Source organism: Anaerocolumna sp. AGMB13020 (assembly GCF_033100115.1).
Lineage (GTDB): Bacteria > Bacillota > Clostridia > Lachnospirales > Lachnospiraceae > Anaerocolumna.
Window position 1 is genome coordinate 3,346,029 of the sequence record NZ_CP136910.1, and the last position, 57,671, is coordinate 3,403,699.

Here is a 57,671-nt window from a genome sequence, read left to right on the forward strand (position 1 = left end):
ACTTTGCTTATGCAGGCAGTCCCAAGGATGCAGTTATGATGGGACACAGGATAGCTTGGTATTTGGCGAAATACGGAGACCTGCTATCAGGAAATAGGAGAAAGGAGAGTGAAATATGTCTTATATAGTTGATTTTAAGAAGGTATCTACCGTGGGCCTTGAAACTTCACCTGTAGCTGAAGCCCTTGCCGGATTACGTGCAAATGAAGCCAGATATTATATGACGAAATATAAGCATGAATTTACCGTGGTCTCTGCGGAGGAAAGCCGGGAGACCCTTGAATATGTTAATCATATACTTAAGGTAGAACGGGGTATTGAATTTTTGGCAAAACCTTTGGAAACTTCAAGATTCCAGGTAGAGAATATTAAAATGGCTTATGTGTTTTATGAAGATGGTTTAGCTATAAATGTTATGTATACAGTAGACGACCCGAAGAAACGTGCAGTGGGACTTAAGCTGTCGGAGGGAATGGAAATACCAAAGGAATTAGAAGGAAAATTCAAATTTGCCAGACAGAAATCCAAGCTGGCAGGAACCATCAGGGGCTCCTTTTTTGTTATAAAAGGCGAATATTAACGATAGGAACGACGGATACTCTTAAAGGTTACTTATACCCATTCATTCATGGAAAGGAGAGAAACGGTGAAGAGAAGCAAGCTTTTGAGTAGTCTAACCGTAGCTGCTTTTGTTTTATTGTTCTTAGCTACAGCATATCAGCCCTTATTAGCAAAAGATAAGGACAACTTATTAGTTGGAGAAGGAACAGCCGGCAAAGAACCAATTGTTAAAGTTGATGTGGATCTCACAGCGGAAAAAGAGGAACAGATAAGTGTTGATGCCGGTCATTCTCCCTGGAAACTGGATCCGGCTTTTGTAGCTCAGGTATTTGCCAGCTTATTGCTGTCACCGGAAGGGATTACAGGAGAGTATCCTATACCTTATGAGGAGATAGAAATTACCGCCAATAACGGAACAGATGCAACAGCAGAGATTAAGAGTGTCAATTCCATCGCAAAATATGTGTATCTGAAGCGTCTTGTTCGCCAGGATGATACAGGTATCTGGACAGTTGTTGGTTATGATCCGGTAAATTAAGCCCATAGGGCAGGAAACGCCACAGATTTTTGATGGGATTGAATCAGATGGAAGAATACTTTTATATAAACAATTATGTTTAATGATGAGCTATAAATGGTCAGATAAAAGACGTGTACATTCGTTTTAAAATTTCATATTTGCATTATATAAATAAAATAGCCCGGACATGAAAATCCAGGCTATTTTTCGTACTATATTAACTTCAACTGCATTTCAAACTCAAAATACTGCGATAGGAAGCAAGTAAATACTTATGACAATAACCTGAAGGCCGATGTTCCTTTAAAGGTTTGAACTAATTAAACTGTAAGCTATAAGCACCGGAAGTGTTCTTAGTCTTTTTGGTGATTTTAATATAATAAGTTCCTTTTGATAATTTAGTTGAACCCATTGTATAAACTGAAAATGATCGATCGGAGTTTACAGTATTGATGTAATCTGTTACTGATCCACTAAAACCGTTACCATATAATTCAAGGGTTATTTCACCGGAAGATACATCGCCTAAGAAGGTTATATTAACAGTCTGTGATTTGGTTAAAGTGAATTTATACCAGTCAACCTTACCAGTTTTATCAGAAGCAAGAACCAACCCTTTAGAGATTTTTCCGGCAGGAAGTTTCTTTGCTTTTGCTTTGGTGGTTCCGCTGGTATCAGTTATTGCTTTAAATGTGGACTTTATACGATAATGATCGGAGTTGCTGGTCACTTTTACATAATAAGTACCTTTACCCACTGCATAGACTGCTTTGGTATCCGTGGTATAATAAGTTGTTGCATCTGAAATAGCCTTTTTGCTGCTGTTTAACAGGGTGATTGTGCTGGAATATTCAGAATCCAGATTAATTGTTAAAGAACCTGCTTTTGCTACGGTTATTTTGTAGAAAGTTGGTTTTTGGGCTTCTATACCTGTAAGTGACCAGGTATTATTCTTAAGTGTTCTGTCAGCACCGCTAAAGAAGTTGGAGGAAAACCCAAAAAAATAACCATCTTCAGGTTTCTCGTCGCTGTAATCGGATACCGAGAATTTAAAATAATAAGTCCCTTTTTGGGGGATCATTGCTAAATAATTATAGGTATTGTAATCAATAGGCTTCGTACAAGCTGCGTCGGAATAGATACCAAAATCACCATAGGAGGTTGTTGGATTACCGTCTAGAAAAGCAGCTGCGCAATTTAAAATACCCTTCTGGTTTAAGGTCATAGGGAATATTACTTCAACATTATTGCTGTCAGCATCGCTGGCTACATTAATGGAGTATGTAACATAGTTCTTTAAATCTTTTTCATCTCCGGTCGTTACAAGAAAGGTTGAAAGTTTCTGCACTTCTTCACCGGTAGCATAATCCTGAGCAGTTCCTTCTGCAAATACTTTTGTGTTTGGTATCAGAAGGAATGCCATTAATAGGATACCAAAAATCAAGCTAATTTTTTTCTTCATACTTTATCTCCTCTTTCTTTTATACTCAAGTAATTATATGTCATATTATGTATGGAGACAATTACATATTTATAGTTCTTTCGTATCATAGCGATGATAGAGTTAGTGTTCTACCGATGAAATTTTATCTGATTCATAAAATCTCTTGGAGATATGCCGGTTACTTTTTTAAATACCCGGCTAAAATAAAAGGCACTTTCAAATCCAAGGGTGTCGGATATTTCATATATCTTTAGATCACTGTCTGTCATTAACCGCTTTGCTGTTTCTATCTTACTTTGATTGATATAATCAGTAAAGCCTGTATCATTGTATTTTGAAAAAAGCACGCTCAGATAATTGGGACTGATATTATAGAGTTCAGCAACTTTATTAAGGGTAAGCTTTTCTTCTACATGATCGTTTATATATTTTTTAACATCCATAACTACATGATTCTTATAATCTTTGTTGTGCCTGGCAAAGCTTTCACAGAGCCCATCACGAAAGACCGACAACCATTCTAAGATCTGATCCACATTGGTTAATTCGTAAAGAGAGCGGTAACCGTTATTTCTGGTTTCAAATATTTCTGAAACAATCTTCTCACCGTTATTAAGCAATGTAAGAGAGAGGTAGAGAATGTTACCAGCTGCGTCCAGAGCCTGCACATAATGGGTTGAATGATTCTTAAACAATTCCATAATGGAGGTGAAGATGTCATAAAGAGCTTTCTCGTCAAACTCCGCATAAGCTTTTCTGATATCCTCTTTAAACAAAGACATATTAAAGACATTTTTCAGTGGTTTATCATTGGGGGTATCCTCTACAAACAGCAGGGGATGCGCTGCATTTACCTGAAAAAATATCTGTTTGGCATCCTGAAAGGAAGTAGCTATCTGTGTAGGTGTATTAACCGCGGCACCAACGCTTGTAAATATTGTTACACTATAGTAATTATAAAGCATAGCAGATACTTGCTCTATTGCATTACGTATAACCGCCTTATAGTCCTCTAGTCTGTTCTTATCCAGAAAGAAAAGAATAGAGAAATGCTTGGTATCCAGTGAAAGAACATGACAGGGAATATATTTGGCAATGAGTTCACGGGCTATCTGCAGACTGCTGGTGTATAGGTTAAGGCACATTTCAGCGGACATTTCATTTAACTTATCGCTGTAGATTTCAACATAACAAGCAGTAAAAGCTTCGTAATCAAAGCGGATATTTAGATTTTGTGCCTGTGTTCTGAAATGATGTTCTGATTCAAATAAATTTAAGATAAGTCTCGTAAAGAACTGTTCTTTTAATAAGAAAAGGCTGCTTAAGGAGGTATCAGCACTGGAGACAGTGTTCTTAAGGGAGGATACTTTAGAAATTGCCCGTCTAACAGATTCCCCCAGTACCTCTGCGGTGAGCTCCAATTTTACCAGATAATCGATTACCTGGTAAGTAAGGGCTTCCTTAACATAATGAAAATCTTCATAAGTAGTCAGTATAATAAATACCGGCAGCTGCAGTCCTTCTTCCCAGCATTTTCTGGCAAGTTCCAGTCCGCTCATAACCGGCATCTTGATATCAGTAATTACGATTTCGGGAGAATACTCCTTAATCATGTCATAAGCCACGCCACCGTTCATGGCAGTACCTATGATATTAATGTCATAATTCCCCCAGTTCAGCATTGATTTGATACCTGCTTGCACTAAAGGTTCATCATCCGCTATTAATAAATTAAACATGGTAACTCCCATCCGTGTGCTAAGGCACACATATAAATAAAGAGGTGACCTCTTTTCTTGCATATCCATTCCCTGAAAGGATATTCGTAAAATCATAAATATTCATCAATCGGAAACATTCTTCTGAAAGGGTAGCAGTATGGACACCATGGTGAATTCACCGGGCTTACTGGATACGGACAAGCCGTATTTACTGCCGAATTGATACTGCAGCCTTTTATGGACATTACTGATACCGATTTCCTTGAAGAAAGAAGATTCCGTAGGTATTTCATTTACCAAGAGCCTGGCTGCCACTTCAGGATCCATACCTACTCCGTCATCAGTAACATCTATATGAATATCACTGGCTTCATCTCTGTAAATATGTATTTCAATGATTCCGGCACTTCCCTTTGGCCCGATACCGTGAAAAATTGCATTCTCCACAATTGGCTGCAGCGTAAAGTTCAGTATCCGGCAGGAGGTAAGTTCCTCTTCCTCGATGGTGTAATGAAGGGTTATTGCTCCGCCGTAACGATACTGTTGTATAGTAAAATAATCATCCAACAGGGACAGCTCATGATTTAGGTCTACCAGGTTGGTAGTTCCCTTGGAGATATCCTTTAATAACCGGGATAAGGAAGTGGTCATTTCTGCAATACCCGGAGCATTCTGTATCGTTGCCATCCATTTGATTGAATTAAGAGTATTATATATGAAATGCGGGTTTATCTGGCTTTGCAGCATTTTATATTCATAATCCTTTTTCTGTTTTTCATCTTCAATTCTCTGATTCATTAAGGACAGGACATTTTCGGATAAGTCATTGATGTTTTTACCGATATCCCCCAGCTCATGATCCCATTCGGTGGAAGGATCCCTCTCAAAATTACCGTTTACGATTTGCTTCATACGCGCTTTCAGCTTCTTTACTGGCACATTAACGGTTTTGGAGAGAAACAAAGAAAGCAATATGCCAATAAAGCTGGAAGCGGCAACTACAATAAGGGCAATTAGAAAAAAGGTCTGGAAGATGGTCTTTGATAATACGGTTTCATCCACGCATTCTGTTACATACCAGCCTTTTGTTCCCAAAGGACGGGTTATGAGAATGGAAGTACCTGTCCCGTCTGTATCCCGGACTTTCTGAATACTGGTGTCCCCGCTAAGTGCAAGGGAGGAGAGGTCATCTATGATCTCAAAGGTGTGTTCATAAGGAACAAGAGTATTATCTATGTACTGGTATCGGTGGTCACCGATGCGAAAATAGAAATAACTGTCTGTTTCAGACAGATAATTCTTAATAGGAGCCGTAATGACTGAAGGAGACATTTCAGTAAAAATATAACCGATTTCACCTGCTTTGTAGGGATGACCGATGGAGCTTACAAATGGAATCATAGGTACCTGCTTGGTGGTAAAGAAGGGATCCATGATAATTCCTGTGGACACTTCCCCCTGGTTGTCATGCAGTGTTTCAAAATAAGGCAGGGATAGTATTGCATCTGCGGACACGGTTATGGTGGAATAAGGTGATTCCACTACCTGAATAATATCACTTCTGGATTTGCCGATTACCACCAACCGAATTAACTGGGAGGGAAGAGAGGCGTTTGAGGTATAAGTTTCCATCACGAAGTCACGGGCTTCCCGCTTTCGGCTGTTATTGTCAGTCTGTGCTTCCAACGCGAAATTCTTGATTTTACTGCTGATTTGGCAGGATCTTATAAACCCATTGATGCCGTTTATATTAGAATCAATAGAGGAACAGAGAAAGGATAATTTGGTTTCAGAGGTTTGAATCAGGTTCTGCTGCAGGTTTGAGGATACCACAAAATAACTGATGGAGGTTATAACTGTACTTATTATAACAATCAGTGAAATCGTGCTTAATAATATACGAGCACGTATGGTATGAAAAGATCTGGTTCGTGTATTTTTCATAAAACCCCTCTCGAATACCGTAATTATGATAGTATTTTAGCACAAGGAAAGTTTCTTTGAAAGCTAAAAAGTTCAAGAACCCTTGTGAAAGCAAAAGTGAAGAAAATAATATATGACAGTCAAAGATAGTATATCTTTTGAAGATAATATTTCTGAGGTTGGAAGGGATTATGAATGAAATATAGAAATTGTCTATGTAAAACCATCAGAAATATCTTTATACTAAAGATAAGATAATCCAAAAGTACTGTGGAATGCAAAGCAGAAAGCAAGCAAATGAAATATCTGGATTATTTGAGCAGTACATAGAAAATTTATAATGTATAGGGAGGATATGATTTATGAAGAAAAAGCTTTTATCTGTTCTGCTGGCGACGGCAATGCTTGCGTCATTATTTACCGGCTGCAGCTCTAAAAATGCAGAGACAGAGACAAACAATCCGGCTGCAACCACCCCTGCAGAAGAGACACCAAGTGCTGAACCCACAACAGAAGGGGAAGCGGTAACCTTAAAATGGGCAATTTGGGATAAGGATATCACACCTTATTGGACTGCTTTAAAGGATGCCTATGAAGCCGCCAATAGCAATGTAACCATTGAGCTGACGGATTTAGGTTCTACAGACTATATGACGGTTCTTGCTACCGAGTTATCTGGAAGCGGCTCTGATTTCGATGTAGTTACCATAAAAGATGTGCCCGGTTATGCAACTCTGGTATCTAAGAACACCCTGGAACCTCTTGATAGTTATATCTCCGAGGCAGGTATTGATTTAAGCCAGTACGGCGGTGTTGACAGTCAGGTAAGAGTAAATGACAGCCTTTATGAACTTCCATTCAGAAATGATTTCTGGTTAATTTATTATAACAAAGATATCTTTGATGCAGCAGGAATTTCCTATCCTGACAATGATATGACCTTCGAAGAATACGATGCTCTTGCCAGACAGGTAGCTGATCCTACTTTTGGTTCACAGATTTACGGTACTCACTACCATACCTGGAGAAGTGCAGTTCAGTTATTTGGCGTACTTGACGGAAAACACTCTATCCTGGACGGTAATTATGATTTCTTCAAACCTTATTATGAGATGATCTTAAAAGAAGAAGATGACCAGATAGCCAGAAACTATGCTGATCTTAGTGCGGAAGGTCTTCATTATTCCGCAGCTTTTTCCGGTGGTGACGTTGCCATGATGAATATGGGTTCCTGGTTCATTTCCACCTTAATAGCAAATATAAAGAGCGGTGAGTATGATGCATCTCTCTGCGGCAACTGGGGACTTGTAAAATATCCTCATGCAGAGGGCGTAGCACCTGGTTCTACTCTTGGAACAATCACAGGCCTTGCAGTAACCAGTGTATCTGATCAGAAACAGGCAGCCTTTGACTTTGTAAAATGGGTATCCGGTGAGGAAGGCGCGAAGGTTATGGCTGAGACTGGTAACTTCCCTGCACTTATGAACAGCGAGATTTCAGATATCATTGCAGGCCTTGAAGGATTCCCGGCAGATGAAGCCAGCAAGGAAGCCCTTAGTGTATCCAATCTGTATCTGGAAGCCCCTTATGCGGAAAATGTTTCTCAGATCAATGACATTCTTGATACTTACCATAAATCTATTATGAATCGTGAAATAACAGTGGACGAAGGTATTGCGAAAATGAATGAAGAAGTTGGAAAGGTCTTAGGAAAATAAGCGTTTTCTAATAGAAAAACCTAGTCGGGGCTGGCATCTGCCAGCCTCGAACTATCCATAGAAAAGCAGTTAGTCAGATTAGAGCGTGTTTGAAAAATAATTGAACCTAAAGTTGAGGCTTTGTTTTCTGATAGAATTCAAAGCAAGATATGAATTGGCACAAGCATTTTTCAAACACATTCTCAGGGAAAGGAGTTAAGCCTTCTTAGGGCTTTTAAACAGAACGATGAATGAGAAAAAGGCGGCTCGGGTAAAGAAACTGGAAACGGAAGCAGCAGAATTGATGCAGAAGCTTCAAGGAGAAACAGATATCAGACAGAAACAGAAGCTGATTGCCAGAAGAGACAGTATTCAGAGAAAGGCTACGACAATTAAAAACAACCGATTAATAAGCAGGGAAGCCAAGAGACAGCTGATTGCCTACTCCTTTATTGCTCCGAACTTTATCGGGTTTGCGGTATTTACTCTGATACCCGTTGTATTTGCATTTATATTGGCCTTTACCAATTGGGATGGCAGTAATCCCATCAGCTTTGCAGGTTTTGCTAATTTTAAGGCATTGGCTACGGATACTTTCTTTCTGGCAGCCCTTAAGAATACGCTGATTTATGTTATTGGAACTGTTCCTTTAACCATGGTGGCATCGCTGGCACTTGCCGTGGTATTGAATCAGAAGATTCGGGCAAGAGGTCTGTTCAGGACGGTGGCATTTTTTCCTTATGTAGCCTCTCTGGTTGCAATCACTGCCGTATGGGGAATGATATTCCATCCCTCAAAAGGGCCGGTTAACTATCTTCTCTTAACTGTTTTTGGAGTAGCACAGCAGGAGCTGCCTAAATGGTTCAGCGGAAGTCTGGTATTGTTTACTCTGACATTGTTTAGTGTATGGAAATACATGGGTTACTATATGGTTATTTATCTGGCAGGACTTCAGGGAATTTCTGCAGAGTTATATGAGGCGGGCGGTCTGGACGGTGCCAACACCTGGCAGAAGTTCCGTTTTATTACCTGGCCCCAGCTTCGGGCTACTACCTTTTTCGTTGTAGTCATGCTTACAATTAACTGCTTTAAGGTATACGACATAGCTGTTATGCTGGCCGGCGGCGGAGATGGTAAGCTAAGTACATCGGCAACGGTTCTTGTCTACTACATTTATCAAAATGCTTTCAACTATTGGAAACTGGGATATTCCAGTGCTGTAGCAATGGTATTATTTGCACTGGTACTGCTCATAACAGTCATTCAGTTCAGATATGAGAAGAAGTTGAATGCGTAAAGACATGAGAAGGAGGAGCCGCTATGTATAAGTCAAAAAGTAAACATGATATATTTAAGAAAACCATGGTCTATATCATTTTATTCATTATCACCGCAATCATGATCGTACCGTTTTTATGGATGTTATCTGCTTCTATAAAGACCAACCGTGAAGTTTTTGTAATGGATCCCTTTGTCTGGATTCCTGAAATTCCCAAGTGGGATAATTACATAAAAATCTGGACCAAAATACCATTGCTAAAATTTGTACAGAATACGGTTTTGCTAACTATTGTTGTCACCCTTTTGCAAATATTTACCTCCAGTTTTGCAGCCTATTCCTTTGCAAAGCTGGAATTCAAGAATAAAAATGCACTGTTCTTTGCTTATATTGCTACCATTGCAATGCCCTGGCAGGTATACATGGTTCCTCAGTTTATCATGATGCGTTCCATGGGATTAAATGATAAGCTGTTGGCGATGATCTGTCTGCAGGCTTTCTCTGCCTTCGGAGTATTTATGATGAAACAGTTTTATGCAGGAATACCTGATGATCTTTGTGAGGCAGCAAGAATTGACGGAATGAATGAGTACAGGATATATGCCAGGATTATGCTGCCTCTGTCCAAACCCGCCTTATCAACCCTTATTATTTTTACCTTTGTGAATACCTGGAATGATTATCTGGGACCGTTGATTTATTTAAAAACTGAGACAAAGAAAACAATTCAGCTGGGGCTAAGGATGTTCATTGGACAATATTCCGCTGAATATGGTCTTATTATGGCAGGTTCTGTGGTATCCCTGGTTCCGGTTATTCTCGTATTCTTATGCCTACAGAAATATTTTGTGGAAGGTGTTGCATCTACCGGCTTAAAAGGCTGACGTTAAAAATATATATTTTACAAGTAAAATTGTGGGAAAGTTTATATAATACTATTTCCAAACTAAAAAAATGTGAGTATTATAATATCTAAATTACTTATTCTCTGCAGACAAAAACGTCATCGATAACGATGGCGTTTTTTTTATGGCTGCAGGAGGAATGACGTCAGATCACATTTTGGAAAGGCTTGGGTGAACGGTATGGATGATGCATTAGAGTGTACTTTTGAAACATTAACCTTTGAAGAAAAAATCAGACATTTTTATGATGTGGCAGAAAGAGCCATGGAGCGATGGAATATACCCGCCGGTACAGCGATGAAACTGTTGAACTTTACAGAGAATGCGACTTTTTGCCTGGAGCGCACAGGTGCGCCTAAAGTTATCCTTCGTGTTCACAGACTGGACTACGCGAAGTTAAATAATATTCGAACGGAACTTCAATGGCTGATTGATCTAAAGAGAGAGACCGGGCTAAGCCTGGCATCACCGGTAGAATCCCAAAACGGACTACTGGTGGAAACCGTTGATACACCTGCCATGAAGGAAGAGAGGCATGTGGTTTGCTTTGAATATGTTGATGGCAAAGTACCGGTAGATACCAGTGACAGTAATGAAGGTGTTGGAAAGCTGATTCAAAGAATTGAAAAGATTCCTGACAAGATAACCATACCCTTATTTAAGAAGGCGGCAGTGCTTTATGAAATATTCGGAAGAACACAAAGAAAATCCCCATTAAAGCCAGTGGACAGAAAGCTCTACAGACAGGTTGGTATCATAGCAGGCACTCTTCATAAGCAGACAAAACAATGGAAGTATCCGGAATTTTACGAGAGAATGGAATGGAACCTGGATGGAACCTTTGGAAGCGAATGGAATAATTTCTACGGTGTTAGCTATCGTTCCGCCAAGTGGTTTTCCCAAAAGGAAATCGCTATTCTTGATGCCTGCGTTGAATTGATTAAGATACGTCTGGAGGCCTATGGAAAAGGAGCAGAATGTTATGGTATGATACACAGCGATTTGAGGCTGGCCAATCTGCTGAAAAATGGCGAACGAATTACTGCGTTGGATTTTGATGACTGCGGCAGGGGCTGGTATATGTATGATATTGCAGGGGCTGTTGGTTTTATTGAACACCGTCCGGACCTTTCTGAGGTGGTGGAGGAGATTCTGAGAGGTTACGAATCGGTACTGCCTGTATTACCCAGAGATCGCCAGGAAATATGGACCTTTATTATGATGCGGAGAATTGGTCTGCTTCAAAGCCTTATCTACCGAATCGGATGTGTTTTGGGTGGTAGCGAAGCAACAGAGCTAACTCCAGAAATTTTAGCCTTTTACGCAAAAGGAACCGTGTTGCTGGCAAAGAACTACCTAAGAAGGTACAATACAAAATTCCTATCCGAGGATGTGAAAGAGGAAGCAGGGTACAGACCTATGCATACAGCCTGATTACAGGATGTAACGCGATATAGTAATAATTATTACTTGTGATGATCTATCGATGAAAAGAAATTATTTTATGAAACATTGGAGGAATTAATATGAGTTTGACTGCACATGAAATCTACGAAGAAGCATATAATGTCTGGAATCCAAATAAAGTGGACACTTTCAGGCAGTTTGGCCTTGAACTCTCTATGGGGGAAAGGGACGGTAGTTATTTTAAGGATCTGGACGGGAATGAATTCATTAATATGCATTCAAACGGTGGCGTATTCAATCTGGGACACAAAAATCCTGAGATCAAAGAAGCCTTGCTCAAAGGGATAGAACTGGTGGATGCAGGGAATCATTACTTCCCCTCTCAGTATAAAAATGAACTCTGCAAAGCTTTGTTGCAGGTATCTCCAGATAATATGAAATATGTTTATATGTTAAATGGTGGTGGAGAATCCATCGATGCTGCCATAAAATTTGCCAGAAGAGCTACGAAAAGAACCCGGGTTGTAAGCTTAAATTGTGCATTTCATGGTTCCACGGGAATTGCAATGGAGGCCGGTTATGTGGCAATGGCAGAATTTTTTAACATGAAACCCGAGGAGGAAGTGTATACCCATATAGACTATAACAATCTGGAGCAGTTAGAGGAAGTGCTTAGAAAAAACGACACTGCCTGTGTCATAATTGAGAGCATTCCGGCAACCGCAGGATTTCCAATGCCTCTTAAGGACTATCATAAAGGTGTAGAGATCCTGGCACATCAATATGGTGCGATGTATATTGCAGATGAAGTCCAGACGGGTCTGTTAAGAAGCGGTGAAATGTGGTGCTGCTGTAAGTATGGAGCGAAACCAGATATGATCGTAACCGGCAAAGGATTATCCGGCGGTTATTATCCCATGTCTGCCGTAATTATGTCGGAAGAGGCCGGCAACTGGTTAAAGGAGGATGGTTTTGCTCATGTATCTTCTTTTAATGCTTCTGAGTTGGGTTGTATTGTAGGGACAAAAGTAATGGAAATCCTGTCCCGCCCGGGCACAAGAGAAAATGTGAATATGCTGACTTCTCTTTTCGAACAGGAGCTTGCTAAGATCCAGAATAAGTACGCGGACTTCCTGTGTGAAGTCAGGCAGTGTGGTGTGATAATGGGATTAAAAACCGCTCATCCCATGGGAGGAATGGCGCTGATGGCGGCACTTATGAAAAATGGTATATGGAGTGTAATGGCTAACTTTGATAAGTCAGCCCTGCAATTTAAACCGGGACTCCTAATGAAGGAAGAGACAGCAAAAGAGGTTCTGAGAAGACTGGATAAAGCAATGGGAGAAGCTATAATTTCCTTGAATATATAAAAGGCATATCAATTCTTATTTCAGCAGTGCGGCAAGAAGACTTGCGGCATCTAGGGGGCTAGGTTGAAGAATAAATTTTTCAACCGCAAGTTTGTGCTTGCGCACCACAAACTTGGTATGCGCAAAGAGCGTGCACAAGAATAGAGGTTAATATGAGTGAAAATAATAGACGTGAAATAATTCGGACCCTAAAGTATCTGGCTTTTGCTTCTTCCGCGGGAGTAATTGAAATGACCATGTTTACCCTGTTTGAACAGCTGACAGATTGGAATTACTGGCCATGTTATCTGCTTGCCCTTGTGATGTCCGTGGTTTGGAATTTTACATTAAATCGAAGATTTACCTTTCATTCCAATAATAATATAACCATTGCCATGATAAAGGTATTTATTTATTACGTCGTTTTCACTCCCCTATCAACTGTATTTGGAAATCATTTGGTGGAGAATCTTTTATGGAATGCATATCTGGTGACTGCTATGAGCTTAATATTAAACTGCGTTACGGAATATCTTTATCAAAGATTATTTGTATTTGGGAAGTCTGTCGACAGCCTGAAAAATAAAGGAAAAGATAAAGGGGCAATTGTATTATGACTTACAGCCTGTCATTTGGGGCAGCCCCTTCAGGTACCCAGCACCAGACCGATTCTGGGATAACGGTGTATTTGCTCTTCATCAAAGGCTATAAGAGCATCTTTTACCGGATATTCTTTGGCTATAAGCTCCTCCAGCTGTAAAGAGCTCATGATACCTCTCGTTTCCAGCAGAGTCTTTTTTGAGTATAGAAATGAACTGGTAATATTAAGATTCATAGCAAAAAACTTAATGGAATTTATAGAGAAATCCTTTCCCTGGTCATAGTAAACGGTTATCATAACAGTACCGCCTCTGGCCACCGTGTTGGTGGCTGTCTGAAACCACTCGGTATTGCTGGAGGTAATAACAACAGATTGAAAACCCATGAAATCAGATTGCTTCAATAATTCTGTTTCGTAGGTATCATCAGCTGGATTAACAGCATAAGTGGCACCAAGAGAAAGGGCAAGAAGCCGGCTGGATTCTTTTGGCTCCACAACGGTAATTTTATCAGCGCCTGCCATTTTTGCAAATTGCAGCATAAGAAGGCCGTTAAAGTCACCGCCAAAAATACAGATATTATTACCAGGTAAGAGTTTCATCTTCAGAAAAGCCATATAAACAACAGCAACAGGCTCCAATAAGCAGCCGATGCGATAGGGAGTTTCCGGTGTTAGGGGAACAAGCTGGCTATAGTCCCATACCACATAATCACAAATGGTACCGCTTTTACTATAAATCTGCAGACAATTATTCTCCTCTTCTTTAAGACAGTAAGCACAGCTGCCGCAGAATTTAGCAATTGTTCCTGTAACGCGCTGTCCCTCATAATACCCTTCTGCTTTCGCCTTTTCTCCCAGCTCAACAATAATACCTGCCATTTCATAACCTGCAATGCCGGGTTTGGCATAGAAGTCCCAGGCTCTGGTCATACGGAGGTCCTGGATACCGATGGTGCTGTACATGACCTTTATTTTTACTTCTTCCGGTTTTTGAATCTCAGGTGCTGCTACTTCCAGGAAGGAAAGAACACCATTTTCATATCGCCATAATGCCTGCATATAAGTTAGCCATCTCCTTTTTGTCTTCACGTTTCATTCTAAATTCCAATGGGGTATATCCGGTAGACTTTCGGAAAACCCTGCCAAAATAACCGGCATCCCAAAATCCGTTATTTTTTCCGATATCTGAAACCTTTTGATCGCTGTTAAGCAGAAAGAATTTGGCATGCAGAAGCCTGAGCAGCTGTAAGGCTTCAAGAACTGTCACACCATAGCATTCTTTGAATATCCGGTTCAGATAGATTTTATTTAAACAGAGCTCCTCCGCTATTCCCTCCAGTGAAATGGTGGTTTCATACCGGTTATAGATTGTAAGAACAGCGGTATCAAGTAGTTCTTGTATTCTGGCAGAGGGGTATGGGTATCTCCTGAACAGCCTGCTGTTCAGGAGATATTCCAGTTCGTCCTCCACAGAGGAAAAAGCAAAGGTCAGAGGTTCTTTTGTTAACAGATAATGCAGATAATATAGCTGCAGCCTGATATATTCTCTTGTGGGAAAATCATAGCTGGGTTTAATGACATGCAGGTACAGATCCTGTAACAGGTGTCTGCTTCCAGGTAAATCATTCTTTAATATTGCTTCAAGGAGTAACAGGTATTGCTTCTTTAAAGCTTTATATACTGTAGGTATGCGGTTTTGCTGGAGGTCAGAGAGGGTACAGAGTTCGCCGCTTAAGAAATAAGAGAAGGACTGATGGGCTTTTAATTCCATACAGGTTTCGTAAAACCTTCTCCAATTGATATTTTTCTCATATAAAAGGCAGGTTTTAAGACCCAGCTTCTGAAATACCAACTGAGATATCAGTGGGAAGTTAAAAGACTTCTTAACATCCGAGCGGCTTATGTAGAGTAGCAGTTCATTATCGGTACAAAATATCACATTGGAGGTACAGAAATCTGAAAGTAATGCCAGAAGGGTGTTATAAACAGCAGGAGTAAATTGTGAATGAAAGAGCTTAATGAAAAGCAGATGATAGGCATCCGGGTGGATGGAAAAGGTGTGCTCATCGTACCAGTCCAGGGTTACCAGAGAGTTCTCCTTACGGACACTGGTTGTGGCTTTTTGGATAGCAGTGAATATTTCTTGGAATAGTTCCGGGCTCAATTTATCTTTTGACAGCCAGAAGATGTTGTTTGGCGGAGCAAAGTCCGGGGTACCTTCATGCAGAAGTAAGACGTGATAATTCCAATGGCATTGCTTTAATTGCTCCAATATATTATCATAGGGGAGAAAAACAGAGGTATCTAAAATTACGATGTCTGTGTGGTTCTGATAGAAAACTTCATAAGCATCCATGCTGAAGGGAACGATGTGAATACGGAGCAAGGTAGTGTCTTCCAGCATTTCATAGACTTGTTTAAGCAAAATCCGGTTTTCAGAAATTATCGCAACATGATACATGGTTTTTCCTCCTTATTCTTCGTATCGTTTATTTTATCCAGAATAAATTAAGTACGGCAAAATGTAAAGTGAATCTGTGAAAGAACCAAAAAGTATTGACAGAGGAGGCAGTATCACGGGAATCTCAGTGATATGCAAGGGTGTAAATATGAGAGACTTACTAAAAGATTATAGAAAGATCTGTGAGGAAATTCCTCTATTTGAGGGAATCAGAGGGGAAGATCTGCTCTCACTTTTTGAGTGCCTGAGAGCCTTTATTAAAACCTATGAAAAGGAGGAGTATATAGTTTTATATAATGACTCCGTAGAATGTGTGGGAGTATTACTGGAGGGTACCGTTCATATGATAAAAGAAGACTTAAGAGGAAACAAATCCATATTGGCTCCAATCGAAGAGCGGGAATTATTTGGAGAGACTTTTGCTTGTGGAGCCGACCTGACCTCAACGGTAGCTTTTGTTGCAACCACCCCGGTTAAGGTACTTTTCGTACACTTTGATAAGGTTATGCATGCCTGCTCCAGATCCTGTATCTTCCACCATAGATTAATCGAAAACATGATATCTCTGATAGCCAGGAAAAATGCTCTTCTTGTAGAAAAGCTGGATATCACGTCAAAAAGGACTATAAGGGAAAAAATTACGGCTTTTCTGACCATTCAGGCGCAGAAGAAGAAGAGTACAAGCTTTACTATAGCTCTTGGAAGGCTTGAGCTGGCTGATTATTTATGTACGGACAGAAGTGCCCTGACCAGAGAACTCAACAATATGAAAAGGGCAGGATTAATTGATTTTGAAAAAAATAACTTTACTTTACTGGAATCCTTTTATGAATGATTTCTGGTATCCCAAAGCTGTTGCAGGGAATGCAGCAGCTTTTTTATACAAGCATTTGGGAAATTGATTCAGAATAAATTTTTAAAGCGTTGCAATTGCAACATATAAACAAAATGGAAAATGTTATTATATAACTGAAAAAAGAATACAAGAATATAAACCATTGTGAATCACAAACTGCGGCTATTAACAGAACGAAAGTAGCAGAATGAGAGGTAAAAGATGAAAAAAGTAAATGTAAACTATGAAAAGATGTATTATGGATTTCCAGTAGTGCTTATAAGCTACTATGATAAAGAAGGCATTGCAAATGTAACGACCTTATCCTCCACCTACACCTTAAAAGATATGGTCATGCTGGGTTTTAGCAGCAAAGGCTATGCAGTCAGCCAGATAAAAGAAGTGTCGGATTTTGTAATTAATCTGGCAGACAGCAGGCTAATGGAGGAAATTGAGTTCTGTGGTAAAAACACAGGTGCTGACTGTAAGAAGTTTGACAGCGTAAATCTGACCCCTGTACCCTCAAAACATATCAATGCTCCTTCTATTGCGGAATGCCCCGTTTCTATAGAATGCACATTAACAGATGTAATTGAGAGCCCTCATTACAAGGGAATAACGAATATTCTTGCCACCATAAAGGGCAGACTTGTTTCAGAAACCCACCTGGATGAAAATGCAAATATAAAAATCGAAGAGTTTCATAATCTTTCTTATTTTAGCGACGGAGTAAACAGGGGATTCAAATAAAGCCCCTTTTATGATATATGATTTTATTGGAAAGGAGGTATTCGTATGAAAGCTTCAATTGACAGAGAGGGATGTATTTCCTGTGGTTTATGCGTATCTGTCTGTCCGGCTGTATTTCGTATGGGAGAGGATGGACCTGCGGAAGTATATGTGGAAACAGTACCCTCAGAATTAGAAGGCGAGGTATCAGAGGCAGTGGATGGTTGTCCTGTTTCAGTAATCAGTGCCGAATAAGAAATTTTGAATCATATAAGACTGCTTATTTTCTGATGAGATGAAAGTAAGCAGTCTTATTTAAAAAAGTAAGCTTATTTTCTTCCTTTTTTCTTTTTAGGTGCCGGGTCTGCCAGCTCAGGAAGAGCACCGCCTGCAATTGACCATAGGTATAAACTTGCAATCGTTCCATAAGGTGAATAACGTTTGGAATATTTTCTGAATTTAACCGAGTCGATGTCTCTGTGCCGATAAAGCATACGCATACCTCTTAGAATTGCAAGGTCTCCAAAGCTTACAATATCAGGACGCTGCATACAAAATATCATAATCATTTCAGCTGTCCATACACCAATCCCTTTTAAGGCAGATAGTTCTTGAATAACCTCTGCATCGGACAGGTGATTAAGGGCATCTATATCAAATTCTTTCGCTCTGACTTTCTCAGAGAAATCTTTTATATATTCAGCTTTTCGAAAAGACATCCCTAATTTTTGCAGCTCGTTCAGCTCCAAGGAACAGACTGTTTCTGCATTAACAGTAACCAGGCGGTCACATAACCGCTGCCAGATAGTAGCCTGGGCACTGGTAGATATCTGCTGCCCAATAATGTGATGGATTACGGAGGAGAACAGGTCACTGTCAACAGACCTCGTAATGGGGCCAATCCGGTCAATGGCTGCACCAAGCTGTTTGTCGCGGGCTTTAAGATACTCAATTTCTTTTTCACCATATTCAAAAAACAATAAATCACCTCCAATAAGCTAACTATAGCATAGACTGAATATTATTTCATCTGAAAAATGAACAGACAATTTGTGAAAGAATGGTTTAAAACAACATGTAGTTTGACATTGAAGATGGATTCTAATACAGTTGTAGTTAAAGCAGTAAATAAAATTGAAAGTCCTTAAGAAAGGGATATATATGGTTGTTTTTGAGAGTGAAAGATTGATTATAAGACGTTTTTGCAAAGAGGATTGGAAAGACCTTCATGGGTATCTTTCCATAGAAGCTGTTGTGAAGTATGAGCCTTATGGGACATACACAGAAGAATGTAAAAATGAAGCTGTATATCGTTCGGAGAACGAAGCTTTTTGGGCTGTATGCCTGAAGGAAAATAATAAATTGATTGGTAATCTTTATTTTAGCAGGAAGGAGCCGAAAGCTTTTATGACCTGGGAAATCGGTTATGTCTTTCATCCTTTGTATTATGGAAAGGGGTACGCTACGGAGGCTTGCAGGGTAATCATGAAATATGGCTTTGAGGAGGAAGGTGCCCACCGGATTATGGCAAGGTGCAGTCCGGAGAATTCAGCCTCCTGGAAGCTGCTGGAGAGGCTTTCCATGCGAAGGGAAGGATACTTTAAAAAGATAGCGTTTTTTAAGACCACACCGGAGGGGGAACCCATCTGGCATGATGCCTATGAGTATTCCATTTTGGAGGAAGAGTTCCAGGCATAAGATACAGAAGCCGGCACAGCTGCCTGCTGTATCTAGGCAGTCAGTCAGATATGCTGTTATTGGAGAGCTGATTGATTCTATCCGCATTAGTTTGAGTTATATTCCAACAAATGTGTAATACAGTATGTATTGCTGTAATTGGGGATGTTAGAAAACACAATCAAAAGAAGCAGTTCGGAATACAGTTACATTGGAGATATTCTATTATCTGGTTGTTAATGTATCCTCTACTGCTTCTTTTATTCGTATCTATTTGTCCGGTCCCTGTCCAGGCCATAAGACTGGTTATACAGGAGGGACTATTCAGGTGTTACCTGGCGGAAGGCCTGTCTTTTGCCTTATCTGTTTCTGCAGCATTCTTTCTTGCTTCTTCTTTGTTCCTTCGCATTTCCTCTATAGACTTCTCTGGTACCCGGATTCCCTTATAAGCTTTTGCAGGAATCAGGTTATACTGTGCCTGTCTTATCTTTGCCAGTTTAATTTCTTCTTTATATTGGGGCAGCCAGGTTTCACCGGCAATCAGCATCTCGTCCACCATCTGATTGATTTCTGCAGGAGTGCAGACTGCTCCAGTAAGCGGATCCATTAACATAGCCTGGCGGAGCAGAGTGATATCTCCCGCTACAGCAGCTTCCACGGCCAGTCGTTGTACCCAAATGCTTTGTGAGCAAACTGCTGCACAGCCAAGCGGCAGATCACCTACCTTAGGAATGTTGATACCATTGGCATCTATATACCCTGGAACTTCTACAACACTTTCCTCTGGGAGGTTGGTAATGCAGCCTTCATTCATTACGTTGAAATGACCACGGTAAACTCTGCCGGTTTCAAGTCCTTCGATAATATAGGAGCCGTGTTCCTGACTACGGTTCTCGGCAATATATTTTTTGGCAGGTTCCGTCATCCAGTTTGGAAAATCGTCTTCAAACCAGTTACGGCCTTCGCGGCATACTCTGAGGTACCCTCCGGTCTCGCCATTGATCCACACACCTAAATCAATCCATTTCTCAAGCTCCTCAGGGCGCTTGCGGTACCAGGACACATACTCGGATAAGTGGCCGTTGGATTCAGTAGAGTAATACCCAAAATTCTTTAAGACGTCAATTCTTACCTTCTCCGTTTTCGATAATTCCTCGTTTTCCAGATAGGCAGGAAGGATTTTAGGGAGCATGTCCTCACCCTTGTGTTTAACAGAGATATACCAGGTCTGATGATTAATACCGGCACAGATGATGTCAACTTCCTCTTTTTTAAGCCCAAGTGCTTTGGCGATTTGATCGTGTCCGCCTTGAACACCATGGCACAGGCCAATGGTTTTTACCTTGCCATATTTATTTGCCGCCCAGGTTAGCATGGCATTGGGATTGGAGTAATTCAGCATTATAGCACCAGGTGCTGCTACTTCCCTGATATCCTTACAGAAGTCCAATATGGCTGCGATACCGCGCTGTCCATACATGATTCCACCTGCGCATAAGGTATCTCCTACACATTGGTCAATTCCGTATTTCAAAGGAATCTCCACGTCTGTCTCAAAGCCTTCCAACATACCGATCCTTACGCAATTGATGATGTAACGGGCATCTTTAAAGGCTTCTCTGCGGTCTGTAGTTGCATGAATCTTAATGGAAAGACCGTTTTCCTCCAGATCTCTCTGGCATAAAGCAGTTACCATATCAAGATTGTGCTGGTTGATGTCGGTAAAAGTAACTTCAATATTGCGGAATTCGGGAACTGTCATAAGATCAGAAAACAATGTTCTGGTAAATCCTACACTTCCGGCACCGATAAAGGCAATTTTAAATGACATAAATAATAAACCTCCTGCTGATTGTTTTTCGGGAAATAGTTCGGGGATGTATTGATAGGAGTATTATATTCAATAATAAAAGTTTAGGTGGAAAGAATTCTGTACTCTTTTACGGAATGTAAGATATTATGATATAATAATGTTTGAGTGGTATAGGGCGGGGAGGGTAACAAAAGGGAAGGTTTTTAACAAGGGGACGGCCAAATGCATAAAATAGAGGTACGCATGCTTCGATTCCAAGATATAAGAAGTCCTATTTCTCTGGTGATTTTATGCTTGGCATGTTATAAATCAGATAACTCGCTGCGCTCAGACAATCTGCTTTATAACATAGCATAAAATCTCCAGAGAAAAGGACTTCTAATATCTTTCCATAGGCGCATGCATACCTCTATTTTGTGCATTTGGCCTGAAATCCTATGGTTATAAGACTTTGAAATTTTTGTATAATATTGAAATTTAAAATTTTAAGATGTTGATATAATACAGGAAAATAAAAGAAATAGCAGAAGTAATAGAAGATAAATACTGGTGCAAGAGATAATACAAGAAAAGCAGAAGAAATAGTAGGAGAATAGATATTAGTACAAGTTATAATCCAGAAGAGCACATTGAAATAGTAGGAGGATAGATATTAGTCAAGTTATAATCCGGAATGGCACATTGAAATAGTAGGAGAATAGTTACTAGTGCAAGTAATAATACAAGAAGAGCACAAGAAATAGTACAAGGATAGAAATAGTACAAGTTATATTCCAGAATAGCACAAGAAATAATGCAATACCGGAAATAATACAGAACATGAATCAGAAATATAACAAAATTAATTCAAAAATATAGTACTAGCGAGAATAGTATTCTTGAGCTTTTATAAGGGAGGACGAACATGCTGAGGGAGAAGAGCGGGGATATAAGTCACATAAGCCTTTACGACAGAGAAAACAGGAACTCCTGGTTCCTGGTGAAACGTTATTATGCCATGAATTTTGATTTCTTTGATATGGAGCCCCACAGCCATGGTGAATTTGAGATTATGTATATTGCCAGTGGCTGCTGCACAATCTATAGCTGGACAGCTGATGGCACAGAAAAAGTCTGGAGGATGAAAGAGGGGGAATATGTGATGATTGACGGCGGTACCTGGCATAAGCTGGAGGTGGTAAAGGGAGTGCGCTGCCGTATTTTGAATCTGGAAATTGCCCTGTTGCCCCGGCCCGGAGGAAATGGTGGAAAAACGATTGAGCAGCTTCGTGAGCAGTCGAAATCCTTAAGAGATTTTTTGGCTTTACCAACCTCTATATACAAGTGCTATGACGGAGAGGGTACCCTGCATACGATTATAACAGAAACTCATAAGCAGCTGCAAAATCCCATGGAGGCAGGAGAACACAGAGTAATGCAGAATCTTTGCCTGGCACAGCTTTTGGTGGAGTTAAGCAGACAAAGGTCTAAGAAATACCGCAGCGACGGCGGCAGTAAATATGTCAGCAGAACTCTTTCATTTCTCAACAGCAATTATGAAAAGGATATTAAAGTAGAGGACATCGCAGCTAAAATCGGAGTCTCAGCTGCTTATCTCCAAAGATTGTTTAAGGAACAGACAGGTAAGACCCTTGTGGACAAAATAAATGAACTTCGTATAGAGAAAGCGAAGGTTCTTCTTGAAACCAGCAGTCTCCCGGTTACCGATATTGCAATCAGCGTGGGCTTTCATAACCGACAGCATTTTACTTATACCTTTAGGAAACTCACCGGCTGTTCCCCTTCTGTCTATAGTAAGCATAAGGGAGATTACCAGGTCTGGGCTTTTAAATAAGTTTATTCGCCTTCGTTCTGTTTGCGGAACTCCGTAGGGGATATGCCCCACATTTTTTTGAACAGCCGGCTGAAATAAAGAGGATTATCATAACCAACCAGCTGAGCCACCTCTGAAATATGAAAAAGAGAATTGGTCAGCAGCTCTTTTGCGGTTGTCATTCGAATGTTTATTATATATTGCCTTGGTGAGATTCCGACATGTTTTGTAAAGGTATCGATAAAGCGATAATAATTTAATCCCCTATCCTTTGTAAATTGCTTTATGGTAAAGTCCCTTTCAGGGGATAAATGAAAGATCCTAAGTACTTCCTCCACCTCCTTATTATAGTTTTCAAATATTTTTCGTTCTCTTATCCGGTTTCTCCCCATTTTAAGCAAAAGTTGCTGCATCAGAAATTTCAGCTGTGTTTCAAAAAAAGGCTGTTTCAGCTGCAGCTCCTGTATAATTCCGTCAAAGAGATGGATATAGCTATTGTGTACACCTACCTGATAAATCGTTTCTTCTCCCCAGCCCATCTGGTTCAGGAAGGGGTTGCTGTCCTTGCAGGAGAAATGTACCCAGTAGATGTCCGGGTGTTCCTCCAGGTAATAATAATAATACTGAGGTTCCCCTGGATGAAAGAGCACACAACTACCCTTTTCCAGTGTCTGTACTTTACCATTGATTCGGAAACGGGCTTTACCGTCGCCTATATAGATAAGCTGATAATTTGCAGCTCCCAGAGGACGTTCGGTGTAGAACCGGTCTTTCTTGACCAGCCGGTATCTGCCGCTGCAATGTACAAAGAAATCCTCCTCAGATACGGATTTTTCATCTGACTGCCAATCATAATACCCTACTACTGTAAGCATATTTACCTCTTTCTTGGTAAGGAACTCATTTGATTTTTAATGGAAGGAAACAGATATAAATTTATGATAAGTCAGGAATTTCATGCTATTTTCGCTTGCTCGCGCCTTTTGAAATCCTCTGGTATATAAAGTCATGAAATGTCTGGTTATTGAAATGATTTTATAATAATTAACCGGAACTGTCAATTTCAATTTGAAAACTTTGTGCATATAGATATCAACTTTATGTATGGAATTATAACAATTATTTTGGTATATTCAAGTTATGAAAAATAAATTTTATGCTGATGAAAGGAATACTTATGTTAAAGTCAGAATTAAAATTACCAAAGTATTATGAAGACCCCTCTGTTCTTCACACAGGCTGTGAAGACAACCGCAGTTATTATCTTCCCTTTGCTCCCGGTGAAGCCGTTAAGAGCTCCCGCGTGAATTCTTTGAACGGAGATTGGGATTTCCGCTATTATAATAATCCTTTTGAACTGGAGGATTTTACACAGGCTGGCTATGAATACAAAAATTATGATTCCATTCCTGTCCCAAGCTGTATACAAATGCATGGTTATGACCGTCACCAGTATACCAACGTTAATTTCCCCTTTCCTTATGATCCCCCTTTTGTTCCCCAGGAGAATCCCACCAGCGTATACCATCGTTGCTTTGAAATAGAGCAGATTTCAGGTGAGACAAAGTATTATCTGAACTTTGAAGGTGTTGACTCCTGCTTTTATGTATATATCAACGGCAATCTGGCAGGTTACAGTCAGGTATCTCATTCTACCAGTGAATTTGATATAACCTCCTATCTTAAAATGGGGGAGAATGATTTAACCGTTGTGGTATTAAAGTGGTGTGATGGAAGTTATCTGGAGGATCAGGATAAATTCCGTATGACAGGAATCTTCCGCGATGTTTACCTTATCACCCGTCCGGTTAACCACATTCGTGATTATTTTGTAAAGACTTTGTTAACGGATAATTACACCAAAGCAGAGATTAATGTGGACTTTGAGTTCAGCGGTGAGGCCGTACCGGTAACAGGCACCTTAACCGATGCTTCCGGTAAAGTAGTTGCTGCTGAAACTGTAAAAGGTTCTAAACTTGTAATTAAATTGGAAGATCCGTCTCTTTGGAGTGCGGAATCCCCTTACCTCTACACCTTGACCATCAACACACCGGAGGAAGTGATTTATCAAAAAGTAGGCATCCGTTCAATAGAAGTTGTGGATGATATAATTCTTATTAACGGTGTTAAGGTTAAATTCAAAGGTGTTAACCGTCATGACAGCGATCCTGTAACGGGCTATACCATCAGCAAAGAGCAGGCTATAAAAGATTTGAGACTAATGAAGGAAGCCAACATCAACGCCATCCGTACCAGCCATTATCCCAATGCACCCTGGTTTAACGAGTTATGCAGCGTATATGGATTCTATGTAGTCGGAGAAAGCGATTTGGAAGCCCACGGTGCTACCAGCTATTATGGAGCCAGTTGGTCAGATACCTATGGCGATCTGGTACAGCGCGAAATATTTGCAGCAGGAATTTTAGACCGTAACCAGAGAAATGTTATCCGTGATAAGAACAATGCCAGTGTGGTAATGTGGTCCATGGGAAATGAAGCGGGCTACAGCAAGGCCCTTGAAGATACCGGTCGTTGGATAAGAGAGTACGATCCTACCAGACTTGTACATTATGAAGGCAGCATTCACCAGACCGGCGGACATATAAATGATACCTCCATGCTGGATGTATACAGCACCATGTATGCTTCCGTGCCAGGCATTGAGGAATATCTTAAATCCAATCCAAAGCCGTATATGCTTTGTGAATTTGTTCATGCAATGGGTAATGGCCCCGGAGACATGGAGGACTATTTTGAATGCATTTACGCTCATGACCGTTTTGTGGGCGGATTCGTATGGGAATGGTGTGACCATGCAATTTATCGTGGTATTACAAAAGACGGACGCAAGATATTCCATTATGGCGGAGATTCCGGTGAATACCCGCATGACGGTAATTTCTGTGTAGACGGTATGGTATCTCCTGATCGTATCCCTCACCCGGCACTGGCAGAATACAAAAATGTAATTCGTCCGGTACGCGGAGTACTGTTAAACAAAGAAGACGCTACAATTGAACTTGAAAACAAATTGGATTTTACCAATTTAAAAGATTACTTAAAGGTAGAAGCAGAACTTTTGGTAAATGGAGTAACAAAAGAGGTATATCAGCTTGGAGCATTGGATGTGCCTCCTCATGGTAAGATTACCCTTAAGCTTCCTGTTGATAAGAGCCTTTTTGGCAAGGAGAGCGTTACCGTTAAGCTGAACTACCTTCAGACAATAGAACTTCCCCTGACTGCAATAGGCCATAAGCTGGGATTTGACCAGCTGTTCTTACAGGAAAGCACACTTCCTCTGAGCAAGACTACTGGTGAGACTGCAAGCAAAGAAAATAAGGTTCAGGTAGAAGAGAATGGTACAAAAATAGTAGTAAACGGAGCAAACTTCAGCTATCGTTTTAATAAGCTGTATGGGAGCTTTGAATCCATGGTTGTAAATAACCACACAGTATTGGAGAAACCGCTGGAATATAATATTTGGCGTGCACCTGCCGACAATGACCGCAATATTCGTAATTCCTGGGAGAGAGCCCGTTATGATAGAGCCTTCCCCCGTGTATATGAAACCCGCGTATCCCAGGAAAACGGTGTAACAGCTATTTACTGCAAGCTGGCAATTACAGCAATTCAGATTCAGCATATACTGGATCTTCAGGTAACCTGGTACATTAGTGCAGAAGGTACGGTAACCGTAGAGATAAATGGTAAGAGAAACAAGGAGCTTCCATTCCTTCCACGTTTTGGTCTGCGCTTCTTCCTGCCCAAGGAATATGATAAAGTCAATTATCTAGGTTATGGACCTGGTGAAAGTTATATTGATAAACGCCGTTCCTCCTGGTTTGGCAGATTTGAGCAGGAAATCTCTGATATGCATATAGATTATATCAAACCACAGGAGAACGGAAGTCATTATGGCTGTGAAGAGTTAACCATAGTATCTTCTTATGGACAAAACCTTCATATTACTGCACATACTCCATTTTCCTTCCAGGCAGGACGCTATACACAGGAAGAATTAGCAGAAAAAGCGCATAATTATGAGCTTGAAACAGCAGACAGTACTATACTCTGCGTGGATTATAAGATGAGTGGTGTAGGTTCAAATTCCTGTGGACCGGCACTTGCAGAGAAATATCAGTTAGTGGAAGAGGAAATTTCCTTTAAAGCCACCTTGTATTTTGAATAATTTTATATTAAGTTAGCTTTTCCTCCCATAAAAATAGAACATCCAAACCGACACAAGCAGTTTTCAGAAACATCCAGGTGGAACTGCAAAGAAGCGGAAACAGCCGAAAATTATCGGAGGTTTCCGCTTCTTTCATAAATCAGGCCTGTGCTATGATTTTCATTACGTCATCTCTATGTTCTGAAGAAGAGAATACCAGTACCTGATCAGGCTTTTTCTTTTCCGAACCACGGTAGTAAAAATATATTGGAAAAAGGTCAAATATAGTTTTAACACCCTTTGGTCTAAACTGTAATTGGTAATGCTCGTTACTGAGTTCAATGTGGTCAACATCTTTTAATCTGACCAAACAGGTATTTTCAAAGGAATAATTTTTAAAAAGATAATCCTTGGTAATATAGACCCATTCTTCATACCTCTTGTCTCTGACATGTTTAATTTTTATAACGGAGGCATCAACCATCTGAGCAGCGAAAGCAGCTTCTTCCCCCGGTGTTGTAAGTTGGGAACGCAGTTCTTTTTTTATAAATTTGATATACCTCTTAGAAGTATCCCGAAGGATGAATGGCAGATAGATTACTTCACAGATCACTCCGATAATAACACCATATTTAATATTTTTAATACCAAGACTTAAATCATACGATGAGCTTAAGTAACCTATAAGGAACAAAACAGCGACACTGCATGGAAAAGCAAAGAGCATCTGCAGAGCAAGACGTTTCCTTTCCTTTGACATGTTTATTATGGCGGAAGCCTTTTCTGCCTCCAGCCATTGGTTTAAATTATTATCCATAAAATACTCCTTATAAAATTTTCCATAAGTATAAAGCATTGGAAGATAAATGTCAAATTTTAATAAATTTTGTCACTATCAAAGCATACTATAACCTATCACTTTAAAAAAAATAAAAATGATATCCCTTTTTCTAACCTGTTCAACACTTGACAGTGCAATATGAGTCATATAAAATAATAAATAGTCAAAGTATACGGAAGGAAAGGTTACGACACCAATAAAATCTAGATTTTTACAGCTCTATGTTGGGCTGCTGATTTGTTTCAAAAATCAGAAAAGGAATATAATATAAATACATATATAGAATGCCAAAACCAGGAAGGGTATAAAAGTTCATGAACTTGAATAAGCAAAGAGCATTTATAATACATTTTATTTTTTTCTTAATTCTAACACTACTGCTGTATGTTGGGATTAAATATGTTTTTCCGCTGTTAATGCCTTTTGTTATTGGTATTGTAATAGCCATGTCATTTCGAAACCTGATTGACCTGATTGAGAAAAAGACGCATAGTAAGCGGGTATTTATTTCTATTCTGACACTGCTGGCTTTTTACAGCCTGCTGGGCTTTATTATTAGCCTTATTGGTGTAAAGATGGTCAATTTCGTAAGCTCTCTATTTTATAATCTCCCCACACTCTACAAAGAAACACTGCTTCCTGCTTTAAATACGGTAACAGACAATATGATAGAGAAGTATCCGAGTACAAGAACCTATCTGGATAATTTTATGAGTAATATCGATCAATCGGTATTTACGTATCTCTCCCAGATATCCACGAAGGTTGTATCAATGGCAACTGGTTTTGCTGGAATGTTACCCACCCTTTTAATAAAATTTATATTTACGATAGTATCCTCTTTCTTTTTTACAATTGATTATTATAAGATAACCCGTTTTATTGTTCGCCAGTTCAAGCCTGAGCATCAGAAGGTGATACTGAACTTAAAGGATAATGTAATAGGCTCTCTGGGTAATTTTATAAAAGCTTATACAGCGATTATCTCTATTACTTTTGCTGAGTTGTCAATAGGTTTCTGGATTCTTGGAATACCTAGCCCTTTTCTTTTTGGTCTGCTGGTAGCAATCATAGATATCATGCCTATTCTTGGTACCGGTGCAGTGCTTCTGCCCTGGTCAGTCATTGCCTTTATAATCGGGAATACGAAGGTTGGTATGGGAATGCTGATATTATACATTTTCATTACAGTGGTAAGACAAATACTTGAGCCAAAGATAGTAGGTCAGCAGATCGGATTATATCCCATAGTAACACTGGTACTAATGTATGTCGGTGCCCAGTTGATGGGAGTGTTAGGACTTCTGATTTTACCAATAATGGCCACTATTCTTATCAAACTGAATAAAGAAGGCAGTATACACCTGTTTAAGATATAAGTGTTGTAAAAGGAAGTACATCAAAGTGGGATGTACTTCTTTTTTTTATATCTTTAACTTTTGCTGTTTATGTGAAGACATATTTATATAGTCCGAGTTTGTTATAAAGGAGTCGAGTTATAGCAATAAACAGTAAAGATAAAGAGATATAGACTGAAAATGCTAGAGTGTTTCCAGTTTTTTATGTGCCAACTCATTGTCCGAAAGTCCTGAATGTTATTACATATGTAAATTCTACTAAATAAAAGGCATAATGTGATATGTTTATAGCTATAACTGACAAGAAAAAAGTAAAAATATATTATACAGTTATTAACAATAATTATATTGTTTTCTAACTATATAGTTTACTTACTATGTGCAATTTAAAAGATAAAGTTATTTGCAATGAGATTGGACAACCAATAGATTTGCTAACTTTATGAAAAACAATTGAGCGCAAGGCATTTATGTATACCCACATCGTAATAAGCATATCCGAAGAGTATGTTAAAAAATATAATAGTTACATGGCTAAAAAACTCCTATCAATTTTTAACACATAACGAGCAAGGTATCTGTTATCCATTAGATAAGACTGCTATTTTAATACATCGTTTAGGATACACTGCAACACATGAAAAAGAATGGAAGAGAACAGAAAATATAGCATATCTATATAACTAAAGTTTTATAGGAGGTTATTATGAAACAATTATTGAAAAACTTGGTTTTTCTAGAAAAATTGTCTAAGAAAATATGTCCATATTATTATTATAGTAAAACTTTGGATGAAATAATACAAATTGCAACAACAAGTATTTACATTTTTATGCCAAAACGTATTATAGATTCTATGCTCCGAGGTGATGCATGGAATACTGTATTACGAGAGATTTTATTCTTTATTACTGCTATCTCTATTACAAAAATAATAGATTTGGCAACTCGTACTTATAGAAATGTTAATACCAACAGGGCAGATGTTGATACAGTTAAACATTATTCTGGAATTTGTTCGGAATTGGATTATGAAAAGTTTGAAAGCGCTGAAGTTAGAGATTTGATAGAAGTAATTATGTATAGAGTAAGGGGAACAGTAGTGGTAGATTTCTATGTGAAAATAACCTCTACGTTCATTCAGGTTATACTGTTTTCTGCATTATTATATACACTTAATCCCTTGTTTCTTCTGGTTTTATTTATAATTGCATTAATAAGAATTTTTATAAAAAGTAAGATAAATAATATTGAAAGTGATACAATACCTGATTTTAAAAAGAATGGACGCCATTTTAGATATATAGATAATTCACTGGTAAATTTTTTATTTGCTAAAGAAATACGAATCAATAATGTAGATAAGTTGTTTGAGAAAAAATATGAAGACAATATAAGAGAAAGATACGATTTAAATACAACTTATAATAAGCGAATATTTAAAGCAAATTCTATGAAACTTTCAGCGGATGCATTAGAAATGCTGGCGCTATATGGATATGCTGGATATAAATCGTTTATAGAAGAAATAACTTTGGGAAGCTTTACAATGTATATAACAACTGTAAATTACTTTACTAATGCAATATCTAATCTGATAAATCTGTTGTTAGATTTAATTCATACACTCGATTATGTAAAAAAATATAATGAACTAACAGAAATGATACATCATGAAACTAGAGAGAAAATAGATATAACAAAATTTCCAAGTGAACCTTATCTTTTTGAATTTAGTAATGTCAGTTTTAAATATCCTCATACAGAAAAGCTGGTATTAAAGAATATCAATTTAATAATTAAACCAGGAGAAAAATTATCTATTGTTGGTGAAAATGGTACAGGTAAGACAACATTTATTAAATTAATTTGTAGGATATATGTACCAACCAGTGGAAAAATACTCTTAAATGGTATAGATATACAAACATTGGAACAAAAGGATTATGCTTGTATTATAGCAGCTGTTTTTCAGGATTTCAAACTCTTTTCATTTGATATAGAGGATAATATATTACTAAATATGCCAAAAGACGCAGCAAAACTTCAGAGTGTAATTAAAAAAGCTGATCTAGAGGATAAAATTAATAAGCTTTCGGATGGAGTCTATACATATATTGATAAAGAATTTGTAGAGGATGGTGTTGAGTTCTCAGGAGGGGAGCGCCAGAAGTTGGCACTAGCCAGAGCTTATTATAAGGATAGTCCAATGGTAATAATGGATGAACCAACGGCTTCTATGGATCCAGTTGCAGAATTAAATCTTTATAAAAGATTTAACGATATTATAGGAAAAAAGACAGTTATATTTATTTCTCATCGGCTTGCGTCTACAAAATTCTGCGATAAGGTTGTTGTATTAGCTAATGGCATGATTATTGAACAGGGGACTCATGATGAATTAATGCGCCAACAAGGAAATTATTATGAAATGTTCCACATGCAATCAAAACTTTATACAGGAGATAAGACTATTGGTTTTGAAGCCGAAATGGCAGAATTGGAGTAGAATGAAAAAATATTATTATAATTTGAGCAACGTTTTTTTTATGGTAAGACGAGTGTTTAAATTGGATAAATATTCGGTTTTAATTAAGTCATTACTATGTCTTACCCAGATTGTGCAGACGTTCATTCCTTTGCTTTTTGTTCGATGGATTTTAAATGAAATACAATTGAGAAGGAACTTGACTTATGTTTTAGAATTAGTAGGGATGTTCGTAATGTTTATGTTTTTATGTAATGTAATAAAGGAATTCTTTATGCGTATGGATGAACGTCAATCTGATACTATATATAGATTAGTGCGCAAAGACATTGCTAAGCTAGCGTCGAAGATCCCATACTATGAAGCTGAGAAACCAGAAACAAAAGATTTTATTAAAATGGTTCAGGACTCTGTTGATATTTCATTATTGTTACATATGATTTTTGACCTTCTAAGACAGATAATAACTTTAATTGGACTAGCAACAATTGTATTAACAATACATCCACTATTTATAGTTTTAATTACGTTTGTTTTAGTTTTACGTATAATATCTAATCAAGGAATGCGGATTTTATGGGAAAAATGGAGAAAAACTATCAATGTTGCTAATCGTAAAGTAAATTATATGGTGTCTGTAATGAATGATATCGGATATGGTAAAGAAATCAGAATAAATGGTTTACAGAAATGGTTCACTGATAAGATGTCTGAAGCAATTGAACACTATTTAAGGGAAATGGAAAATTATAACCATGAAATACAAAAAAAGAATTCCATTGTGGAAAGTGTTGTCATTATTCAAGAATGCATTATATATGTTGTACTTGCTTACAGAGTGGTAATGGACAAAATGTTGATAGGAGATTTTTCAATGTATCTTTCTGGTATATCATCATTCTCAAATTGTTTATCTGGAATTATTGATTCTATTTCCAATTTACTAAAAGAAGGACAATTTTTAGAGCAATATCGTATAATGGTAGAGAGGGAAAGACAAAGTAAAGTTACTCATTTAAACTCACAGGTAATCAATAGAGATAAGGCTATTACAATCTGTTTTGAACATGTTTCTTTTCATTATCCAAACAGTCAAAAATTAATTTTAGATGATATTAACTTTGAATTAAAATCAAATCAATCTCTTTCGATAGTTGGTTTAAATGGTGCAGGTAAGACAACGATAGTTAAATTAATCTGTAAATTATATAGGCCTACAAAAGGGAGAATTTTATTAAACAGTATTGAAATTAATGAAATTGAAGATTTAGAGTATAGAAAAATATTGGGAGTAGTATTTCAAGATTACCAACTTTTTGCATTCTCAGTTTTGGACAATGTTGCGCTTGTTCCGCCATATGATGAACAAAAGGCATGGAAAACATTGCAAATGAGTGGATTAGAAACGAAATTGAGGTCCCTTAATCGTGGAATACATACCTCAATGTCAAAAGAATTGGATATGTTCGGGGTTGAGTTTTCAGGAGGAGAGAGTCAGAGAGTTGAGTTAGCCAGGGTATTATACAAAGAAGCATCTATTATCATTTTAGATGAACCAACAGCATCATTAGATCCTATAAAGGAATACCAATTATATAATACAATGCACGAATTCACATTGGATAAATGTGTTATATTTATTTCACATAGACTGCCATCAACTAAATTTACAGATTATATTATGGTACTTAAAGATGGTCATATTATAGAATATGGAACATTTGGTGATTTGATGAAAGATACAAATGGTTACTTCTACAATATGTATAATTTGCAGTGCCAGCATTATTTGTAATATAAACACTTAGTGTATACGGAAGGCAGATAAACACTAAATGGATATTATTATTAAGAAACCGCTAAGCGGAATAAATTGAAGAGATTTGGGTAAGTCTTTATGCCCTCAAAAGGAGAGTTTCTGAAATGACAACTATTTATTTTATAAGGCACGCTCAGCCTGATTTTACGGTACAGGAGGATGCAGCCAGACCACTGACAGTTAAGGGGAGAGCAGATACTGCTTTGGTAACGGAGTATTTAAAGGATAAAGATATACTGGAAGTGTTATCCAGCCCTTTTCTAAGAGCAGTTGATACCGTGAAAGACTTTGCAGAGGGGATTGGTCTGTCCGTTAAAACGGTATATGATTTTAGAGAACGCAAAGTGGACAGCCTGTGGATTGAAGACTTTACAGCCTTTACAAAGAAGCAATGGGCTGACTTTGATTATAAATTAACCGATGGGGAAAGCCTGCGAGAAGTACAGGAGAGAAATATTAAGGCCCTTGAAGATGTCTTGCTTGCAAATGATGGAAAAAACATAGCAATCGGAACCCATGGAACTGCCTTGAGCACCATATTAAATTATTATGATAACACATATGGATATGAGGATTTTGACCGCATGAGAAGTCTGATGCCCTGGGTTGTAAGAATGCAGTTTGAGGGCACAAAATGTATAGATATCATGAAGATAAACATTCTGCAGGGAGAAATTTAAGAATTATATACATAAAACCTTATTTTAAATAGATTAGCTTATTTTTGGGTAGCCATGTTGACTAAATGTACTTATACTCCTTCTGGCATCAGCGGCTTTCTGAAATCTGTTAATCTTTGTCACCGGTGGGAGTTATTGAACCCTGCCTGCGGAAATACTCCTTGGGAGGTCAGCTGTCGTTGAGATAGTAGGAGGAGTGGCGATTGAACTTATTGTTAAACTGACTTATATTGACAGAATAGCTTGACAGAGGTAGTTTGACAGTATATTGTGGATGAAAAGCATTATTACATACAGAAAGTTAAAATCATAGTCAGCATGGGAGGTTAGCAGATGGAAGGAGCATTGGTATTTCAAAAAGGCAACAAGGAAGAGGTGCAGGAAATATTTGAGGTGTTTTCAGAAGGCATCAAAGAAATGATTGCCAATGGTATCTATCAATGGGATGAAGTATATCCAACTATGGAGGATCTTGAGAATGACCTTGAGAACGAAGAACTGTATGTCGGTAAAGCGGAAGGAGACATCGGAGTTGTATTTGTGCTGAATCAAGACTTTGATGACCAGTACCAAAACGGTAAATGGGTTCTTAAAACAGAGGACTTTATGGTAATCCACCGTTTATGTGTACACCCTAAATTCCAAAACCAGGGTTTGGGTAAAAAGACTTTGCTGCATATTGAAGAAATACTAAAATCCCAGGGGATTAAATCCATTCGTCTGGATGCCTATACTTTAAATCCCTTTGCATTAAGAATGTATAATTCTCTGGGATATTCAGTGGTTGGTGAAGCGAATTGGAGAAAGGGTAAATTTTACCTGATGGAGAAGATCCTGAATGATAAGGGAGAGAACCAGGGTTTAACTTAACCAGTGGTTGATAAGAATCCGCCTGACCGGTTATTGTAGCTTTTTTGACCGGGAGCTATAATGAATCTGACCGGTCAAGGAGGAAAGAAGATGAATTTAGGAAAGAAGATTAAAAACTTAAGACTACGTAAATCTGTTACCCAGGAGGCATTGGCAGAGCATCTGCATATATCCGCCCAGGCTATCAGTAAATGGGAGAATGATGTAACCACTCCTGATATCCAGATACTACCTGCCTTGTCTGCTTTTTTTGGCGTTACGATCGATGAGCTCTTTGAGGTGGCGGCAGAAACCCACCTGGAGCGGATTGAGAACATGATAATAGCAGAAAGAATCCTTACCAAAGTGGATTACGATTATGCCGAACGTTACTTAAAAGATACCCTGGAAGATAACAGGCATAAAGCTAAATGTCTTCAGTTGCTGGCTGAGCTTTATAACCATGAGGCAGATGTGTACAGAAGCCAGGCAGAATATTATGCCAAAGCTGCACTGGAAGAAAACCCTGACTCAAAGGATAATCACGTTTCCTTAATGAAAGCCCAGCAGGGAACGGCAAAAGACTGGAACTATGTCAATCATCATAATAGGATAACCTATTACCAGCAATTTATAAAAACAAATCCGGGTTATCCCAGAGGGTATATGTATCTGTTGGATGAACTGATTGCAGACGGAAGGCTTATGGAAGCTAAGACTGTCTTAAAAGATATGCAGAAGGTCAGGGATGATGTCAGAGTCCCTATGTATGAAGGTGAACTTCTTTGGGCAGAAGGAAAGCAGGAAGAGGCTTTTATAATCTGGAAGGACATGGCAGAAAAGGATGCCGGGAATTGGCTGGTATATGCTTACCTGGCGGACCGCTGTGCAGGTACTGCTCGTTACGAAGAAGCGATTGCGTATAACAAAAAGGCTTTTGAATTGCAGCCGTCGCCTAAATATGTGGATGCGGCGGAATGTATGGCTCATATCTACGAAATTCTTGGTAATTACCCGGAGGCAGTAAGAGCCTGGGAAGAATATATAAGGGTGCTTGATACAGAATGGAATTGCGTTGAAGGAGAATCTGTTGACAGACCCAAAAGAGAAATTGCAAGATTAAAGGAATTAGCAGAAGTTTAGAATAAAAGGGGCAGCTGTTTATTGAGTTGACACCTGTAAGTTAGGGGAAAGAATCTAATTTATAGGAGGTTACATCATACAGCGGTCCCTTTTTCGCATTCAATATTAAGAAGTACGAACATGGGAGATGCATTGTATCACTATGAAAACCTACGAATTTGATTTATAATAGATGCACTTGCAACGCGGTATAATAAAACAGGAAAAATAAGTATAATAGGAAAGATTAAGCGGAGGTAGATTAAGATGCCAAGAAAAGTAGTTCTATTCATTGCTGAAAGTCTGGACGGATATATCGCCACCAAAGAAGATGATCTTGAATGGCTGATTAACACGGAAGGGGAAGGGGATAATGGCTATTCAGAATTCTACGATACCATTGATACGATTATTATGGGTAGAAGAACCTATGACTGGATTCTAAATCATGAAGGCAATAACTTTCCCTATGTAGGAAAGCAATGTTATGTACTGTCAGAATCCAGACAGGGAAAAGATAAAAATGTTGTGTATGTAAATGGTAACATCACAGAATTCATACAGAAATTAAAGCAGGAGGAAGGAAAGGATATCTGGATAGTAGGCGGAGGCAGCATGCTCCATGAATTTATCGAGAAAAGGCTTGTGGATGAATGGATTATTACAGTTACTCCCACTATTCTGGGGGACGGCATACCGTTGTTTCAGAAACAAGATTTTAGAACAAAGCTACGTTTAAAAGGCGCCAGAACCTTTAATCAGTTTACAGAACTTCATTATGAAACAGAGTTTTAATAATTTATCATGAGTATGAGGTTCTCTGCATTAAGCCTGTATAACTGTTAGATGAGGCTGTTATATATTGGATGTAAAGAGGTAAGAAGCCTCCTGGGTTTTCTGTAATGCACTGCCTGAAAGACACCCTGCCGATTATGTGTGCTATAATCGAACAAAATTGTTCGCTTTTAGCAATATTAATTGGCAAGGTGTCTTTTTTGTTTTAAAGTATTGACAAAATTTCTTTGAGGTGATATGGTTATACACACAAGTATATAACCATATCACTGTATAACGAGAAAGGGAGGTTTTTCGTGAACACAACCTTTGATAACAATAAACCGATATTTATACAAATCCGAGAAAAAATAGAAGATCAAATCGTAAATAATCAATTAAAGGAGGAAGAGCAGGCACCCTCCACCAATCAGTTAGTGAGCTTTTATAAAATTAATCATGCAACGGTAGCAAAAGGAGTAAATCAACTGGTAGAGGAAGGGATACTTTATAAAAAAAGGGGAATTGGCATGTTTGTTGCTGCAGGAGCGAAAGAAAAACTCATGAACAAGAGAAAAGAAGTATTTGTAGATGACTATATAGTACCTTTGGTGCAGGAAGCTTTAAAGCTCGGAATATCCGAGGGAGAAATAACAGAGATGATTAATAGGATAGGGAGGATGGCTAAATGACATTTCAGATAGAAGTAAAAAATGTATCACTTAAGTATAAGAAATTTAAAGCCTTAAAGGACATTTCCTTTCAACTTGAGGATCAGAAGATATATGGACTTATCGGCAGAAATGGTGCCGGTAAAACTTCCCTGTTATCAATACTTGCAGGGTTAAGGGAAGCCACAGAGGGAGTAGTTACCGTTTCGGGAGAACCTCTATTTGAAAATGCAGAGGTGATGGAGCAGATTCGGCTAATCTATCAGAATGATTACAAGGATGAGTATCGTAAGGTTGAGCAGTTAATCAAGGCTTCAGCAAAATTCAGCCCGAACTTTGACAGAGAGTATGCAAAGACCTTGATCAAGGTCTTTAAACTGCCGAAGAACAGAGCGGCGAATAAGCTATCCAAAGGGATGCAGTCCGTACTGGATGTTATCATTGGATTGGCAAGCCGTGCACCCATAACCATCTTTGATGAAGCTTATCTTGGAATGGATGCGCCTACCAGAGTAACCTTTTATAAAGAGCTGCTGGAAGAGCAGGTAAGACATCCAAGGATTATTATCTTATCCACTCATCTGGTATCGGAAATGGATTATCTGTTTGATGAAGTACTGATACTTAAGAATGGCTCCTTGCTTCTTCAGGAAGAATATGAAACCCTGACCTCAAAGGGAGTTACCATAACCGGTGGTATGAAAGAGGTGGATGAATTTGTTCAGGGAAGACGAATATTGGGCTCAGAACAGTTGGGAGGGACAAAAGCCGTAAGGCTTTATGAAGAGGAGCTGGAGCAGTTAGAGGCAAAAGCGCATGAAAAGGGATTAGATGTCGGACCGATTTCTCTGCAGGATTTATTTATCTATCTAACGGAGGATGAGGCAGAGAATTTATAATATAAACTAACATTGAAAGGTATAGGTGTTTTATGAAATCAAAATCAAGAACATGGAGTGTATTTAAAGATATTTATGAATCATATTTTAAGTACACCATATGGTTTATTATTGCTATTATAATAATGCATTTTGGTATGTCGGTATTATCCTTTAGAGGTGCAGCGGCCGCAGCTGCTCTAAGGGACGGAGTGGAAAGATATAATCTGTATATTACCTCTTACAGCGCTTCAGGTGCTTTTATGCTAATTATCGGAATCGTAACAGGATTTATACAAATGCCTTTTTATGTGACACATGGAGTGACAAGAAAAGATTACTTCCGTGGTAATGTGCTTGCAACCTTGGCGCTTGCCTTCACCCTGGCACTTGTTTTCAGTGTAGGTTCGGAGGTAGGAAAGGTGATTTTCTTGCAGTTTGGATATTCTTTTAAGGAAGAGATTCTTATACCCGGGCTGAGCAATAACTGGCTGCTATTGTTCTTTTTATATGGTATAAATATATTTGCTTACTCCTTAATGGGCTGGCTGATTAATATTGGATTTTACCGTTATCATGCATTCATTGGTATAGGCTTTATTGTTGTTGCGTTAGCAGCATTAGCTCTTCACGGATTGGTGTGGATAAACGGATGGTTTTCTATCTTTAGCGATGATTTTAAAGGTATCCTTGCAGACAACTCCCTTTATCTTTCAGTTATCGGAACGATAGGTCTAATAGCAGTTTTATTAGGCTTGATCCGAATGCTTACCAGGAAGGTACCTATAAAGATCTAAGGCGAATTAATAATAGATCAGATACTTTTCGTTCCTCAAATACGGGATACCTTTGTAATTTAGGAACTCAGTTTGACGGGATAAAATATTAATAAAATACAATTTTAGGAGGAAATGCTATGACATTTGTATACCTGATGAAGAATCAGAACCAGCTTAAGAAAGAACTGGTGGAACAGCATGTGGAACATTTAAAGCAGCTAAAAAAAGAAGGAAGGCTGATACTCTGCGGGCCTTTTGGGGATTATCCCGGAGGAATGGTAGTATTTTCAGCACAGGATAAAGAAGAGGCTGACCGTATAGCACAGTCAGATCCCTTTGTTTCCTCCGGCTGTAAGACCTATGAGCTGAGAACAATGGAAATAGCGGATGAAGCGAATAACTATCTGCTGTAGAAGCGGAATTTATGTGGGGCTGTTGCAAAATAAATGTTAAGCGGTAAAAAGCCAGGAGGTCTCTTTCCGCGACATTGTTTTAAATGCAACGTCCCCATTTTTATATTCTTTTGAGTTTCTTTAGATAATTATTATAAATACGTAAGGTAATCGAAAGAACTATTTCAAGTATATATGGTAAAATATTCATGTTTTTGACATTAGGGATACGGTGATTACCTGTATCGAAAGGAGATATGAAAGTGAAGAAGAAAGTACTATCCGGTATTATGGCTATAATTTTATTGATGATGACAGTATTAAACGTGCCGATAGGGGAGGCCTATGCAGCAGAAGCAGGCAAAAAAGAGGATACGACAGGCTTTCAATATGAGTCAGGGGATGCTGATATTTCTGTTAAAGTAATGGAAATGCTGGGAGTGATAAATGTAAATACATCGGGAAGCTGGGGAGAGACAAAAGGAGTGACCCGTGGAGAATATGCGAAAATGCTGGTAAGCCTTTCAAGCTATGCTGGAAAGGTAAGCAGTAATACCAATGCAAGAATTTTTGTAGATGTATCACCCAAAAACCAATATGCCGGGTATATCAAATTAGCCGTCAGCAAAGGCTGGATGAGCGGCTACCTTGGAGGTAAGTTTAAGCCTGAGAAACTGGTGACCTTGGAGGAAGCTATAAATGGAGCAGTTATGCTGCTGGGTTACACGAAGGAGGACTTTGAAGGGAACCTTTCTGATGCCAAATACGGACTTTACCTGGATAAGGATTTAAACAGCAATATAAGTCTCAAACGAAGCAGCTCCATGAAGCGGAAGGACTGTATAAACTTATTCTATAATCTGTTAAAGTCAAAAAATAAAGAGGGCAGCCTTTACGGGGAACTTTTTGGTTATTCTTTGGATAGCCGGGGAGAAATTGATTACGATAAAAAAGTGAATGAATCTTTAAAAGGACCTTTCTTTGTAAGTGCAAACTGGGTGAAATCCATTCCTTTTCAGGTAGGGACACAGAGGCTATATAAGAACAATAAGAAATGCAGCAAATCTGACATTAAGGCTGGCGACCTGATATATTATTCTATCACCTTAAAGACGATATGGGCATTTGATGCGAATAGCAACATCGGATATAAGGCTCTTCTTGATAATACCAGAAAGGGACCCTACCTATACGGCGGCAGCTGGAAAGAGAAAATACCTTTTTCCGCAGGTACAGCCAGTATTTATAAGAATGATAAAAAGGCAGCTGTATCTGATATAACCAATTACGATATCTTGTATTATTCCAAAGAAGCAAAGATAATCTGGGCCTATGATGAAAAAGGAGAGGTGGATTATCTAGGCATTCTGAATCAGTATAAAAAGGGGCCGTATATCCTAAAAGACAGCTCTTTGTCTAATCTGCCTCAGAGTGTTCAGAATGCCAGAATTTATAAAAACGGTAAATTAAGCGAAAAAGGCAGGCTGGAGTCCTATGATGTGGTTTATTATTCAGAAGAATTAAAGACCATCTGGGCCTATAATAATAAGATTTACGGAACATATGAGGAAGCAAAACCCAATCAGGTTGCCCCTGCTGAAATCGTAGTTGGCGGAGTTACCTATAAGATTGGCAGCCAGGCTTTGGGTTATGAGCTATCCGCCCAGGGAAGTATCCGAGAGGGAATGAGAGTCGTACTTCTTTTAGGAGATGATGGAACGGTAGCAGGAATCCTTCCTGCAACAGACCTTCAGTCTGTAATAGCGGGTTATGTTATTAAGACCGGTATACATATGTCGAAGGACAGTACAGGTAACGCTGATTTAATCAATTATATCCGAATTGTAGATACCAGCGGCACAGAACAGGAATATGATACAAAACTGGCGAATTATGTGGTGGGAGATATTGTAGAAGTAAACTATGTAAACGGTGAACCAGTGGTATCAAAAGCAGCATCCGGCAGACTGGAAGGCAGGGTAAGCAGTGACGGTACCAGTGTTTCCGGCAGGATAATAACGGCCAATGCCAATATACTTGATGTAGCAAAGGGAAGTTATACGAAGGTAAGCCCAAACAAACTCAGCGGTGCCGAATTAACCAGCCAGAATGTGCTGTATTACGGAGTAAATAAATCCGGTGAGATCACGGATATGATACTGTTAAATGCCACGGGAGACCTCTTTCAGTATGGAATACTGCTTTCTTTTACGGTAATGGATCAGATGAATACAGGTAATGGAAATTTACAGTTATCCGGCACCTATACCTATGATCTTGGTGGAAATAAATATACCACAGAAGCACAGGAGATAAGCTTTAACGAAACAGCAGGACCTAAGGGATTTCTCATTAGTAATGGTGAGATCAAGTTCCTTAAGACCCTTTATAAGGTTGGGGTTACTTCCATCGATAGAAATCAGGTAAGGGGAGGCGAGTCTGTATATCCTATCTCTGATAAGGCAGCAATATATGTTTACAGTGATAACAATTATTATCCCGCCAAGCTTTCCGACATCTCAAATCTGAAGAAATACAATGTTGAAGCCTATACAGATAAGATTAACCAGGAAGACGGCGTTATCAGGGTTATTGTTGCAACCAAGAAATAGCATTGCCGGAACAGGCAGATAGGAGACTAAATGACACAACAGGAAGTAAGCAGTGTAAAGCCTAAGCGCAAGATAAATCTAAAGAATATAAAGTGGAAAAAAATTATTAAATATACGGTTATCCTACTTATAATTGCAGTGATTGCGGGAAAGGTCCTGGACTTATTAAAGCCTGCCGGCAATCAGGCACAAATGTCAGTACAGACAGCAGCAGTTATCAAAGGTAATGTAGAAAGCATGCTAAGCGGGAAAGGAACCATTGAACCACTGGATAAATACGAGGTCAATGCTCTTGTAAAAGGAGAAGTGCTGGAGGCCCCTTTTGAGGAAGGCGATAGGGTGAAAAAAGGAGATCTTCTATACCAGATAAGCACCAAAGACGTGGAAAACAGTATAGAATCCGCAAACCTAACCGTTGAGAAAGCAAAAAGGAACTACGATGACTCCATGACAAAGTTAGGTGACCTGGAGCAGACAGCCAAAATCTCAGGTTATGTTAAGAAGCTCTATGTGAAAGCTGGCGACAATATCCAGGCCGGAGCAAATATTGCGGACATCTATAACAGCGACTATATGTATCTTGATGTACCTTTTCTCTCAGCACTGGTAAAAGAAAGCCTGATTGGAAAGCAGGCAGTTATAACCATGGACACAACACTGGAGCAGCTAAAGGGAAAAGTGACCGCAGTCAGTGACATGGAGGAGACCATAGCCGGTAATATAGCTACCAGGAAAGTAACCATAAAGGTAAAGAATCCGGGTGGTATTGCAGCCGGAGCACTGGCTCTGGCAAGCATTGGAACGGAGCCGTGTGCTGCAAACGGTACCTTTAGAGCAAGTGTTGAACAGACCATAACAGCAGAGGGTTCCGGAAAGATAAGCGCTTTAAAGCTTACTGAAGGCAGGTATATGGAAAGCGGCAGCATAATCTATACCCTGGCCGCAAAGGATATGAACAACGCAATTGAGGACAGTAAGCTTTCGCTGAAGGAAGCGGAGCTGGCTCTTAAGAATCAGAAGAATCAGTTAGAGAATTACAGCATTCAATCCCCGATATCCGGTCAGGTAATCCTTAAAAATAAAAAGAAGGGAGATACCATAGATCCGGGAACTGACAGCAGCAAAGGAGCGCTGGCCATAGTCTATGATCTTTCTGCCATGACCTTTCGTATGAATATTGATGAGCTGCAGATCAGGAATATCTCTGTGGGCCAGGTAGTCAGAATCACCGCGGATGCCCTGCCCGGAGAAGAAATTAAAGGCAGAGTAGAGAAAATCGGATTGAACAGTACCACCAACAACGGTGTAACCACTTATCCTGTTACCATCCGCATTGATAATACCGGAAATTTACTTCCTGGAATGAATGTAACCGGTAAAATCATAACTGCTAAGTCAGATAATGCGCTTATGGTACCCACGGGAGCTGTGATGCGTGACAATATCGTATATGTAAAGACTGCAGAGAAGGATACCAAAACAGAGGGTACAGGTATTAAAGACAGCGGGGCCGTGGATTCGGAGGGGATACCTGCCGGTTTTAAGGAGGTAAAGGTAGAGGTTGGAATCAGCAACGGCACCTATGTAGAAATCAAATCCGGTCTGAAGGAGGGAGATGAAGTATATATTCCCTTTGTGGATACCAGTGGAATCGGTGGCGGCGATATGGGCTATTACGATGAAGTTACTGTGACGGAATAGGAGGAGACATGAGTACTGAGCCCTTAATTGAAATGATAGAGATAGAGAAGGTATATAATATGGGTGATACCCAGGTCAGGGCCAATGATGGCATCAGTCTTAAGATATATCAGGGAGAATTCGTTGCCATTGTCGGTAAGTCCGGAAGTGGTAAATCTACTTTAATGAATATCATTGGTGCCCTGGATACTCCCACCAGCGGAAAGTATATTCTGAAAGGGCAGGATGTTAGTAAAATGAAAGGGGACTATCTGGCAGAAATACGAAATAAAATGATAGGATTTGTATTTCAGCAATATAATCTGCTGCCGAAGCAGAACCTGCTGGAGAACGTCTCGCTTCCCCTGCTGTATGCCGGCTTAGGTGAAGGAAAACGAAAGAAAAGGGCATTGGAGGTACTTGAGAAGGTAGGCATTGGCGATAAGTGGAGAAACCTGCCCAATCAGCTATCCGGTGGACAGCAGCAGAGGGTATCCATCGCCAGAGCCCTGGCAGGCAATCCCTCCTTAATTCTTGCCGATGAACCCACCGGTGCCCTGGATTCACGTACCAGCAGAGAAGTACTTGATTTGTTGAAAGACTTAAACCATGAAGGAAATACCATTGTTCTGATAACCCATGACAATTCCATAGCAGCAGAGGCTCAAAGGGTCATCAGGATCATAGACGGGAAGGTATCCTTTGATGGGAGGGTAGAAAAATATAAAAGTATTCTAAAGGAAAGTGAGGAAGAGCATGGGTCTGATACAGGTATTTAAGCTATCATGGAGCAGTATCGTAAGCAATAAAATGCGGTCCTTCCTCACCATGCTTGGTATGATTATCGGTGTTGCTTCGGTTATTATCATGGTCAGCCTGATGGAAGGAATGACAAGGGAGATGAAAGACTCCTTTGGCTCAATGGGCGTGAATAATGTTACGGTCACCCTCATTGGAAGGAATGGAGATGTAATACTGACCGAAGAAGACATGTATGAATATGCCAAAGAGCATAAGGACACGATAAAGGCAGTGGTACCAAATGTTGCCTTTCAGACTACTGTAAAAGGTGCAGCGGACAAGATGGAAGGAGCTCAGATTACGGGAGTTGATGAAAAGTATGCGGGTCTCAATGATAAGACGGTAGAAAAAGGCAGTTTTATCAATTACATGGATATAACCAACATGGAAAAGACCTGTGTAATCGGCAGTTATGTGGACTTAAAGGTATTTGGCCAGAAAGCAAAGGTTGGCGATACGATTAAAATCGGCGGAGAAGCCTACACCATAAAGGGAATCTTAAAAGAAACTGCAAATAATGTGGAGTGGTCCGATGACAATTGTATTTACATACCTTACACCACCGGTGCAAGACAGGCGGGGATCGGAAGCATCAGCAGCTATTCCCTGGTGGCAAAGGATACCAAGGTGGTGGAGAAGGTAACCTCAGATATTAATGATTACCTGTATAATATTTATCATGATAAGAAGTTTTATTCCGCTACCAACCTGATAAATATGCTAAATGAGATAAACCTTCAGCTGGGTATGATGACGGCGCTCCTTGCGGGTATTGCTGGAATATCCCTGCTGGTAGCGGGTATCGGTATAATGAACATCATGTTAGTATCCGTAACCGAAAGAACCAGAGAGATTGGCATCAGGAAATCTCTGGGGGCTAAGAAAAGAGATATCATGCGCCAGTTTGTAATGGAAGCCGGTACTACAAGTGGAATAGGCGGAACAGTAGGTATCCTTTTAGGTGCCTTTGCAAGTATTGAAATCGGTAAGGCCATAGGCTTTAATGCAACCCCGACCTTGTCAGTAGTGCTAATTTCCTTTGGTATCTCAGCCGGAATCGGAATCATATTCGGATATCTGCCTGCAAATAAGGCAGCAAAACTAAATCCCATTGAAGCCTTAAGAAGTGAATAAAATTGGTAATCTAAAGATTCATAGAGGCCTAAGAAGTGAATAAAGCGGAAATCTAAAGAATCATAGAGGCCTAAGAAGTGAATAAAAGCGGAAATCTAATGTATCATAGAGGCTTTAAGAAGTGAATATAGGCGAATAGCTAAAGTCCATGGAAGCAAAGCTTACGCAGAAGATATATAGATAAACAGACGCAGTAGCTATTTTAGGAGGGAGGTGGGACGTATCAAAAAAAGAATAATCCTATTAATTATACTGGTATTTGTCTTGGAAGGTTGTTCCTCAAAATTGAAAAATAGTTTTGAGAATACGAAGTTAGACACAGAAGAGGAGAGTTCGGCTGAATTAATAGATCAGGAAGAGATAGGGCGAGAGTCAGCTGCTCAAACCACAGTAACACAAGAGGCAGTACCTTCTGAAGTCGTGGTTGAGGAGAAGGGCAAGCAGGTGCCGATAACCGGGCAACCGGTTACGATGGAGGATTTGTTAGCAGAGAGGACAGACCAGGAGAAATGCTTTATGGGATTGTCTCCTAAGAAATACCTGAATGACTTTGATACCCTTTATAAGGAACTTCAGGCTAACTACCCCTATTTTGGTGTGGTAAAACGCAAGCATAACGTGGATATCAAAGAACACTATGAAAAGTACCGTAAACAGATGAAAGATTGCAGAAATGACGATGAGTTCTGGACGATACTTAAAGCTTTCATTGACGAATTGCAGTATACAGGTCATATTCAGGCCTGGGGCTACCGGTATGCCAATGAACTGAAGAGTCTGAAGGAAACAGTGGAAGCCTTTCCCCAATATAAGGAGACCCTGCAAAGATACATTGACAAGCTGGAAAACCCTGTTTCTGAGAAGAACTATCAGCTTATGAAGGAGTTCTACGAAGGACTGGAGGCAGAGGTCCTTGAACGGAACAAAGCATTGGGTGATTCAGAGGACGGCGGGAACAACTGGGAAGAGTCGGAGCCTTTACCCAATGTAACAACAAAGGTGCTGGAGAAGGGTAAGATTGCCTATGTAGATATTGAAGCCTTTGATATGAGCACCTATGAGGAGGACAAACAGATATTGCTGCCCTTTTATGAGAAAGTGCAAGGCTATGACCACCTTATCATAGACATTACCAAGAATACCGGGGGCGGGATGGATTATTATAATCAGCTGGTAGTAGCTCCCCTGGCCGATAAGACATATTCTGTATCAACCTATTTACTGGCAAAGGCAGGAGAGAACAATCAGTATTTTCTCAATATGGAGGAAGGCCTTGCAGAAGGACTATGGCTGCCGCTGTCAAAACTTCCGGACCTTGCTGGTAGGAATAAAGAGGACTTATCCCAGCTGGATTATTTTATGAAAGAGACTTATCTGATCAAACCAAATCATAAGTCGGCTTTTAAAGGGAAGTTATGGCTGCTAGTAAGCCCACAGAATTACTCCTCCGCAGAATATGCCGCTATGTTTACAAAAGAATCCGGATTTGCGACCCTGGTAGGCGAGCAAACAGGCGGTGATGGGATTGGTGTTGATCCTGCATATATTATCCTCCCTAACAGTGGTCTGGTAATACAGTACAGTCCCATATACGGGATAACCAGAGATGGCAGGAATAGTGAAGAGTACGGCACGGAGCCGGATTATTACCGGCGAAAAGATGAAACAGCACTGGAAACCTGCTTAAGACTGATTAAGAATAGCAACAACTAAACGAAAGAAGCAAATAGCTGCGGAATGATATCTGTTCTGCAGCTTTTTTTATCATTCAGGCAGTTGGGTTTCTTTGCCCCTGCCGGAAGGGTTCTATACTCATGACAATTGTCATATTAACTTTTTACAATCAGCACTATTTTTTATTACTAAATATTAGTAATATATCAGTGTGAATAAACCTAAGGAGGATTATTGGATGAGTCAGACAGTTGTAAAAATTGATAACCTGGTTAAGCGATACAAGGAGCTCACGGCGGTTGATCATTTTAACCTTGAAATAAAGGAAGGTGAGATTCTTGGTCTTTTAGGGCCTAACGGTTCGGGAAAGACAACAACCATAAGCTGCCTTCTGTCACTGTTAAAGTTTGAAGAAGGAAATATTGAAGTATTTGGGCAGAAGATGAATCCGGACAGTTATTCTTTGAAACGTGATATTGGAGTTATCCTGCAGAATGTGGCTGTTTTTGATACCCTTACGGTTTATGAGAATATTGACTTTTTCTGCGGCCTTTATGTGAAGGAGAAAGCCACAAGAAAAAAATATGTAGAAGAAGCCATACAGTTTGTAGAGCTTACGGAATTTCAGAAGTTCTATCCAAAGAAGCTTTCTGGCGGATTGCTCAGGCGATTAAATATTGCCTGCGGAATAGCCCATAAACCCAAACTGATTATTTTGGATGAGCCTACCGTTGCCGTAGATCCCCAGAGCCGTAATAAGATACTTGAGGGAATTGTTGAATTGAATCGCCAGGGAACTACCATTATCTATACCTCTCACTATATGGAGGAGGTGGAAGCAATCTGTTCCAGAATCGTCATAATGGATAAAGGAAAAAATATAGCAAACGGGACCGCAAATGAACTGAAGCTGATGATCCAGAACAATGAAACTATTTATATCGACATGAGAGCATTGCCTTATGAGGATCTTGAAAATATAAGACAGATAAATCATGTATATTCTGCAGAGTATGCCAGGGAACAGCTGACAGTAAAATGCAACGGCGGTAAACATAATCTGATTCATATAATGAATTACCTGCAGGAAAAGGGTATCACCTTTGGCAGGGTACACTCCGAGCTGCCCACCTTAAATGATGTATTTCTAGAGATTACCGGAAAAGAGCTTAGGGATTAATCGTATCAGTTGAAGGAATTTAATTGCTTAAGAATGATGTAAAGGGACTATTCTAAGCTTAGAAAGGAATAAATGTATGTTTTTTCACTTGCTAAAATATAAACTGAAAGCCCTGTTCCGTGAAAAGGATCTGCTGGGGTGGATTTTTGCTTTCCCAATTGTGCTGGGAACCTTTTTTTACCTGTCTTTTGGAACGATTATGCAGTCTGACGAGTATGATTTTTCTCCCGTGCCTATTGCATATGTAACAGAGAGCGGAGCAGATGAGACCTTTGATGGAATACTTAAGGAGCTGGGGACAGAGTCTGATGACCAGTTGTTTCAGATAACAAAAACAGATATGACCCAGGGGGAAGCACTGCTTAAAGCAGGAGAGGTAGACGGGATTCTGATATCATTGCCGGATAATTCCCTGCAGGGTGCTGCTTCGCAGAGTATTTCGATGATCGTTAGCGGTAAAGGACTGAATCAGACAATTATAAAATCTTTTCTGGAAACCTACTTAAAACATAAAAGTGTAATAGAACAGATCGGAAGCACACATCCGGACAAAATGGAAGCTGCCATAAACATACTCTCCGAAAATGCTGAATTTAACAAGGAAATATCCTATTCCAATTCCAAAATGGATAATCTCTCTCAATATTTCTTTGCATTGATAGCCATGACCTGTATGTATGGTTCTGTAATTGGCAGAAGGTGCGTAGAGGATATCCAGGGAAACCTGTCGGCTCTTGGAGCAAGAAGAGAGATATCACCTGCCCATAAGCTTACGGTAATCGTTGCTGACTTCTGTGGCTCCGTGTTGGTAGACTTCTCTTCCGTTCTGTTGTTGATTGGTTATCTCACCATGGTATTAAAAATTGATTTTGGTGACAGAGTGCCACAGATTATTTTGACTGCTTTTGCCGGCTCTGTAATTGGTGTGGCAATGGGGATGTTCATTGGTTCCATCGGAGGCATATCTGTAACGATAAAGCAAGCCTTGGTCTCAGTCATCAGCCTTGTATTGTCCTTCTTAAGCGGACTTATGATAAATACTATGAAAGATATTGTGGAGCATACCGTTCCTTTCGTAAACCGGATAAACCCTGCGGCATTGATTACGGACTGCCTGTATTCTCTGAATATGTATGACAACTTTGAGAGGTTTTACACAGACCTTGTTTTAATGGGAGTTATTGCTGTGTTATTTATCTTTGGAAGTTATATGCAGTTAAGGAGGAACCGCTATGCAAGTATTTAAAGCTTTTTATATTAACCTTAGAAAAGAAATGCCAAGCATCATAATATACTTTATTATCTTCCTCTTGTTATCTCTGTTACTCTCCGGTAATGGCAGGAAACAAACAGAGGTGGTGTATAATGACTCGAAGGTAAAGATGGCGGTATTTGATGAAGATAATACCGTATTAAGCAAAAGTCTGTATGAATATCTTGATAAGACCCAAGAGCTGAGAACAATAAATAATGATAAAGATTCCATAACTGACGAGCTTTTTTACCGGAATGTCGAATACGTTCTGACTATAAAAGAAGGTTTTGAGGAGAAGATAAAGTCCGGCAGCTTTGAAGGTGTTGTGGAGAATGTAAAGGTTCCGGACAGTGTAAGCGGTAAGCTGCTGGATGACAAGATCAATCAATATCTGTCTGTATTAAGTGCCTATACCGTGGGTGGTTTCAGCATAGATGAGGCGGCGGCAAAAGCACTGGATACCGTTTCTGTTACCGCAAAGGTAACCCTCCTTCAGGTAGAAGGAAAAGAGGTGGAAAAGAGCAAGGCCTATTACTTTTATACCTATATTCCCTATGTCCTTATCTGCATGCTGATAAATGGGCTTGGCGGAATCCTTCTGAATTTCCGGAAAAAAGACCTGGATTGGAGAATCAAGTGCTCCGCCTTGTCAGAAAGAAGCAGGAATACCGCCTTGATATCTGCCGGTCTGCTTTTTGGTTTTGCCTGTTGGGCTGCTTTTGTAATCCTCTCCCTCTTTCTCTATAACGAGGAACTGACTGGTATAAGAGGAGTACTCTTTATCGCAAACAGTCTGGTATTTTTATTGGTGGCAATGAGTCTTACCTACCTTGTCAGCTTTTTTGTAAAAACCTCCAGTGCCCTTAATATGGCCTCCAATATTATTGGTTTGGGACTCAGTTTCCTTGGGGGAATATTTGTTCCTTTAGAATATATGAGTAAGAGTGTTTTAAGATTTTCAAAGCTGCTGCCTACTTACTGGTATGTGATGACGAATCAAACCATTGATTCTTTTAATCGTTCAGGGGAACAGTACAACCTGATATTTCGAAATTTCGGTATTCAAGCAGTTATTGCTGGTGTTATATTCGCTGTGGCAATTGGGGTATCCCACTCCAGAAGGCTTGCACAGTAGCTCCTTTATCTTGCGGCTATTCATCGATAGTCTTATCAAACAATTGCAATACGCTGTTTTAGTCTGCCGGACAGCTTGACACCTCTCTCTGAGAACGGTGTTACAGCCTTCCGGCATTTCCTCTATAAAATCATAGGTATAGGCAGCTTTGGCAGCAGCGCTAAGTATCTTAAGGCGTTCGTTTTAAAGTTTTTAAGTATTTTCTAAGAATTCTAAAATACATCGGCTTGCTTTTCCCAGCTCTTCCTCCAGAATCATATGACCACTGTATAGAAAAGGAATAATCTCTACCCTCGTGGCGGCAGACTGGTATTTTAGTATATCTGTATCTGTAAGATTGGAAGGGATAGAAGATGCATTGTCCATGCCCCTTAGGATACAGATGGGACAAGAGTAATGTTTAAGATCTTTATAAAAGTCCCGATAAGTAGACTCTTTTTCTATCCCTTCCAAGGTGTGAGTGGATACAAACTCAGTTAATTTAGAACCGTTATAATACAGGGATGACCAGTAATCAGAGTAGCCTTCTTCTGCCTTGATGTGAACAGCGGGATAATCAATAATAAGAATCCCCTTTGGCACAACAGAATGATGAAGCAAGAATCCGAGCATATAGGATACCCCTTTCGAAAAACCAAGAAAAACAGGATTATAAAAAGACTCCTGCTCTAATACACAGGCAAGATCCTGAGAATGATCTGCCCAGTCAAAGCCTGTAGCAGGCTCAGAACTTCGTCCTCTTCCACGGTAGCTTAAAACAATGCAATGATGTCCTTTCAGTCTGCTGATTAAGGGGAAACTTCGGCTTGCCGGCTCCCAAACACCCATAGACACAATCAGGGAAGCTTTGTTACTTGGTTGGTTAAAAACATAATATTCTATCTCTATTCCGTTCTTACTTGCAGTTTTTCTGATAAAACTGTTATTTCTTTGATTCGCTGTATTATTGTTCATGTTTATTCCTTTCGTTCACTGAATACAGATAAATCATTCATGTGTTATCTCGATGAGAAAGTTTGTTTGTAGCGTCTAAAGATACTTGAGCAGTTACAATTTGCTAGCATTTAATAAGAATGCTATAATAATTTATAGAAAAGCAAAATTTCTCCGCAGTAACAGCCCTATTAATTGTATTATAAGGTAACAGCAGATAATAAAAAGTACGCACTTTATAGTGCTTCGGTAACCAAAAAGTAACAAAAAAGGGGATATGCATATGGACATCAACGGTGATACCATAAAATTCAGAGAGAAAGAGTACACCTGTAATTTTAAAATAACCATAGATCTTATTGGTGGAAAATGGAAGACGCTTATTCTCTGGTATTTAGGCAATCAGGGCACGAAAAGATTTAGTGAATTACAGAAATTGCTGCCCCAGGTAAGTCATAAAGTGCTGACGCAGCAATTAAGAGAACTGGAAGATGACAGGCTCCTTGAGCGGCAGGTATATCCGCAGGTTCCACCCAAGGTAGAGTATACTCTGTCAGTTCAAGGAAGAACCCTAATGCCAATTTTTGATACCCTGTGCCAATGGGGAGATGAATATAGAAAGAGGTCTTTTATGTATAAAAAAACATTGTATAAAAAAACAGATAAACTCTGTGAGGAAGCAAAGCTAATCAGAGAAGAAGTATTTGTAAAGGAACAGGGATTTCTGGATGAATTTGATGAGATTGATGAAATAGCGAAACACCTGGTGTTTTATGCAGATGGCAAACCGGCAGCAACCTGCAGATATTACAGAGGAAAAGAAGAAGGAGAATATACGGCTGGCAGAATTGCAGTAAGAGAGGAATATCGTGGAAGGAATCTGGGACAGCATATTATGGAAACTATAGAGGAAAATGTCAGGGAGGACGGCGGAAAAAGTATCACTCTCTCAGCACAAAAAAGAGTACAGGGCTTTTATGAAAAGAGTGGTTTTAAAGCATATGGGGAACCTTATCTGGATGAACACTGTGAGCATATACATATGATAAAAATTCTGGATTAGTTCTTTTTAACTTTTCCTTGTATAAAAATCACAAGGAATAAAAGGCTGTCTGACGCAGATACTACTACTGCATAATACAAGATAAAAATAAGCAGCCAGGAGTAACTTATCAAGCCAGCATATGTAAAGAGCAGGAAAGGAACGTCGGATGGAGAATGTTAGGCTTACCATTGAAGGACTTCAGTTTAATGAAACACAGGATAAAGTCAAAAATCAGCTGGAAGGCATGGTTGGGGTCCGGAATGTATTCTTGAGCGAAGGTCAGGATTATCTGGAGATTAACTATGATGAACAGACCTCTGCCCAGGAAATCAACAACCATTTACAAAATAATGGCTATAAAGTAATTGATATCATGCATTAATGAGCTTCAAACAGTTAAAAGAACTGTGAATAAGAACTTGTAAATAAGAACTTATGAAAAGAACTTGTAAATAAGGACTTGTATCAGCAGGCTATGACATTTGGCTGCGTACAAGTCCTTGTTATTATCTGGAGCTTTCTGATTCAACTAACTGGGTAACATGGACTTCCCGGCTGTTTCCTGGATTGCTTAAGGAATGGATACTGCACATATCTTTCTTGGGATTTACATTTTCAATGTAAACAGCCTCTCCGTTACAGGTTACATGGACCATTTCTGGTAAATGGGCAATTTCCGAAGCACGTTTCTTATCCATAGTCAGTCTCCTTTGATAATGGTTATTTGTTATTACTTAAAAGAATGAAATCAATGCTACCATATCATTCTCTGTAATATTGTTTGTTTTACACAATTGAAATATTCTGTGCTAAAAGGAGAATAAATTACCCTAGAGTAAATCAGTTGATTTTTCTTGAGTAAGCACCGGGAGTAATTCCGGTATATTTTTTAAAAACCTTTGAAAAATAATAAACATCACGGAAGCCGGTCTTTTCCGCCACTTCAGAAATCTTACCGGAGCCGTCTGAAAGCAGGTGCTTGGATTTGGAGATTCGCAGCTCGTTCAGATAGGCAAAAATTGTTGTTCCGGTGGCTTTCTTAAACATCCGGTTGATGTGGTCGAAATTACAGCCTAACTTCTCTTCAATACTTTTACTGGATATTTCCGAGGCATAGTTATCCTGAAAAAACGCAAGCAAGTCATAGATCATTCGGGTGGACCTGGTGGATGAGAGACTGTTATCACTGTATAGGAATCCGGAGGTCAGCTCTCTGGACAAGGCTATCATCAACTCCAGAAAAATGCTGCTGGTCTTTAATTGAAAATACTCCAGGTGATTGTGGTGAGACTCCCTTAGCTGATAGAGCAGCTCAATAAGTCCTGAAGAGGCAGTTGGCTGATTGATATGATAATATTTTGGAAGAATAATGTCATGTAGCCTGCGTTCATTTATGGCACATTCATGGGTTTTTAAGGAGGTAAGCCGGTGGTCCTTTAATAATTTCTTGATAACTTCCTTCTCCTCCTGATGCTCTTTCATCTCATCGTGATAAAAATGGATATAAAAGTAGGTACATTCGGCGGATTTCGTGCCGTAATGTTCCAGGCTGGGGTCAAGTATCAGCATATCATCCGGTCTTAAGATATAACTTCTACTACCTTCATTAATATGCATTTCTCCGGAAATGATATAATACAGAATAAATTCTTCTGTTTTTCTTCTCATATGGACATGGGGAGGTTTTACTGTTACCTGATCGATATATCTGATGCGTGGCAGATGACCGCTGTCCATTCGGTAATAGAGTATAGTATCCATATTTTTAACCATGCCTTTCTAATAGTCTGTAAAATTGAGTCGTGTAACAATTTATGAGCATTCATTTTAAAGGAAAAAAATTCTGTCCGGGTATCCTATAACAAAGCATATTTCAATATTGTTATTTGCTTCTTAAGGATAGTATAGTCGATAATTTTTAATTTTTCAAGGAACTTAACGGGATTATGGCAATCATAAGTCGCCTGTTTGCAAAAAGATAGTGAAATATTACATTGTCTTCCTGGGTATTCGGTTTATTATTAGAGTAGAAATAGTAGAAGCATTGTTATGCCTGATAGGGAAAGACTAATTTAAATGTACTGGCACAAAAATAACAGAATTGAAGATAAAAAATAAAGGAAGAGGAGAAGAGAAAATGAAAGTTAATTTTATGAAGTCATCGGGCAGAGAAGCTGTCTTTCTTACACAGGAAGAGAACTCATGTACCGTTGAATATGCGGCAGCAGGGGGAGGCATTACGCTTTCTGGGGTAAAGGAAGCAGGAAAAAGATACATTGCAGGTGATATTGAAGTCTTAGAAGAGCATTCAGTAGCCATGATGCTGCGCTTCTTTGTACCCGGCGCTGAAAAAGAACAGATTCTGATGAGGTTTGGATTGCTGCCGGGTTTTAAGACGAGAGTATGCCTGGATCTTAACTGGCTGGATAACAGTACAATCTATACGAACAGGACACCAGGATTATTAAAACTTGTTATTCATGGACAGCGCACAGAGTTAAAAGAAGTGGAAAGAATCGAGCTGGGAATTGAAAAAACCTATCATAATGTGAAGGTTCGATTGGAGAATTTCATCTTAACGGATGAAAAACCGGAGGAGTTTCCAATACCGGATAAGAAAATCGTAGATGAATTCGGCCAATGGAAAGAAAAAGAATGGCCTGGGAAAATTCATTCTCTGGAGGAATTAAAATCCCGGTTAAAAGAAAACGAAGGGAAAGCAGAATATCCTTTCACTGAGTGGAACAGCTGGGGCGGTGACGGAAGCCGCAAATTAAAGGAGGGAACCGGATATTTTGGTACCCATAAAACCGCAGATGGAAGGTGGCACCTTATAGATCCGGAAGGCTGTGATTACTTCTCCTTCGGACCTTGTCTGACCGGTGCCGGAGACCAGTGCCGCATTGATAATTTTGAACAGGTGTGTGACTGGCTGCCGGCAGAAGAAGAGGAGGAGTACAGGGATTTTTATAGAAAGGGAACCAGGAGAAGAACGGCCTATATGCCCTTAGACAGTTATAAGCTGACCAGTTTTACTGCCCTTAATCTGAAAAGAGTATACGGTGAGAACTGGATGGAAAAATGGGAAGAAATCGCTCATCATATCCTTATGAAAAATGGTCTGAATTCACAGGGAAATTTCCCTGGATTATGCGTCAACAATGGAAGAAGCAAGCTTCCTTATGTCAGGGAACTTCCAGGCTTCCCCGGTACAGATACCTTGATCTTCAGAGATTTTCCTGACGTACTTTCGCCAGAATATCAGGAGAAATCTGAGGTTTATGCAAAGAAGCTCCTGGAATGGAAAGAGGATCCCTGGCTTATTGGGTATTTTCTTAGGAATGAACCTGAATTCAACTTTGTAGAAGGACTTGCAATCGCCGATGAGGTGCTCTATAATCCTGCCTCTACCTATTGCAAGAAGGGATTGATAAAGTATTTGCAGGATACCTACAGAACCATAGAGTCCCTGAACCAAGCCTGGGAAACAAGCTTTGCTGACTTTAAAGCTCTCGAAAATCCTATAAAGAAGTGTTCTTCGCTATATCCAAAATCAGCGGAGGATATCAGGAAATTCTCCGTACACCTTATCAGGGAATATATAAGAGTACCCGCTGTTGCCTGCCGTGCTGTTGATAAGAATCATCTCAATCTGGGGCTTCGCTGGTCCAAAGCTTATAACATTGATATGATGGCTGGCTGGGAGTATTTCGATGTATTCTCCATCAACTGCTATGACTTCGATCCCACAAGGGATATGGACTTTGTGAAAAATGCAGGAGTCGATCTGCCCATCCTGCTTGGTGAGTTCCACTGTGGAGCCCTGGACAGAGGTCTAACCGCAACTGGATTGAAAGGTGTTAAGAACCAGGAGGAAAGAGGTGTTATGCTAAGACATTTCGTAGAAAAAGTGGCTGTTCATCCTTACGGTGTAGGCGCTCATTGGTTCCAGTTCAATGACCAGTTCTGTCTTGGCAGATACGATGGCGAGAACTATCAGATCGGAATGGTAGATATCTGCATGCAGCCGCATAAGGAGCTGATGGAGGCGGCATATGAAACTGCAAAAGTACTTTATAAGGTGAGGAATAACGAGGCAGAGGCCTATGACAGAAGTCCCGTAGCCATACCTATGATCGGGTATTAGTAGATAGATTACCTTTCTTTACTAATTTATAATTTCATAATACTTATACAAAAATCCCCCGGAACGTATACCACCGGGGGATTTTTCAGGTTACAGGACAAATGACAAAAGGTCAGTTACTTCATTGGCTGAAAATCTTGATTTTTTACCATAGTATCTGCCATTCATGAGTTAAAAGTTTTGTTCTTTACCTGCATAGCTTGTTTGATGCAAAGCTGTTACAGAAAGTAATATTAATACCGGCAAGCTGGTAATATGTTAGTGTATATAAGCTTATAGGAGATCAGCATGCTGGAAATAGCAACTATTATAATGAACCTTATTACGGGTTCTCTGTTAATCATAACCGGTGTCGGAACTATGGGGAGAACGTTGGAGCAGGCGAACTCAAAGCTGCTGCATAAGACTATGAGTCTGTTTTCCAGAAACAAATGGACGTCTTTTCTTACCGGTATTTCCCTTACGGCACTGGTGCAAAGCAGTACGGCAGTTACCATATTAACGGTCAGCTTTGTGGATTC

General features: G+C 39.4%; 49 protein-coding genes (1 of these 49 only partly in view). 37 read left to right on the forward strand and 12 right to left on the reverse strand.

Translation table 11 applies throughout. The features are described from left to right. Nucleotides 1-115: 115 nt before the first annotated feature. Both R2R35_RS13635 and R2R35_RS13640 read left to right on the forward strand, forming a co-directional pair. Nucleotides 116-580 (forward strand): phage tail protein, encoded by a 465-nt coding sequence (locus tag R2R35_RS13635; RefSeq protein ID WP_317730373.1) that lies wholly within the window; start codon nt 116-118, stop codon nt 578-580. A gap of 66 nt (nt 581-646) precedes the next feature. Next, nucleotides 647-1,099 (forward strand): hypothetical protein, encoded by a 453-nt coding sequence (locus tag R2R35_RS13640; RefSeq protein WP_317730374.1) that lies wholly within the window; start codon nt 647-649, stop codon nt 1,097-1,099. Nucleotides 1,100-1,397: 298 nt separating this feature from the next. Here the strand turns inward: R2R35_RS13640 and R2R35_RS13645 are convergent, their stop codons facing one another. The 3 genes from R2R35_RS13645 to R2R35_RS13655 form a co-directional block, all read right to left on the reverse strand. Beyond that, nucleotides 1,398-2,543, reverse strand: a complete 1,146-nt coding sequence (locus R2R35_RS13645; RefSeq protein WP_317730375.1) for a PPC domain-containing protein — start codon at nt 2,541-2,543, stop codon at nt 1,398-1,400. A 110-nt stretch (nt 2,544-2,653) separates the two neighbouring features. Further along, the gene (locus R2R35_RS13650; protein ID WP_317730377.1) at nt 2,654-4,264 is read right to left on the reverse strand and encodes a response regulator transcription factor; all 1,611 of its coding nucleotides are present in this window, start codon (nt 4,262-4,264) and stop codon (nt 2,654-2,656) included. A gap of 105 nt (nt 4,265-4,369) precedes the next feature. Continuing rightward, complete coding sequence (locus tag R2R35_RS13655; protein WP_317730378.1) at nt 4,370-6,190, reverse strand: sensor histidine kinase; 1,821 nt, start codon at nt 6,188-6,190, stop codon at nt 4,370-4,372. A gap of 341 nt (nt 6,191-6,531) precedes the next feature. Between R2R35_RS13655 and R2R35_RS13660 the strand changes: the two genes are divergently transcribed. The 6 genes from R2R35_RS13660 (at nt 6,532) to R2R35_RS13685 (ending at nt 13,423) form a co-directional block, all read left to right on the forward strand. Beyond that, entirely contained in the window at nt 6,532-7,887 is a 1,356-nt protein-coding gene (locus tag R2R35_RS13660; protein ID WP_317730379.1) for an ABC transporter substrate-binding protein, read from the forward strand. 226 nt (nt 7,888-8,113) lie between these two features. After that, nucleotides 8,114-9,163, forward strand: coding sequence for a carbohydrate ABC transporter permease (locus tag R2R35_RS13665; protein WP_317730380.1), 1,050 nt, complete (start codon nt 8,114-8,116; stop codon nt 9,161-9,163). Between the two features lie 65 nt (nt 9,164-9,228). After that, nucleotides 9,229-10,029, forward strand: a complete 801-nt coding sequence (locus tag R2R35_RS13670; RefSeq protein WP_442872293.1) for a carbohydrate ABC transporter permease — start codon at nt 9,229-9,231, stop codon at nt 10,027-10,029. Between the two features lie 201 nt (nt 10,030-10,230). Next, nucleotides 10,231-11,484 carry a phosphotransferase enzyme family protein gene (locus tag R2R35_RS13675; protein ID WP_317730382.1) on the forward strand — a complete coding sequence of 418 codons (1,254 nt, stop codon included), beginning with the start codon at nt 10,231-10,233 and terminating at the stop codon, nt 11,482-11,484. A 92-nt stretch (nt 11,485-11,576) separates the two neighbouring features. Continuing rightward, nucleotides 11,577-12,827: a class-III pyridoxal-phosphate-dependent aminotransferase gene (locus tag R2R35_RS13680; protein WP_317730383.1), complete on the forward strand. Its 1,251-nt coding sequence runs from the start codon at nt 11,577-11,579 to the stop codon at nt 12,825-12,827. 152 nt (nt 12,828-12,979) lie between these two features. Then, a complete protein-coding gene (locus R2R35_RS13685; protein ID WP_317730384.1) occupies nt 12,980-13,423 on the forward strand; it encodes a GtrA family protein in 444 nt (147 codons plus the stop codon). Nucleotides 13,424-13,452: 29 nt separating this feature from the next. Here the strand turns inward: R2R35_RS13685 and R2R35_RS13690 are convergent, their stop codons facing one another. Together R2R35_RS13690 and R2R35_RS13695 are read right to left on the reverse strand one after the other, a co-directional pair. Then, nucleotides 13,453-14,466, reverse strand: a complete 1,014-nt coding sequence (locus R2R35_RS13690; protein ID WP_317730385.1) for a zinc-dependent alcohol dehydrogenase — start codon at nt 14,464-14,466, stop codon at nt 13,453-13,455. Beyond that, nucleotides 14,444-15,868, reverse strand: a complete 1,425-nt coding sequence (locus R2R35_RS13695; RefSeq protein WP_317730386.1) for a helix-turn-helix transcriptional regulator — start codon at nt 15,866-15,868, stop codon at nt 14,444-14,446. Before R2R35_RS13695 ends, R2R35_RS13690 begins: the two co-directional genes overlap by 23 nt. Nucleotides 15,869-15,944: 76 nt before the next feature. Here R2R35_RS13695 and R2R35_RS13700 point away from each other — a divergent pair, with 76 nt between their 5' ends. From R2R35_RS13700 to R2R35_RS13710, 3 genes are all read left to right on the forward strand, one after another. Continuing rightward, nucleotides 15,945-16,703, forward strand: a complete 759-nt coding sequence (locus R2R35_RS13700; protein WP_317730387.1) for a Crp/Fnr family transcriptional regulator — start codon at nt 15,945-15,947, stop codon at nt 16,701-16,703. A 222-nt stretch (nt 16,704-16,925) separates the two neighbouring features. Then, nucleotides 16,926-17,453 (forward strand): flavin reductase family protein, encoded by a 528-nt coding sequence (locus tag R2R35_RS13705; RefSeq protein ID WP_317730388.1) that lies wholly within the window; start codon nt 16,926-16,928, stop codon nt 17,451-17,453. A 45-nt stretch (nt 17,454-17,498) separates the two neighbouring features. Beyond that, nucleotides 17,499-17,687: a ferredoxin gene (locus tag R2R35_RS13710; RefSeq protein ID WP_317730389.1), complete on the forward strand. Its 189-nt coding sequence runs from the start codon at nt 17,499-17,501 to the stop codon at nt 17,685-17,687. Nucleotides 17,688-17,761: 74 nt separating this feature from the next. Here the strand turns inward: R2R35_RS13710 and R2R35_RS13715 are convergent, their stop codons facing one another. Beyond that, nucleotides 17,762-18,412, reverse strand: coding sequence for a DNA-3-methyladenine glycosylase family protein (locus R2R35_RS13715; protein ID WP_317730390.1), 651 nt, complete (start codon nt 18,410-18,412; stop codon nt 17,762-17,764). Between the two features lie 181 nt (nt 18,413-18,593). Between R2R35_RS13715 and R2R35_RS13720 the strand changes: the two genes are divergently transcribed. After that, nucleotides 18,594-19,130, forward strand: a complete 537-nt coding sequence (locus R2R35_RS13720; RefSeq protein WP_317730391.1) for a GNAT family N-acetyltransferase — start codon at nt 18,594-18,596, stop codon at nt 19,128-19,130. Between the two features lie 310 nt (nt 19,131-19,440). On the opposite strand, the gene R2R35_RS13725 is transcribed toward R2R35_RS13720, so the two are convergent. After that, on the reverse strand, nt 19,441-20,940 hold the full coding sequence (locus R2R35_RS13725; protein ID WP_317730392.1) for an alpha-glucosidase/alpha-galactosidase: 1,500 nt from the start codon (nt 20,938-20,940) through the stop codon (nt 19,441-19,443). A gap of 886 nt (nt 20,941-21,826) precedes the next feature. Here R2R35_RS13725 and R2R35_RS13730 point away from each other — a divergent pair. Further along, the gene (locus R2R35_RS13730) at nt 21,827-22,756 is read left to right on the forward strand and encodes an AraC family transcriptional regulator (protein WP_317730393.1); all 930 of its coding nucleotides are present in this window, start codon (nt 21,827-21,829) and stop codon (nt 22,754-22,756) included. A 2-nt stretch (nt 22,757-22,758) separates the two neighbouring features. On the opposite strand, the gene R2R35_RS13735 is transcribed toward R2R35_RS13730, so the two are convergent. After that, nucleotides 22,759-23,610 (reverse strand): helix-turn-helix domain-containing protein, encoded by an 852-nt coding sequence (locus R2R35_RS13735; protein ID WP_317730394.1) that lies wholly within the window; start codon nt 23,608-23,610, stop codon nt 22,759-22,761. A 302-nt stretch (nt 23,611-23,912) separates the two neighbouring features. Here R2R35_RS13735 and R2R35_RS13740 point away from each other — a divergent pair, with 302 nt between their 5' ends. Beyond that, the gene (locus R2R35_RS13740; RefSeq protein WP_317730395.1) at nt 23,913-26,924 is read left to right on the forward strand and encodes a glycoside hydrolase family 2 TIM barrel-domain containing protein; all 3,012 of its coding nucleotides are present in this window, start codon (nt 23,913-23,915) and stop codon (nt 26,922-26,924) included. Nucleotides 26,925-27,063: 139 nt separating this feature from the next. Here the strand turns inward: R2R35_RS13740 and R2R35_RS13745 are convergent, their stop codons facing one another. After that, nucleotides 27,064-27,720, reverse strand: coding sequence for a hypothetical protein (locus R2R35_RS13745; protein ID WP_317730396.1), 657 nt, complete (start codon nt 27,718-27,720; stop codon nt 27,064-27,066). Nucleotides 27,721-28,058: 338 nt separating this feature from the next. Here R2R35_RS13745 and ytvI point away from each other — a divergent pair, with 338 nt between their 5' ends. The 19 genes from ytvI to R2R35_RS13840 all read left to right on the forward strand — a co-directional run bounded on the left by ytvI (nt 28,059) and on the right by R2R35_RS13840 (nt 51,025). Beyond that, on the forward strand, nt 28,059-29,123 hold the full coding sequence (gene ytvI, locus R2R35_RS13750) for a sporulation integral membrane protein YtvI (protein WP_317730397.1): 1,065 nt from the start codon (nt 28,059-28,061) through the stop codon (nt 29,121-29,123). Nucleotides 29,124-29,808: 685 nt separating this feature from the next. Further along, nucleotides 29,809-31,611 carry an ABC transporter ATP-binding protein gene (locus R2R35_RS13755; protein WP_317730398.1) on the forward strand — a complete coding sequence of 601 codons (1,803 nt, stop codon included), beginning with the start codon at nt 29,809-29,811 and terminating at the stop codon, nt 31,609-31,611. A gap of 253 nt (nt 31,612-31,864) precedes the next feature. Then, the gene (locus tag R2R35_RS13760) at nt 31,865-33,385 is read left to right on the forward strand and encodes an ABC transporter ATP-binding protein (RefSeq protein ID WP_317730399.1); all 1,521 of its coding nucleotides are present in this window, start codon (nt 31,865-31,867) and stop codon (nt 33,383-33,385) included. A 128-nt stretch (nt 33,386-33,513) separates the two neighbouring features. Next, nucleotides 33,514-34,089: a histidine phosphatase family protein gene (locus R2R35_RS13765; protein WP_317730400.1), complete on the forward strand. Its 576-nt coding sequence runs from the start codon at nt 33,514-33,516 to the stop codon at nt 34,087-34,089. A 333-nt stretch (nt 34,090-34,422) separates the two neighbouring features. Continuing rightward, the gene (locus tag R2R35_RS13770) at nt 34,423-34,959 is read left to right on the forward strand and encodes a GNAT family N-acetyltransferase (protein WP_317730401.1); all 537 of its coding nucleotides are present in this window, start codon (nt 34,423-34,425) and stop codon (nt 34,957-34,959) included. Between the two features lie 90 nt (nt 34,960-35,049). Beyond that, nucleotides 35,050-36,081 (forward strand): helix-turn-helix domain-containing protein, encoded by a 1,032-nt coding sequence (locus R2R35_RS13775; RefSeq protein WP_317730402.1) that lies wholly within the window; start codon nt 35,050-35,052, stop codon nt 36,079-36,081. Between the two features lie 246 nt (nt 36,082-36,327). Then, nucleotides 36,328-36,855 carry a dihydrofolate reductase family protein gene (locus R2R35_RS13780; protein WP_317730403.1) on the forward strand — a complete coding sequence of 176 codons (528 nt, stop codon included), beginning with the start codon at nt 36,328-36,330 and terminating at the stop codon, nt 36,853-36,855. Nucleotides 36,856-37,151: 296 nt separating this feature from the next. Next, entirely contained in the window at nt 37,152-37,526 is a 375-nt protein-coding gene (locus tag R2R35_RS13785; protein ID WP_317730404.1) for a GntR family transcriptional regulator, read from the forward strand. After that, nucleotides 37,523-38,404, forward strand: coding sequence for an ABC transporter ATP-binding protein (locus tag R2R35_RS13790; RefSeq protein WP_317730405.1), 882 nt, complete (start codon nt 37,523-37,525; stop codon nt 38,402-38,404). The genes R2R35_RS13785 and R2R35_RS13790 overlap by 4 nt, the downstream gene beginning before the upstream one ends. A gap of 32 nt (nt 38,405-38,436) precedes the next feature. Continuing rightward, nucleotides 38,437-39,180 carry a hypothetical protein gene (locus R2R35_RS13795; RefSeq protein ID WP_317730406.1) on the forward strand — a complete coding sequence of 248 codons (744 nt, stop codon included), beginning with the start codon at nt 38,437-38,439 and terminating at the stop codon, nt 39,178-39,180. A 119-nt stretch (nt 39,181-39,299) separates the two neighbouring features. Further along, nucleotides 39,300-39,575: a YciI family protein gene (locus tag R2R35_RS13800; RefSeq protein ID WP_317730407.1), complete on the forward strand. Its 276-nt coding sequence runs from the start codon at nt 39,300-39,302 to the stop codon at nt 39,573-39,575. 242 nt (nt 39,576-39,817) lie between these two features. Next, complete coding sequence (locus tag R2R35_RS13805; protein ID WP_317730408.1) at nt 39,818-42,166, forward strand: S-layer homology domain-containing protein; 2,349 nt, start codon at nt 39,818-39,820, stop codon at nt 42,164-42,166. Nucleotides 42,167-42,196: 30 nt separating this feature from the next. Beyond that, the gene (locus tag R2R35_RS13810) at nt 42,197-43,867 is read left to right on the forward strand and encodes an efflux RND transporter periplasmic adaptor subunit (protein WP_317730409.1); all 1,671 of its coding nucleotides are present in this window, start codon (nt 42,197-42,199) and stop codon (nt 43,865-43,867) included. 8 nt (nt 43,868-43,875) lie between these two features. After that, nucleotides 43,876-44,625: an ABC transporter ATP-binding protein gene (locus R2R35_RS13815; protein WP_317730410.1), complete on the forward strand. Its 750-nt coding sequence runs from the start codon at nt 43,876-43,878 to the stop codon at nt 44,623-44,625. Next, complete coding sequence (locus R2R35_RS13820) at nt 44,603-45,781, forward strand: ABC transporter permease (RefSeq protein ID WP_317730411.1); 1,179 nt, start codon at nt 44,603-44,605, stop codon at nt 45,779-45,781. Before R2R35_RS13815 ends, R2R35_RS13820 begins: the two co-directional genes overlap by 23 nt. Before the next feature lie 285 nt (nt 45,782-46,066). Further along, nucleotides 46,067-47,494, forward strand: a complete 1,428-nt coding sequence (locus R2R35_RS13825) for a S41 family peptidase (protein WP_317730412.1) — start codon at nt 46,067-46,069, stop codon at nt 47,492-47,494. Between the two features lie 199 nt (nt 47,495-47,693). Further along, entirely contained in the window at nt 47,694-48,635 is a 942-nt protein-coding gene (locus R2R35_RS13830; protein ID WP_317730413.1) for an ABC transporter ATP-binding protein, read from the forward strand. A 76-nt stretch (nt 48,636-48,711) separates the two neighbouring features. Next, on the forward strand, nt 48,712-49,881 hold the full coding sequence (locus tag R2R35_RS13835; RefSeq protein ID WP_317730414.1) for an ABC transporter permease: 1,170 nt from the start codon (nt 48,712-48,714) through the stop codon (nt 49,879-49,881). Next, entirely contained in the window at nt 49,868-51,025 is a 1,158-nt protein-coding gene (locus tag R2R35_RS13840; RefSeq protein ID WP_317730415.1) for an ABC transporter permease, read from the forward strand. The genes R2R35_RS13835 and R2R35_RS13840 overlap by 14 nt, the downstream gene beginning before the upstream one ends. 192 nt (nt 51,026-51,217) lie before the next feature. Here R2R35_RS13840 and R2R35_RS13845 read toward each other — a convergent pair whose 3' ends face one another. Then, nucleotides 51,218-51,979, reverse strand: a complete 762-nt coding sequence (locus R2R35_RS13845; RefSeq protein WP_317730416.1) for an alpha/beta fold hydrolase — start codon at nt 51,977-51,979, stop codon at nt 51,218-51,220. A 262-nt stretch (nt 51,980-52,241) separates the two neighbouring features. Here R2R35_RS13845 and R2R35_RS24730 point away from each other — a divergent pair, with 262 nt between their 5' ends. Together R2R35_RS24730 and R2R35_RS13860 are read left to right on the forward strand one after the other, a co-directional pair. Further along, nucleotides 52,242-53,021: a GNAT family N-acetyltransferase gene (locus tag R2R35_RS24730; RefSeq protein ID WP_331670130.1), complete on the forward strand. Its 780-nt coding sequence runs from the start codon at nt 52,242-52,244 to the stop codon at nt 53,019-53,021. A gap of 148 nt (nt 53,022-53,169) precedes the next feature. Beyond that, nucleotides 53,170-53,385 (forward strand): hypothetical protein, encoded by a 216-nt coding sequence (locus tag R2R35_RS13860; protein WP_317730417.1) that lies wholly within the window; start codon nt 53,170-53,172, stop codon nt 53,383-53,385. Between the two features lie 124 nt (nt 53,386-53,509). Here the strand turns inward: R2R35_RS13860 and R2R35_RS13865 are convergent, their stop codons facing one another. Both R2R35_RS13865 and R2R35_RS13870 read right to left on the reverse strand, forming a co-directional pair. Then, nucleotides 53,510-53,701, reverse strand: a complete 192-nt coding sequence (locus R2R35_RS13865) for an H-type small acid-soluble spore protein (RefSeq protein ID WP_317730418.1) — start codon at nt 53,699-53,701, stop codon at nt 53,510-53,512. A gap of 142 nt (nt 53,702-53,843) precedes the next feature. Further along, nucleotides 53,844-54,764, reverse strand: a complete 921-nt coding sequence (locus tag R2R35_RS13870) for an AraC family transcriptional regulator (protein ID WP_317730419.1) — start codon at nt 54,762-54,764, stop codon at nt 53,844-53,846. Between the two features lie 376 nt (nt 54,765-55,140). Between R2R35_RS13870 and R2R35_RS13875 the strand changes: the two genes are divergently transcribed. Together R2R35_RS13875 and R2R35_RS13880 are read left to right on the forward strand one after the other, a co-directional pair. Then, a complete protein-coding gene (locus tag R2R35_RS13875; RefSeq protein WP_317730420.1) occupies nt 55,141-57,150 on the forward strand; it encodes a beta-galactosidase in 2,010 nt (669 codons plus the stop codon). 288 nt (nt 57,151-57,438) lie between these two features. After that, nucleotides 57,439-57,671: the 5' end (the start) of a Na/Pi cotransporter family protein gene (locus tag R2R35_RS13880; RefSeq protein WP_317730421.1), read on the forward strand. It continues 733 nt past the right edge of the window; 233 of the gene's 966 nt are visible here — the first part of the coding sequence; its start codon is at nt 57,439-57,441; its stop codon lies off the right edge, out of view.

Bases quoted from the DNA above. Each gene is read 5' to 3' on its own strand.
- R2R35_RS13635 (WP_317730373.1), top strand. From the start codon at position 116: ATGTCTTATATAGTTGATTTTAAGAAGGTATCTACCGTGGGCCTTGAA.
- R2R35_RS13645 (WP_317730375.1), bottom strand. From the start codon at position 2,543: ATGAAGAAAAAAATTAGCTTGATTTTTGGTATCCTATTAATGGCATTC.
- R2R35_RS13650 (WP_317730377.1), bottom strand. From the start codon at position 4,264: ATGTTTAATTTATTAATAGCGGATGATGAACCTTTAGTGCAAGCAGGT.
- R2R35_RS13655 (WP_317730378.1), bottom strand. From the start codon at position 6,190: ATGAAAAATACACGAACCAGATCTTTTCATACCATACGTGCTCGTATA.
- R2R35_RS13660 (WP_317730379.1), top strand. From the start codon at position 6,532: ATGAAGAAAAAGCTTTTATCTGTTCTGCTGGCGACGGCAATGCTTGCG.
- R2R35_RS13665 (WP_317730380.1), top strand. From the start codon at position 8,114: ATGAATGAGAAAAAGGCGGCTCGGGTAAAGAAACTGGAAACGGAAGCA.
- R2R35_RS13670 (WP_442872293.1), top strand. From the start codon at position 9,229: ATGGTCTATATCATTTTATTCATTATCACCGCAATCATGATCGTACCG.
- R2R35_RS13675 (WP_317730382.1), top strand. From the start codon at position 10,231: ATGGATGATGCATTAGAGTGTACTTTTGAAACATTAACCTTTGAAGAA.
- R2R35_RS13680 (WP_317730383.1), top strand. From the start codon at position 11,577: ATGAGTTTGACTGCACATGAAATCTACGAAGAAGCATATAATGTCTGG.
- R2R35_RS13685 (WP_317730384.1), top strand. From the start codon at position 12,980: ATGAGTGAAAATAATAGACGTGAAATAATTCGGACCCTAAAGTATCTG.
- R2R35_RS13690 (WP_317730385.1), bottom strand. From the start codon at position 14,466: ATGCAGGCATTATGGCGATATGAAAATGGTGTTCTTTCCTTCCTGGAA.
- R2R35_RS13695 (WP_317730386.1), bottom strand. From the start codon at position 15,868: ATGTATCATGTTGCGATAATTTCTGAAAACCGGATTTTGCTTAAACAA.
- R2R35_RS13705 (WP_317730388.1), top strand. From the start codon at position 16,926: ATGAAAAAAGTAAATGTAAACTATGAAAAGATGTATTATGGATTTCCA.
- R2R35_RS13710 (WP_317730389.1), top strand. From the start codon at position 17,499: ATGAAAGCTTCAATTGACAGAGAGGGATGTATTTCCTGTGGTTTATGC.
- R2R35_RS13720 (WP_317730391.1), top strand. From the start codon at position 18,594: ATGGTTGTTTTTGAGAGTGAAAGATTGATTATAAGACGTTTTTGCAAA.
- R2R35_RS13725 (WP_317730392.1), bottom strand. From the start codon at position 20,940: ATGTCATTTAAAATTGCCTTTATCGGTGCCGGAAGTGTAGGATTTACC.
- R2R35_RS13730 (WP_317730393.1), top strand. From the start codon at position 21,827: ATGCTGAGGGAGAAGAGCGGGGATATAAGTCACATAAGCCTTTACGAC.
- R2R35_RS13735 (WP_317730394.1), bottom strand. From the start codon at position 23,610: ATGCTTACAGTAGTAGGGTATTATGATTGGCAGTCAGATGAAAAATCC.
- R2R35_RS13740 (WP_317730395.1), top strand. From the start codon at position 23,913: ATGTTAAAGTCAGAATTAAAATTACCAAAGTATTATGAAGACCCCTCT.
- R2R35_RS13745 (WP_317730396.1), bottom strand. From the start codon at position 27,720: ATGGATAATAATTTAAACCAATGGCTGGAGGCAGAAAAGGCTTCCGCC.
- ytvI (WP_317730397.1), top strand. From the start codon at position 28,059: ATGAACTTGAATAAGCAAAGAGCATTTATAATACATTTTATTTTTTTC.
- R2R35_RS13755 (WP_317730398.1), top strand. From the start codon at position 29,809: ATGAAACAATTATTGAAAAACTTGGTTTTTCTAGAAAAATTGTCTAAG.
- R2R35_RS13760 (WP_317730399.1), top strand. From the start codon at position 31,865: ATGCGTATGGATGAACGTCAATCTGATACTATATATAGATTAGTGCGC.
- R2R35_RS13765 (WP_317730400.1), top strand. From the start codon at position 33,514: ATGACAACTATTTATTTTATAAGGCACGCTCAGCCTGATTTTACGGTA.
- R2R35_RS13770 (WP_317730401.1), top strand. From the start codon at position 34,423: ATGGAAGGAGCATTGGTATTTCAAAAAGGCAACAAGGAAGAGGTGCAG.
- R2R35_RS13775 (WP_317730402.1), top strand. From the start codon at position 35,050: ATGAATTTAGGAAAGAAGATTAAAAACTTAAGACTACGTAAATCTGTT.
- R2R35_RS13780 (WP_317730403.1), top strand. From the start codon at position 36,328: ATGCCAAGAAAAGTAGTTCTATTCATTGCTGAAAGTCTGGACGGATAT.
- R2R35_RS13790 (WP_317730405.1), top strand. From the start codon at position 37,523: ATGACATTTCAGATAGAAGTAAAAAATGTATCACTTAAGTATAAGAAA.
- R2R35_RS13795 (WP_317730406.1), top strand. From the start codon at position 38,437: ATGAAATCAAAATCAAGAACATGGAGTGTATTTAAAGATATTTATGAA.
- R2R35_RS13800 (WP_317730407.1), top strand. From the start codon at position 39,300: ATGACATTTGTATACCTGATGAAGAATCAGAACCAGCTTAAGAAAGAA.
- R2R35_RS13810 (WP_317730409.1), top strand. From the start codon at position 42,197: ATGACACAACAGGAAGTAAGCAGTGTAAAGCCTAAGCGCAAGATAAAT.
- R2R35_RS13815 (WP_317730410.1), top strand. From the start codon at position 43,876: ATGAGTACTGAGCCCTTAATTGAAATGATAGAGATAGAGAAGGTATAT.
- R2R35_RS13820 (WP_317730411.1), top strand. From the start codon at position 44,603: ATGGGTCTGATACAGGTATTTAAGCTATCATGGAGCAGTATCGTAAGC.
- R2R35_RS13830 (WP_317730413.1), top strand. From the start codon at position 47,694: ATGAGTCAGACAGTTGTAAAAATTGATAACCTGGTTAAGCGATACAAG.
- R2R35_RS13835 (WP_317730414.1), top strand. From the start codon at position 48,712: ATGTTTTTTCACTTGCTAAAATATAAACTGAAAGCCCTGTTCCGTGAA.
- R2R35_RS13840 (WP_317730415.1), top strand. From the start codon at position 49,868: ATGCAAGTATTTAAAGCTTTTTATATTAACCTTAGAAAAGAAATGCCA.
- R2R35_RS13845 (WP_317730416.1), bottom strand. From the start codon at position 51,979: ATGAACAATAATACAGCGAATCAAAGAAATAACAGTTTTATCAGAAAA.
- R2R35_RS24730 (WP_331670130.1), top strand. From the start codon at position 52,242: ATGGACATCAACGGTGATACCATAAAATTCAGAGAGAAAGAGTACACC.
- R2R35_RS13860 (WP_317730417.1), top strand. From the start codon at position 53,170: ATGGAGAATGTTAGGCTTACCATTGAAGGACTTCAGTTTAATGAAACA.
- R2R35_RS13865 (WP_317730418.1), bottom strand. From the start codon at position 53,701: ATGGATAAGAAACGTGCTTCGGAAATTGCCCATTTACCAGAAATGGTC.
- R2R35_RS13870 (WP_317730419.1), bottom strand. From the start codon at position 54,764: ATGGATACTATACTCTATTACCGAATGGACAGCGGTCATCTGCCACGC.
- R2R35_RS13875 (WP_317730420.1), top strand. From the start codon at position 55,141: ATGAAAGTTAATTTTATGAAGTCATCGGGCAGAGAAGCTGTCTTTCTT.